The sequence below is a fragment of the Cupriavidus sp. IDO genome (genome assembly GCF_000812465.1).
GTDB lineage: Bacteria > Pseudomonadota > Gammaproteobacteria > Burkholderiales > Burkholderiaceae > Cupriavidus.
Genome location: NZ_JWMA01000007.1, coordinates 1 through 55,333 on the forward strand (window position 1 = coordinate 1; position 55,333 = coordinate 55,333).

Below are 55,333 nucleotides of genomic sequence, written 5' to 3' on the forward strand. Positions count from 1 at the left end.
AAAACGACCCGCACGCACATGCGCACGGGTCGTTAAGTCTCGACCTTCTCGTTACACCGTTCGGTTCCTGAGAAAGGACCTTAACTGAACGGCATTACCCGCTAGTGCGGGCCTTTTCTCAAACCGGATTCGGAATATCGATGAAGGTATGGCGCAGCCCGAAACGCTGCGCCAGATGCTCGCCGAGCGATCGTATGCCATAGCGTTCGGTCGCGTGATGACCTGCGGCAAGATATGCCACACCACTCTCGCGCGCGAGGTGGGTGGTCTGCTCCGAGACCTCCCCGCTCAGGTAGGCATCGACGCCTGCGGCGATGGCGGCATCAAAGTATCCCTGCGCGCCGCCTGTGCACCAGCCTACGGTGCGAATCATCTGACCGGGCTCGCCGATCGCGAGGGGCTCACGTCCCAGCACGCCGCCGACATGCGCGGCGAAGGCCTGCAGCGGCATCGGAGTCGGCAGCGTGCCGGTCCAGCCGAGCTGATCGTCGCTGAAGCGGCCCGTGGGCGTCAGGCCGAGTTGCAGACCGAGTTGTGCGTTATTGCCGAACTCAGGGTGGTTGTCGAGCGGCAGGTGGTAGGCCAGCAGATTGACATCGGCGCCGAGCAGGCGCTTAAGCCGCGCATGCTTCTGGCCGACCACGCGGGCGTCTTCGTTCTTCCAGAAGTAGCCGTGGTGGACCAGGATGGCATCGGCGCCGGCCTCGATGGCAGCATCGACCAGCGCCAGGCTGGCGGTCACACCGGTTACGATGTGTGTGACTTCAACGCTGCCTTGCACTTGCAGACCATTGGGACAATAGTCCTTGTAGCGGGGAACTTCCAGCAGGTCGTTCAAGTACAATTCCAGCTCTTTGGTTTTCATTTTCTACTCAAAATCCAATATGTTGCGGCGCTTTTGGCTGTTCTTTGCCCAGGCTGTCACCGTCGTGCTGGCCGTCTGGTTCGTCGTAGCCACGCTCAAACCCGAATGGCTGCAGAGGGGCCGCGTCGCGGTGCAGTCCGGCTCGCCCATCGTGGCGCTGAAGGAAGTCGTGCCAAATGTGGCCGGTCCGTCCGCCGAAGGCTCCTATAGCGAAGCCGCGAAGCAGGCGATGCCGGCCGTGGTGAATATCTTTACCAGCAAGAACGGTAACAAGCGTACGCCCAACCCGCAGGCCGAAGACCCCTGGTTCCGGTTCTTCTTTGGCGACCGGCTGCCGGAGCGCCAGGAGCCGGTATCCAGCCTGGGCTCGGGCGTGATCGTCAGTGCCGAGGGTTACATTCTAACCAACCACCACGTGGTGGACGGCGCCGACGAGATCGAGGTTGCGCTGACCGACGGCCGCAAGGCCAACGCCAAGGTGGTCGGCTCCGATCCCGAAACCGATCTTGCAGTGCTGAAGGTCACGCTGAAGGATCTTCCTGCCATCACCCTTGGCCGTATCGAGAATGTGCAGGTCGGCGACGTGGTGCTGGCGATCGGCAACCCGTTCGGCGTCGGCCAGACGGTGACCATGGGAATCGTCTCGGCACTTGGCCGCAGCCACCTCGGCATCAATACCTTCGAGAACTTCATCCAGACCGATGCGGCCATCAACCCGGGCAACTCCGGCGGTGCGCTGGTCGACGCCCGTGGCAACCTGCTTGGCATCAACACGGCGATCTATTCACGCTCTGGTGGCTCGCTGGGCATTGGCTTCGCCATTCCCGTGTCGACCGCCAAGCAGGTGATGGAATCGATCATTTCCACCGGCAGTGTGACGCGGGGCTGGATCGGCGTCGAGCCGCAGGACATGACGCCGGAGATTGCCGAATCCTTCGGCCTTGACGCCAAGGAAGGCGCGCTGATTGCCGCCGTGGTTCAGGGCGGCCCGGCAGACAAGGCCGGGGTCAAGCCTGGCGATGTGCTGACAGCAGTGGATGGACTGTCGATCAGCGACACCACCGCGCTGCTCAATGCCATCGCCCAGCTGAAGCCCGGGGTCGACGTCAAGATGAAGGTGATCCGGCGTGGCAAGCCTGTGGAGTTGTCGGTGACCATCGGCAAGCGCCCCCCGCCACCGCGGCGTGCGCTGCCGTTTGATGACGAAGAGTAAGACGTCGTCGGTGGGAAACTGGAAAGCCCCGTCATTACTGGCGGGGCTTTTCTTTTTTTGACAGACCTTTCCGGTATGCCTGTGGGAGTGGCAAGGCCCACCGCTTTTGGACAACTGTTTGGGTGCCCCCTCTCCTGCGCGCGGGAGAGGGTTGGGGAGAAGGCGGGGATGTCCACGAAGCAAACGTCCGTGGTTTGCCGGCGCCTGCCCTCCCCCCCGGCGCCTCTCCCGCTTGCGGGAGAGGGGAGCAAACCGGCAGCCGGCAATGCAAGCCAGCAATAATGGCCCGCCGCTACCGGGGGGGCCTTTACTGCCGCGCCATGACTTCCCATGCATAGCCCCGCTCCGACACCCACAACGCAAAACGCCGGCATCCTTGCGGATGCCGGCGTTTTGCTTTCAAGCCAACCCTAAGCGAGCTTACGCTCGCGTCAGATTAGAACTTGTGGCGGATACCAACCACAGCGCCGAACTGGCTGTCAGCGTTGCCGTTAGCGTCAACGTTGGTCTTGCCAAAACCGTCCACGCCCAGGTTCGACGTGTTCTTGTTCTTGGCGTAGGCCATGCTCAGGTAAGCGTCGGTGCGCTTCGACAGAGCGTAGTCAGCCGTTGCCACGAACAGCCACGGATCCGACTTGTTGCCACGGAAGTCCTGGTAGTAAGCAGCGCCGGTCAGCGAGAACGCCGGGGTGATCTGGTAACCCAGGCCCAGCCAGTACAGGTTCGACGAAGCCTTGGCACCGGTCAGAGCTTGAACGCTTGCGCCCAGGAACGGGATCGTGCCCAGGTCAACACCCTTCGCCCAGCGGTAGCCGGCGAATGCCTTGGCCGGACCGAAAGCGTACGAGCCAGCGGCCGAAGCGCGGCGAACCACGGCGTCCGGGTTGCCCACGAAGCCCAGGTTGGTTTCGTCATAGACGGCACCAACTGCGAACGGGCCACCAGCGTAGGTCAGGCTCAGGCTGTATTCACGGCCGATCTTTGCCGAACCCGGAACTTCACCCGCGTTGCCTTGGAAGACGCCAGCTGTGCCACCGGTGTTCGAACCGGCGCTGTACAGGGCGTTGGCGGTCAGGCCACCGAAGGTACCGATGTACTTGATCGAGTTGTCAGCACGGCCGGCAAAGGCGCCGTCTTGCGAGGTGATCGAGTACTTGGTCGAGATGGCCATCGGGTCGAACTGCAGACCGAAGTCATACATCGGGGTCTGATGACGACCCAGGGTCAGCTGACCCCACTGGCTCGACAGACCGACGTAGGCTTGACGACCGAACAGACGGTTGTCTTGGCCCGACTTGCCGTCGTCAACGTTGAAACCGCTTTCCAGCACGAAGACGCCCTTCAGGCCACCGCCCAGGTCTTCGACGCCACGCAGGCCCCAGCGGCTGCCCGACTGGTTACCCGAGGTCAGGCGGACCACGTCGTGACCGCCGCTCAGGCCGGTTGCTGCGTTACCGGGCTGCTTGTTCTGATATTCGATACCAGCGTCAACAACACCGTACAGGGTCACGCTCGACTGGGCATAGGCGCCACCAGCGGCCAGGGCGGCGACGGCAGCAGCAAACAGTTTCATCTTCATATCGACACTTTCCTTGTCAACTGATTGGGAAATCTTGGTTGCCCAAGTGCTTGGGCGACGCATTTACATTCACGTCTGTTGCGTATTATGTGCCAGCCCCCCCGGCCGTCAGAAGGCTTTTTCGGCGTAAACCGTGGTTGCGGACGGTTTTTGTTGTGATCGAGCAACAAGAAGGACTCAGAAATTCACCAAAATGGTGCAAATCCAGCATTCCCAACCGGAAAGCCACCTACCTCAAAGAGATTAGTCGGGCTGGGTTTCGCCAGTAGCGGAGGTGTCAGGAGCCGGGCGGCTCACAAAACGCGCCATCTGCAGCCCAAGTTCGTAAAGTGCCACCAGCGGCACGGCGAGCAGCAGTTGCGAAAGTACATCAGGTGGTGTGACGACCGCAGCAATGATGAAGGCGCCGACGATCACATACGGGCGGATCTGCTTGAGCTTGTCGAGCTCCACCACGCCAAACCGCACCAGCACAATCACCACCACAGGCACTTCGAACGTGATACCGAAGGCCAGGAACATCGTCATTGCGAAGCTGAGGTACTTGTCGATGTCGGTCGACATGTCCGCCCCAAGTGGCGCGTTGTAGTGCGCCATGAAGTGGAACACCGTGGGGAAGACCAGGAAATACGCGAACGCCACGCCGCACAGGAACAGGACGTAGCTGCTGCTGACCAGCGGGAGGATCAGTCGCTTCTCATGCTGATAGAGACCCGGCGCGACGAATTGCCAGATCTGGTACAACACCCACGGCAGCGCGATCAGGAAGGCAACCAGCAGCGTGACCTTCATCGGCACGAAGAACGAACCGGTGACATCAGTCACGATCATCCTGCCACCCTTGGGCAGGGCTTCCATCAGCGGCCGCGCGAACAGGTTGAAGATCAGCGGGGCCCAGTAGATCAGGCCCAGGAAAACAAGAATGACTCCTGCCACCGCCTTGACGAGGCGCTCGCGCAACTCGATCAGGTGGGAAATGAAAGTTTCCTGTTGGGATTCGTCTTGGGGATCTTGGGACCTGGAGTCGCTCATGGCGTGGACCGCTCAGCTGCGCTGGCTGGCAACGTGGAATCGATGGCACCGCCCGGAGCGGTGAAGTCTGATATGGCATTGGCAGGGGCAGCCCGCCGGCTGGCCGGCAAAACGGCGCCGCGCGCCATGCTCACTCGAAGAAGGAACGGGCGCGGCCGCTGGCCGGCCGGTGACGCTTGACGCGCGCGGCACCGGACTGCGCCCAGACCCGCACGTTGTTCTGCCGCTTGAACCACAGCGGACGCGCGCCCTGCTTGACGCGCCAGCTCTTGCGGCCGTTATGCGACTTGTGCGCGGCGTCCCAGCTCGGCACGAAGCCGCCGCTACCGCCGCCGGCACTGCCGCCCGCAGCGGACTCAACCCCGCCGAGCGCTTCATTGAGTGCCTGCGTCTGCTCGTTCACTTCCTTGTGGATGGTCCGCTCGACGTCACGGGCGGCGTCTTCGAATTCCGTGCGCATCTTGCGCAGTTCTTCGAGCTCCACCTCGCGGCTGACTTCCGCCTTGACGTCGTTGATGTAGCGCTGGGCGCGCCCAACCAGCGCGCCAACCGTGCGCGCAACCTTCGGCAGCCGCTCGGGACCGATCACGATCAGCGCCACGGCGCCGATCAGCGCCAGTTTGGAAATGCCGAGATCGATCATGCGGACGTCGGACCGGTAGCAGCGGAAGCAACGCGCATCGTGCGGGCAGCCACTATATAAATGAGGGAGGCGAGCACGCGGCTGTTACTGCTGGCGGGTCTTTTCCTTGGCGTCCACGTCGATGGTGGTGGAATCGCGCAGTTCCTTGGCCTCGGCCGGCTTGTCGTCACCGCCCTCCTTCATGCCGTCCTTGAAGCCCTTCACCGCGCCGCCAAGATCCTGGCCGATATTGCGCAGCTTCTTGGTGCCGAATACGAGCATGACGATCACCAACACGATCAGCCAGTGCCAAATGCTAAACGAACCCATTTCTTGCTCCTGATGAAGCCTCGGCCAGCGTCTCTTGCTGTCCGGACCCGTTGTTCCGTCCCGTTATGGCCGCGCCGGGCGACGGTTGCCGGTGCGACATCCGGCCCGGGCATGTCACCCGGGCGCTCCCATGCCAAGGCTACCCGTTCAGGGCAGCGGTACCTTCCACTGATTGCGCGGCCCGCCGAGCACATGGAGGTGCAGGTGGTAGACCTCCTGACCGCCATCCGGGCCGGTATTGATGACCGTCCGGAAGCCGTTGCCGCAGCCTGCCACGCGTGCCAGTTCAGGCACCTTCAGCATCATTTTAGCAAGCACAGCCTGTTCGCCGGGTCCACAGTCAGCCAGCGAGTCGACGTGCGACTTGGGAATGAGCAGGAAGTGCACCGGGGCCTTGGGATGGATATCGTGGAATGCCATCATTTCGTCGTCTTCGTAGACTTTGCGCGACGGAATCTGCCCGGCCACGATCTTGCAGAAGATGCAATTATCCTGAGAATTCATGAAGTTTTCGTTGCGAAGACCGAACCGGCCACCTGCTCGCCGGCACTACCAGACTGGCATCAGAAACGCTGATCCGGGTACATGGGCTTGCTGTCGTTCAGGTACAGCCAACCCTTGACGATACGATACAGCATCCAGAGGGACAGGACCGCCCACACGCCGAACGCCAGCGGAATCAGAAAGACCGTGGCAAACAGCAGTCCGCCCAAGGCAGCCCATACCACCGACCACCAGAATGAGCGGATCTGCCACGCGAAATGCGACGCATACAGGGTGCCGCGCGCGTCGTCGCGCTTGACGTAATCGACCACGATCGCAATCAGCGCGGTCACGCCGCCAGTCAGCCAGAAGATGGCGTACAGCGCATACAGGATGTGCATCAGCTTGCGCAGGCTGCTGAGCTGATCGCTGTCGGGGTTACTGACCTGCCCGGTATAGTCGTTCGCCATCGTCGCGCTCCAGTAATGCTGGCCTGCCGGATGGCAAGCGGGAAACCGTCAGCCTTGATCCGGGCGCCGGGCTTTTTCTTCCAGGCCTGACAGGCCTTCGCGCCGCGCCAGTTCGTTGACGACGTCGGCCGGCGTCAGTCCGAAGTTGGCCAGCAGCACCATGGTGTGGAACCACAAGTCCGCCACTTCGTAGACGACCTTGTCCGCGCCGGCACCGGTTTTCCCGGCTGCGCGAGCGTCCTTGGCGGCCATCACAGTTTCCGTCGCCTCTTCGCCGATCTTCTTGAGGATGGCGTCGTCGCCCTTCCTGAACAGCCGCGCCACGTAGGATTTTTCGGGATCGCCGCCGTTTTCCGGCTTGCGCGATTCGAGCACGGCGGCCAGGCGCGCCAGCATGTCGGCGCTGCTGGGTTGTGTGTCGGTCATGGTTTGGCCGCGTAGATGTGGGAAGGATCCTTGAGCACGGGCTCGACGGTCTGCCAGTCCCCGTTCTCGACATCGCCCTCGAACTTCTGGAAGAAGCACGAATGCCGGCCGGTGTGGCAGGCAATGCTGTCGACCTGCGTCACCTTGAGCAGCACCACGTCTTCGTCGCAGTCCAGGCGCATTTCGTGCACCTTCTGCACATGGCCGGATTCCTCGCCCTTGTGCCACAGGCGCTTGCGCGAGCGCGACCAGAACACGGCTTCGCCCAGCTCCACGGTGCGCTGCAGCGCCTCGCGGTTCATGAACGCAAACATCAGGACGTCGTTCGAGCCGACTTCCTGCACGATCACCGGCACCAGCCCGTTATCGTCCCACTTGACCTTGTTGAGCCACTTCTTTGCCATGATCAGATCCGCACAGGGATGCCCTCGCGGGCCATGAATGCCTTTGCCTCGCCAACGGTGTGCTGGCCATAGTGGAAGATGCTGGCGGCCAGCACGGCATCCGCGCGGCCCAGCTTGATGCCATCCGCCAGATCCTGCAGGCCGCCGACGCCGCCCGAGGCGATCACCGGAATCGAGACCGCGTCGCTGACCGCACGTGTCAACTCCAGGTCGAAGCCGCTCTTGGTGCCGTCGCGATCCATGCTGGTCAGCAACAGCTCGCCCGCGCCGCGCGCGGCCATTTCGCGTGCCCACTCGACCGCGTCGAGGCCAGTGGCCTTGCGCCCGCCGTGGGTGAAGACTTCCCACCGCGGCGGCTCGCCCGGCGCGGAACTGCGCTTGGCGTCGATCGCCACGACGATGCACTGCGAGCCGTACTTAGCGGTGGCATCGGAGACAAGCTGCGGGTTGGCAATGGCCGACGAATTGACGCTGATCTTGTCCGCGCCGGCATTCAGCAGGCGCCGCACGTCCTCGACGGCGCGCACGCCGCCGCCTACGGTCAGCGGGATGAACACCTGCGAGGCCACCGCTTCGATGATGTGCAGGATCAGGTCACGGCCGTCGCTGGTCGCGGTGATGTCAAGGAAAGTGATCTCATCGGCGCCCTGATCGTCGTAGCGGCGCGCGATTTCGACCGGGTCGCCCGCATCGCGCAGTTCGACGAAGTTGACGCCCTTGACCACCCGCCCGTTCGTCACATCGAGGCAGGGGATGATACGTTTGGCTAGCATGTGATTCCTTGTCCGCCGCCAGGTTGGGCCGGGCGGCGGCTGCGCCAGGGGCGCGTTGGCTGGTTACTCCGCGCCCAGTTTATCCGCGCGCGCCTGCGCGTCGGCGAAATTGAGGTCGCCCGAGTAGATGGCGCGTCCGCAGATGACGCCTTCCACGCCCTCGCCCTCGACCGCGCACAGGTTGTCGATGTCGGCCAGGTTCGACAGGCCGCCGCTGGCGATCACCGGGATCGACATCGACTGCGCCAGCTTGACCGTGGCATCGATATTGATCCCCTGCAGCATGCCGTCGCGGCCGATATCGGTGTAGATGATGGCTTCCACGCCGTAGTCTTCGTACTTGCGGGCGAGGTCGGCGACTTCGTGGCCGGTCAGCTTGCTCCAGCCGTCGGTGGCAACCTTGCCGTCCCTGGCGTCGAGGCCGACGATGATGTGGCCGCCGAAGGCCGAGCAGGCATCCTTCAGGAAGCCGGGGTTCTTGACCGCCGCCGTGCCGATGATCACGTACGACAGGCCGTCGTCCAGCCAGCGCTCGATGGTGTTCAGGTCACGGATGCCGCCGCCCAGCTGCACCGGGATCTCATCGCCGACTTCGGCGATGATGGACTTGATGGCGGCTTCATTGCGGGGCTTGCCGACAAAGGCACCATTGAGGTCGACCAGGTGCAGGCGACGCGCACCCTGGTTCACCCAGTGACGTGCCATGGCGGCGGGATCTTCGGAAAAGACGGTGGCCTGGTCCATGTCGCCTTGTTTGAGGCGTACACACTGACCGTCCTTCAGGTCGATGGCCGGAATGAGCAACATAAGCGTGACGAGCGTGGTTGAGTAAAGAAAGGTTGAGCGAGACCGGCGCAGCCGGTCAGGTCAGGTCAGTAAGCAATCTGGCTTGTATAGCGTTGAATGGCTCGGATGCTCTTCAAGGATTCCAGTGCACGAAGTTCCGGTACAGCTGCAGGCCCATGGCCGCGCTCTTCTCGGGGTGGAACTGCGTGGCGAAAATATTATCGCGCGCCACCGCGCTGGTAAATACGACCCCATAGTCCGTTTCGCCGGCGATATGGGCCGGATCCTGCGCCCGCACAAAATAGCTGTGGACGAAGTAGAACCAGCTTTCGTCCGGAATCCCATTCCACAAAGGATGGGCTGCCGCCTGCCGCACACGGTTCCAGCCCATTTGCGGCACTTTGAAACGCGACCCGTCCGGCTGGGTCTTGCCTTCCAGCTCGAACCGGACCACCTCGCCCGGCATCAGGCCCAGGCAAGGCGTCTTGTCCATGCCGGCGCGGCTTTCGGTGCTGAAGCCGAACAGCATCTGCTCACCCACGCACACCCCGAACATCGGCTTGCTGCCGGCGGCCTCGATCACCGCCTCCTGCAGGCCGGAAGCGCCCAGCGCCGCCATGCAGTCCGGCATGGCGCCCTGGCCCGGCAGGACCACGCGGTCCGCGGAGCGGATGCCTTCGGGGGCATCCACCACCCTTACATCGGCTTCCGGCGCCGCGGCACGCAGCGCCTGCGCCACCGAGCGCAGGTTGCCCATGCCGTAATCCACAATTGCTATGGTAGTCATGATTTCAAAACAGGCAACAATGTCTTCAGCCCGTCCACAATGAATTCAACGGCCAGCGCGGACAGGATCAACCCCATCAGACGCGTGCCGATATTGATGCCGGTGCGGCCAATCACCCGTGCAATCGGGTCCGCCGCGCGGAATACCAGGTACACCACCGTGCCCAGCAGCAGGCCGATTCCCACCAAGATCAGCAGCTGGTACCAGTGCTGCGTCTTGCCCGCATAGACGATCACCGTGCTGATCGAACCCGGCCCGGTCAGCAGCGGCAGCGCCAGCGGCACCACGGCGATGCTCGACTTGGCCTCGGCCTCGTCTTCCTCTTCCGGCGTGGCCTTGGTGCGGCTGGTCTGGGCGTTCAGCATGTTCATGGCCATCATGATCATGATGAGACCGCCACCGACCTGCAGCGATGCCACCGAGATATTGAAGAACTCGATGATCTGCTGCCCCAGCAACGCCGACACGGCCACCACGATTGCCACCGAGATCGACGCAATCTTGATAGTACGCAGTTTTTCCGCTTCGGTCTGTTGGCTGGTCAGGCTGATAAAGAACGGAATCGCCCCGATCGGATTGATCAGCGCCAGCAGCGAGATAAACGACTTGAGCGTATCCATCGGTTGCGGGTGGCCAGTATGCTGGCCAGGTTCAGCCTTGAAGAGTCAGCGGGCGCCGCAACCAGCCGGCACGCCTACGGGTTCCAGACGGATCAGAGCGTACCCTTGGTCGAGGGAATGGTGTTGGCCGCGCGCGGGTCCAGCTCCACCGCCATGCGCAGTGCCCGGCCAAAGGCCTTGAACACGGTTTCGCACTGATGGTGGGCATTGATGCCGCGCAGGTTGTCGATATGCAGGGTCACGCCCGCATGATTGACGAAGCCGCGGAAGAACTCGATGGTAAGGTCCACGTCGAAGCTGCCCACGCGCGCACGCGTGAACGGCACGTGGAACTCCAGGCCGGGACGGCCCGAGAAATCGATGACCACGCGCGACAGGCATTCGTCCAGCGGCACATAGCTGTGGCCGTAGCGGGTAATGCCCTTCTTGTCGCCAATGGCCTTGGCCACGGCCTGGCCGAGCGTGATGCCGACGTCTTCCACCGTGTGGTGGTCGTCGATATGGATATCGCCCTTGGCCTCGACCTCGAGGTCGATCATGCCGTGCCGGGCGATCTGGTCCAGCATGTGGTCGAGGAACGGCACGCCGGACGCCAGTTTCTGGCGGCCGGTGCCGTCTAGATTCAGGGAAACGCGAATCTGCGTTTCCGAAGTATTGCGGGTGACCTCTGCAACACGCATGGTGTTAATCCTGCAGCGAAGCTGCGAATGCCTCAAGGAACTGCGCGTTTTCTTCGGGAGTGCTGACCGTCACGCGCAGACAGTTGGCCAGCAATGCGTGCATTTTACTCACGTTCTTGATCAATACCTTGCGCGCGAGGAGGCGGTCGAACGTCTGTGCGGCATCCGGCACGCGCACCAGCAGGAAGTTGGCGGCGCTCGGGAACACGGTCACGCCCGGATGGGCGGCCATGCCTTCGGCCACTCGGGAGCGCTCCGCGCGCAGTTGCGCGGCCTGCTCGTCCAGCACCGAGACATGCTCCAGCGCGAACAGCGCGGCCGCTTCGGTCAGCACGTTGACGTTGTACGGCGGGCGGACCTTGTCGAGCTGCGACAGCCAGGCCGGCGCGCCGGCGATGTAGCCCAGGCGGATACCCGCCAGCCCCAGCTTGGACACCGTGCGCATCACCAGCAGGTTGCCGAATTCCGTCAGGCGCGGCATCCAGCTTTCCTGCGCGAACGGCTGGTAGGCCTCGTCGACCACCACCAGGCTGTGGCAGACCTCGCCCTGGGCCGCGCGGACGATGGCCTCCATGTCGGCGGCATCGAACAGGTTGCCGGTCGGGTTGTTCGGGTACGCCAGGTAGATGATGGCCGGCTTGTGCTCGGCCATGGCCGCCAGCATGGCGGCGCGGTCGAGCGTGAAGTCGGCGCGCAGCGGCACGCCCACGAACTGCAGGCCGGCGAACTGTGCCGACATCGCGTACATGACGAAGCCCGGCACCGGTGCCATGACCTTGGCGCCCGGCTTGGCCGCCGCCAGCGCCAGCATGCTGATGATCTCGTCCGAACCGTTGCCCAGCAGCACCTCCATGCCGGCAGGCACCTGCATCACGTCTTTCAGCTTCGCGCGCAAGGCTTCGCTGCTGGGAACGGGATAGCGGTTCAGCGCCACCTCGCCCAGCCGCGCGGCCAGCTGCAGGCGCAGTTCGGGCGGCAGCAGGTAGGGATTCTCCATGGCGTCGAGCTTCACCAGACCGTGCGAATCCGGGACATGGTAGGCGCCCATGGCGCGTACGTCGTCACGGATGATGCGTTCGATCAGGGTGGGCTCTGCTGCTGACATGGAAACTCCAGGTGGTTGCCGGCGGACCGGCATGGGTCAGGGATTCAACTGCGTTTGAAACGATATTCCGCGCTGCGCGCGTGGGCCTGCAAGCCTTCGCCGTACGCCAGTTCGGCGGCGATCTGGCCAAGCATCTGCGCCCCGCCCTCGCTGACTTCGATCAGGCTGGAGCGCTTCTGGAAGTCGTACACGCCCAGCGGCGACGAGAAGCGCGCCGTGCGCGAGGTCGGCAGGACGTGGTTCGGGCCCGCACAATAGTCGCCCAGCGATTCGCTGGTATAGCGCCCGAGGAAAATGGCGCCGGCATGGCGGATCTTCTCGCTCCACTGATGCGGGTTCTCCGCCGAGATCTCGAGGTGCTCGGGCGCGATGGCGTTGGCGATCTCGCAGGCCTCGTCCATGTCGCGCACCTTGATCAGCGCGCCGCGTCCGGAGAGCGATGCCGCGATCACGTCGCGACGCGGCATACTGTCGAGCTGGCGCTGGATGCTGGCGGCCACCTGCGCGATATAGCCGGCGTCCGGGCACAGCAGGATCGACTGCGCGAGCTCGTCGTGCTCGGCCTGCGAGAACAGGTCCATCGCCACCCAGTCGGGATCGGTGGTGCCATCGCAGATCACCAGGATCTCGGACGGGCCCGCGATCATGTCGATGCCGACGGTGCCGAACACGCGGCGCTTGGCGGCGGCCACGTAGGCATTGCCCGGGCCGACGATCTTGTCGACCTGCGGCAGCGTGGCGGTGCCGTAGGCCAGCGCGCCCACGGCCTGCGCGCCGCCGATGGTGAAGATGCGGTCCACGCCGGCGATCTGCGCCGCAGCCAGGACCAGTTCATTGCGCACGCCGCCCGGCGTGGGCACCACCATGATGATCTCCTTGACGCCCGCCACGCGGGCCGGAATCGCGTTCATCAGCACGGAGGACGGATACGCGGCCTTGCCACCCGGCACGTAGATGCCGACGCGGTCCAGCGGCGTCACCTTCTGGCCCAGCATGGTGCCGTCGGCCTCGGTGTATTCCCAGCTGTGGCTGCCGCACTCGATCTTCTGCTTCTCGTGGTAGGCCCGCACACGCGCGGCGGCCGCTTCCAGGGCGGCGCGGCGCTTGGGTTCCAGGTCTTCCAGCGCAGCCTCGAGTTCGGCCTGCGACACTTCGAGCGCCGCCATCGACGAGGCGTCGACGCGATCGAAACGCTCGGTGTATTCGAGCACGGCGGCATCGCCGCGATCTTTCACGTCGGCCAGGATCTGCGCGACCGCGCGCTCGATGGCCTCATCCTCGCCGGCCTCGAAGGCCAGCACCTGGCGTAGCGACTCGGCAAAGCCCGGCTTGCTGGAGTCGAGCCGGCGGATCGACAGCTTTTCCATATCGATTGAGTTCATGACTCCATTCCTTACAGGTGGCGCCGGCTTCAGGCCAGCGCCGCCGAAGCCCGTTCGAATGCGTCGAGAATCGGCGCCAGCCGCTCGCGCTTGAGTTTGAGCGCGGCCTGGTTCACCACCAGCCGCGACGAAATCTGCACGATCTCTTCCACTTCGACCAGGTTGTTGGCACGCAGCGTGCTGCCGGTGCTGACCAGGTCGACAATGGCGTCTGACAGGCCCACCAGCGGGCCCAGCTCCATCGAGCCGTACAGCTTGATGAGATCGACGTGCACGCCCTTCTTGGCAAAGTGCTCGCGCGCAGTCTGCACATACTTGGTTGCCACCGCCAGGCGCGCGCCCTGGCGCACCGCGTTGACGTAGTCAAACCCGGCCGGCACCGCTACCGACATGCGGCAACGGGCGATGTTCAGGTCGATCGGCGCATACAGGCCGGCCATGCCGTGCTCCATCAGCACGTCCTTGCCGGCCACGCCGAAGTCGGCGGCGCCGTACTGCACGTAGGTCGGCACATCGGAAGCGCGCACGATCACCACGCGCACGGCCGGATCCGAGGTGGGCAGGATCAGCTTGCGCGAGGTTTCGGGGTCTTCCGTCACGCGGATGCCGGCCGCTTCGAGCAGCGGCAGGGTCTCGGTAAAGATGCGGCCCTTGGAAAGCGCCAGGGTGAGCTGGTTGGGCGATGCGTTGAAGGTGGGGCTCATCGGGCGTCCTCAGGCGATGCGGCGAATCTTGGCGCCGACCGCCGACAGCTTGTCTTCCATGCGGTCGTAGCCGCGATCCAGGTGGTAAATGCGGTCGATCACCGTCTCGCCATCTGCCACCAGGCCGGCGATCACCAGGCTTGCCGAGGCGCGCAGGTCGGTCGCCATCACGTTCGCGCCCGACAGGCGCGGCACGCCGTTGACCACGGCGGTGTTGCCCTCGACCACGATATTGGCGCCCAGGCGGTTCAGTTCCTGCACGTGCATAAAGCGGTTTTCGAAGATGGTCTCGGTGACGTGCGACGCGCCCTCGGCCACCGCGTTCAGCGCCATGAACTGGGCCTGCATGTCCGTGGGGAACGCCGGGTACTCCGAGGTGCGGAAGCTGACGGCCTTCGCGCGTTGAGGCATGGCCAGGCGGATCCAGTCGGCACCGCTTTCGATCGTCGCGCCCGCTTCGCGCAGCTTGTCGAGCACCGAATCCAGGATGTCGGGCGACACCCCGCGCAGCACCAGGTCGCCAAGCGTGGCGGCGGCCGCGCACAGGAAGGTGCCGGCCTCGATGCGGTCGGCAATCACGCTGTGGCTGGCACCGTGCAGGCGCTCGACGCCTTGCACCACCAGACGGTCGGTGCCGATGCCTTCGATCTTCGCACCCATCTTCACCAGCATGTTGGCCAGGTCGGTCACCTCAGGCTCGCGCGCGGCGTTTTCCAGGACGGTTTCGCCCTCGGCCAGGGTGGCGGCCATCAGCAGGTTCTCGGTGCCGGTCACGGTAATCATGTCGGTCACCACGCGCGCGCCCTTCAGGCGCTTTGCACGTGCATGAATGAAGCCGTGCTCGATGCTGATCTCGGCGCCCATTGCCTGCAGGCCCTTGATGTGCTGGTCGACCGGGCGTGCACCGATGCCGCATCCGCCGGGCAGCGAGACACGGGCTTCGCCGAAGCGTGCCACCAGCGGACCCAGCACGAGGATCGAGGCGCGCATTGTCTTGACCAGCTCGTAAGGCGCTTCGAGCGAACTCACGTCGGCGCCATTGAGGGTCACCTTCGCGCCATCGTGCCCGGTTTTCATGCCCATCTGGCGCAGCAGCTTCAGCGTGGTGCGCACGTCCTGCAGGTTCGGCACGTTGTCCAGCGAGACGGTGTCGGCCGAAAGCAGGCCCGCGCAGAGAATCGGCAAGGCGGCGTTCTTGGCGCCCGAGACACGGATCTCGCCCTTCAGCGGGCCATTGCCCTGGATCTCGAATTTGTCCATGTTCTTTCGGTTGGAGCCGGGCACACGCCCGGCATCAGTATTGCGGGGCCGCGCAACGGGCGCGGCCGGCTGTATTGTCGGCCCGGCCTACTTGCTGCCGCCGGCCTGCCATTCGGCAGGCGTCAGCGTCTTCATCGACAGCGCGTGGATCTCCGCGCGCATGCGGTCGCCAAGCGCGGCGTAGACCCGCTGGTGGCGCTGGATCAACCGCTTGCCGTCGAATTCGGCGCTGACGATGGTGGCAAAGAAGTGCTGGCCGTCGCCCTCGACTTCCAGATGTTCGCAGGGCAACCCTTGGGCAATGTATTCCCTGACTTGTTCCGGGGTAGGCAGCATGTCTTTCTCTTCAGCTTTCACTTCAAAATTTGGGGGCCGCGGCCAGTGTCCTGTTCAGGGCTAGTGGCGCAGCTTGAATCCGGACTTCAGCAGTCGCAACGCCAGCGCGGCGAGCACTACGAACGCCGAGCCGACCACGGCCAGGCTGAACATCGGCGACACGTCCGAGACGCCGAAGAAGCCATAGCGGAAGCCGTCGATCATGTAGAAGAACGGATTGGCATGGGACACCGCCTGCCAGAAGGCGGGCAGCGAGTGGATCGAGTAGAACACGCCGGATAGGAAGGTCGCCGGCATGATCAGGAAGTTCTGGAACGCGGCCAGCTGGTCGAACTTCTCGGCCCAGATGCCGGCGATCAGCCCCAGCGTGCCGAGGATGCCCGCGCCCAGCAGGGCAAAGACGAGAATCCAGCCAACGCTGGCGAAATGCAGGTGGGCAAACCACGCGGTCACCAGCAGCACGCCCAGCCCGACCACGAGGCCGCGGATCACCGAAGCCACCACGTAGGCGCCAAACATCTCCCAGTGCGACAGCGGCGGCAGCAGCACGAACACCAGGTTGCCGGTGATCTTGGACTGGATCAGCGACGACGAACTGTTGGCAAAGGCGTTCTGCAGCACGCTCATCATCACCAGGCCCGGCACCAGGAAGGCGGTGTAGCTGATCTGGTCGTAGACCTTGACGCGATCTTCCAGCACGTGGCCGAAGATCAGCAGGTACAGCACGGCGGTCAGCACGGGCGCGGCCACGGTCTGGAAGCTGACCTTCCAGAAGCGCAGCACTTCCTTGTATAGCAGGGTGCGGAAGCCGACCAGGCTGCCGACGGCCATCGGCGCCAGCCGCGTGTCGTCGGCGATTTCGAATTCGGTGGGCTTCATGCGACGGCCTCCATGGCCTGGTCAGGCAATGCATCCGGCATGTGGCCCTCGCGACGCATGATCTGGACGAATACATCCTCCAGGTCAGCTTTGTTGATTTCCATGTCTTCGATCTCGCAGCCCGCTTCACGGCAGGCGGCCAGGATCGGCTCGACCGCCTGGTAGCCCGACAGCCGCAGCCGCACCGCGCGCTCGCCCGGATTGGCCGGCATGCGCAGCGGCTCCAGCGCCGCCGGCAGCGTGCCGCGGGCGAATGTCAGCACCAACTGCAGGCCGGCAAACTGCGTCAGCAGGCTGCTGGTGCGGTCCAGCGCCACCACCTCCCCAAACTTCAGCATGGCGATGCGGTCACACAGGGCCTCGGCCTCTTCCAGGTAGTGGGTGGTCAGAATGATGGTGTGGCCTTCGCGGTTGAGGCGGGAAATGAACTTCCACAGGGTCTGGCGCAGTTCCACGTCCACCCCGGCGGTCGGCTCGTCCAGCACGATCACAGGCGGGCGATGCACCAGCGCCTGTGCCACCAGCACGCGACGCTTCATGCCGCCCGAGAGCTGTCGCATGTTGGCATCGGCCTTGTTGGTGAGGTCCAGGTTGGCCATGATCTCGTCGATCCAGTCGTCGTTGCGCGTGAGGCCAAAGTAGCCGGACTGCAGTCGCAGCGTCTCGCGCACCGTGAAGAAGGGATCGAACACAAGTTCCTGCGGCACCACACCCAGCATACGCCTGGCCATGCGGTAGTCGGACACCACATCGTGGCCGAGCACACTGACGCTGCCCGAATCCGCCCGGTTCAGGCCGGCGAGGATGGAGATCAGCGTGGTCTTGCCGGCACCGTTGGGTCCGAGCAGGCCGAAGAATTCGCCTCGCTCGACGGTAAAGCTGACGCCCTTGAGCGCCTGCAGATTGCGGTAGCGCTTGCGAACGTCGGTGAGTTCGATGGCTTTCATGGCCGAATGTCTGTGGCTGGCCCGTCTGGGGCCGGCCTCCTGGAAGTGGGGGACAACTGGGCGCCCGGGGAACCCCAGTGCAGCGCCTGGCGCGGAATGGGGAAATTGGGCGAACAACCCGGAATTATAGGGGATGCGGGGAAACTCCCGCTCGGGGCGCGGCGACCGCTTCAGGCAGTCGTCGGGGCATCGCAAGGACCGCTGTTGCAGCGTGCGGCCGACGATGCCGGATCAATGTCGATGCAGCTCGGCCACGGTGGCCGCAGCGCTCGCTGCCGGCGCCAGTCCGAGCAGGCTGTCCACGCCGTACAGGCTGGCCAGTTCGGCAAGCTGCGCCGGCACGCCATTGAGCGCCAGCGACTGGCTGCGCGCCGAGGCGGCCCGCTGCCAGGCCAGCAGCACGGCTACGGCGGAGGAATCGACCTGCGTCAGCGCACCGCAATCGACCTGCGTCTCGCCCTGGGCGACGCGTGCCAGCCCGTCACGCAGCACGGCGGCGGCGTTGCGGTTGGTCAGCGAAGGTCCGAGCGAAAGCATGGGTATTGATACGAGCGGTTGGATGCCGGCAGATTGCGCAACGAAAAACTCCCGCCGGAGGCGGGAGCCTTGTCGCGAAAGCGTATTGTAGAGCAGTTCAGCGCGGCGTGCTGCATTGCAACGCCATCCGCGCCACTCCGCGTCAGCCTCAGCTCTTGGCGTTGGCCAGCTGGCGGTTGCGGTCCTGCAGCGTCTTGATCACGCCGTCGACGCCCTGCTGGCCGACGATGGTGTTGAAGCTACCCTTGTAGGCTTCGGTCAGCCACGCGCCCAGCACGTTGATGTCATAGACCTTCCAGCCTTGCGCGGTCTTTTCCAGGCGATAGTCCAGCTGGATCGGTTCGCCCTTGTTGATCACCTGCGTGCGGATGGTGGCGTCGGTGTCTTCCGGCGAGCCGCGATACGGCTTGTACTGGACGGTCTGGTCGCGAATCTGCGCGATGGCGCCGGCGTAGGTACGGATCAGCAGCGTCTTGAACTCTTCAGTGATCTGCTTTTGCTGCTCGGGCGTGGCCTTCGACCAGTTGCGGCCCATGGCGATCTGGGTGGTCTTCTGGAAATTGGCGTTGGGGAGGATCTTCTGCTCGACCAGCGCGCTGATCTTGGCAATATTGCCCGCCTGCATGTCCTTGTCCGCCTTGACGCTTGCCATGACATCGTTGACCACGGCCTTGACCAGGGTCTCCGGGCTGGATGCGTCCTGCGCAGGGACCTGCGCCTGCGCAGCACCTGCGAAGGCAACTACCGTGAGGAAGGGGAGCAACAGTCGCTTAATCATGAATTTTCCTTGTCAATCAAAGACTTTGTCCGCCCCGACGCGGACTGGCCGGGCCGTCTGGCGAATCGTCCTGCCCTTGCGCTGATTGGAACACAGGCTCGGGCCCGGGGTTGCTGGCGCCAGGGCACCCGGCGCCACATTCACACAATTTGTTTCAGGGGTCACAGCGCATTCACAGCCGTTCCGCCACCTGCGTCGCGCGCCTGCATCACCTCGGACGCCCGCGTCAGCGGCCAAACCGGATGCCCGGGGGCACAATATTGGTCGGCAAGGGCAGGCTGGGACTCTCCTGCTCGGCGTCGGCAGGCTTGCCTTCGGTTGGCTTTTCCTCCGCAGGCTTGCCATCGGCCGGCTTTTCCTCCGCAGGCTTTTCCTCCGCAGGTTTGCTATCGGCAGGCTTGCCTTCGGTAGGCTTGCCTTCGGCCGGCGGGGCGGCTTCGGATTCCTCTTCGTCTTTCTTGCGTGGTGGGTTGCCGTCGTAGATCTGGTATTCGCGCCGCTGCAGGTAGGCATCGCGCAAGAAGGTGTACTTGTCCAGCGCGGCCTGTTCGATCAGGCTGGTCGCGCCGAGCAGCTGGGCGCGGCCGGCAACGATGCGAACGCCCACCAGCGAATTGCGCAGCCAGACCGGATCGATATAGGCCGACGGGTCGAACTGGCGATCGACCAGCATGCCGCCGGTATCGCGCACGGTGCTCGGTCCGAACAACGGCAGCACCAGGTACGGGCCCGCAGGCACGCCCCACACGCCCAGGGTCTGGCCGAAGTCTTCCTTGTACTTGGGCAGGCCGGCAGGCGTGGCGATGTCGATCAGGCCGCCGATGCCGAGCACGCTGTTGATGGCCACCCGCATGGTGTCTTCGGCGGCGCGGCTGGGCTTGCCCTGCAGCAGGTTGTTCACCGCGGAATAGACATCGCTGACATTGGAGAAGAAGTTCTCCACCGCGCGCTGCGCCGGCGTCGGGATGTAGTCGGCGTAGAGCTGCGCAACGGGGCGCAGCACGCCCTTGTCGAAGTCATCGTTGATGCGCGAGACCTCGCGGTTGAACGGCTCGAGCGGATCCTTCGGATTGGCCGTGGGGCCGGTGGCGCAGCCGCCGAGCGCGCCGAGCATGGCCGCGGCGGCCACTAGCTTGCTGACGGAAAACCTCCGTTTGGGAACGGGCGAGGCAGCGGTCATTTGTGCTCCCCGCCCAGTGCCGGCGCGCTCGCTGCAGCGCCGCCGGTACCACCGCCCGCACCCGCGTCGGCCGCCTTGTTGTACAGGAACTGCCCGATCAGGTTTTCCAGCACCACCGCAGATTGCGTCATGGTGATGCGCGAACCCTGCGCCAGCATCGCGCTATCGCCACCAGCTTCGAGCCCGATGTATTGCTCGCCCAGCAGTCCGGAGGTCAGGATCTTGGCCGAGGTGTCCTTCGGGAACTGGTAGCGCTTTTCCAGGTTGAGCTCCACCGTGGCCTGGTAGGTCTTGTCATCGAAGCGGATATCCGCCACACGGCCAACCACCACCCCGGCGCTCTTGACCGGCGCGCGCGGCTTGAGGCCGCCGATATTGTCAAAGTGGGCCTGCACGGTATAGGTGTCCTGGAAGCTGAATGCGCTCATGTTCCCCGCCTTGAGCGCAAGGAACAGCAAGGCGACGAATCCCGCCACCACGAACAGCCCCACCCAGAAATCGAGTGTGTTTTTTCTCATTGGAATCTCTTCTTCAACCCCGTTGTCCTGTCAAAGCCTTCGGCGCGGCCATCTCTTGTCAGCTGAACATCAGCGCGGTCAGCAGGAAATCCAGCCCCAGCACGGCCAGCGACGCAATCACCACGGTCCGGGTGGTGGCGCGCGAGACGCCTTCCGGCGTGGGCTTGGCTTCAAAGCCCTGGTACAGGGCAATAAACGTCACGGCAATGCCAAAGATGAAGCTCTTGATGACGCCATTCATCACATCGGCCCGCACATCCACCCCGCCCTGCATCTGCGACCAGAAAGCGCCGGCGTCCACGCCGATCAGCTGAACGCCAACCAGGTAGCCGCCCAGAATACCGACCGCGCTGAAGATCGCCGCCAGCACCGGCATGGCCACCACGCCGGCCCAGAAACGCGGCGCGATCACACGCTGCAGTGGATTGACGGCCATCATCTCCATGGCAGTGAGCTGTTCGCCCGCCTTCATCAGGCCAATCTCGGCCGTCAGCGACGTCCCGGCGCGCCCGGCAAACAGCAGTGCCGTCACGACGGGGCCCAGCTCACGCACCAGCGAAAGCGCCACCAGCAGCCCCAGCGCTTGCTCGGAGCCGTAGCGGTTCAGCGTGTAGTAGCCCTGCAGGCCCAGCACGAACCCGACGAACAGGCCGGAGACCGCAATGATCACCAGCGAAAGGTTGCCGACAAAGAAGATCTGGTCGCTCACCAGGCGGAAGCGGCGCAGCAGCGCGGGCGACAGCGCCAGCAGCGCGAAGAACATGCGCGTCGCATGCCCCAGGCCGGAAACGCCCTGCCGGACCGCCGAACCGATGGCAGTAAAGAAACCAGTCACTGCACACCTCCGCCGGCAAAGTCTTCGGCCAGCGACGGGCCCGGGTAGTGGAACGGCACGGGGCCATCGGGCTCGGCGTGAACGAACTGGTGCACGAACGGATCCGTGGAAGCTTTCAGGGCCTCGGGTTCGCCTTGCGCCACGATATGGCCGTTGGCAATGAAGTAGACGTAGTCCGCGATCAGGAAGGTCTCATGCACGTCATGCGAGACGATGATCGTAGTGGCGCCGAGGGCGTCATTGAGGCTGCGGATCAGGCGCGCGGTCAGGCCCAGCGAGATCGGGTCGAGGCCCGCAAAGGGCTCGTCGTACATCAGCAGGGCCGGATCGAGCGCAATCGCCCGCGCCAATGCCACGCGCCGCGCCATGCCGCCGGAGATCTGCGACGGCATCAGCTCGCGCGCGGCGCGCAGGCCGACCGCATTGAGCTTCATCAGCACCAGGTCGCGGATCATCGATTCCGGCAGGTCGGTGTGTTCGCGTAGCGGAAAGGCCACATTCTCGAACACCGAGAGGTCGGTAAACAGCGCGCCGAACTGGAACAGCATGCCCATCTGGCGGCGCACGGCGTACAGGCCGGGCTCGTCCAGCTTGTCGATATCGGTGCCCTGGAAGCTGATCACACCCGACTGCGGGCGCACCTGGCCGCCGATCAGCCGCAGCACCGTCGTCTTGCCGCAGCCCGACCCGCCCATCACGGCAATCACCTTGCCACGCGGGAAATGCATGGTCAGTCCGGACAGGATCGGCTTGGCGTCCGCCGAGTAGGCAAAATCTACGGCGTTCAGCTCGACGAGGTTTTGGGAAGAAGCGGTCACGTTGGCACCGGTCAGGACAGTCGGCCATTATAAGGGCTACTACCTAGACATGCTGGTGCCCCGTATGCCTCGCGCCACATTGGCGCGGCGTGTAAGGGTTTCCGGCGCGCAGATATTACAAATCAGGCTGGCTCGGCCACCCTATGGCTCGCTCTGGGCGGCATCGCGCAGGATGACCTGCCACTGGATCGACTCGGACCGGATCGCCGTGGCAAACGCCTCCGGCGAGTCGCGCAAGGGCGTCAGGCCGGCGGCCAGCAAGCGCGCCCGCACCTCGCGCTCGGCCATCACGGCGTCGAGTTCAGTGGCCAGACGGGCCACGATCGCGCGCGGTGTCTTGGCCGGCGCCATCACGCCAAACCAGGCGGCGGCGCCATAACCCTCAAGCCCGGATTCCTGCAGCGTGGGCACCAACGGTGCCAGCGGGGACCGCGCCACACCGGTCACGCCGATCATCCGCAGCGTGCCGCTCCGGACGTGCGCCTGCACCGCGGCAAACGAGCAGAAGCACGCGCTGATGCGTCCGGCCAGCATTTCCTGCACCACGGCGCTCTCGCCTTTTGCGGTGACCAGCGGCACGCCATTGCGGATGCCACGCACGGCGTACTCGGCGTAGAGGTGCGAGGGGCTGCCCGGCTGGCCGTAACCATAGCTGTACGAACCCGGACTGGATTTCACCGCGGTGGCCCACTGCTCAGGCGTGCGCATCGGCAGGCGGGCATCGATGACCAGGAACAGCGGCATGGTCGCCACGCGCGCCACCGGCGTGAAGTCGCGCACCACGTCATAGGGCACGGGCTCGAGGCCTGGCTGGATAAGCATGTTGGCCTGGTGGAACAGCAGCGTATGGCCGTCGGAACTGGCCTTGGCGACGACGTCGCCGGCCGTGGTGCCCGCTGCGCCGGGACGGTTGTCGACATCGACCGGCACCCCAAGCCGCTCGGAAAGGCGCTCGGCCAGCATGCGCGCAATGGCGTCGGCAACGCCTCCCGCCGGGAACGGCACGATTAGCCGCATGGGCCGGACGGGGAAGGAGATAGTGCGGACTACAGCCGGCGTGGCGACCGGCGCGGGCGGCAGGGCAAATGCCATCGCCGCCGTGGCTGAATAGCCGGCGACGAACACGCAGAGGACGATTCGCAGCCAGCGCTCCAAGGCGTCCCGGATGGCAGCAGGAAGCGTCAACTTCGCTTTACCTCGCCAAAGCCGCGAAAAAGTGCGCACTTCGGACATCAATTTTCTCCGGCCCACCCCGGTCGGGAGGCGGCAACAGGTTCGGCTGAAAAAGGATTCGAGGCGGTTTCCGTTATTGTTTTTGGCGATTGTACGAACATTGCTTTTTAGGGCACAGGCACGTAAACCATAGCCGGGAGAACCCTGTACATCGGCCGGACGCAGGGAACCGATGCCCAACTGCCGGCAATTTCAATCAACGTCACTTGCTCATTTACAATCGGCCGATGCCAATTTTTACCGTGCGCCCGATGACCGCCGCCGACCTGCCCGCCGTACTGGCGGTCCAGGCGCAGTGCTACGGCGAGACCCTGCTCGAATCCGAAGCAGCACTGGCCAGCCGTTTGGCGTTGTCTCCCGACACCTGCTGGGTGGCGCCCGACCCGGGCCAGGCATCGGCACTCGCCGCTTACCTGTTCACCCACGCTTGGCCGGAAAGCAGCCTCCCCCCGCTGGATGGCGTGCTGTCGCGCCAGCACGGCAACGCCGACCATGACACCGGCCACCTCACCTGGTTCGTGCACGACATGGCCGTGGCGCCTGCCGGCCGCGGCACCGGCCTTGCCGGACTGCTGTATCGGGCAGCGTCTGTCGCGGCAGTCGAAGCGGGCCTGCGGCGATCGCGGCTGATTGCCGTGCAGTCGGCTGCGGCGTGGTGGCGCAGGCTCGGGTACGCGCCGCTCGACGCCGGGACGGCAGCGCCGCATGCCGCCAAGCTGGCCAGCTATGGCGCCGGCGCGGTCATCATGGAGCGTAGGCTGGCGGCCTGACGGAAGACTGACAGCAGGACAACAGGAAACAAAAAGCCCGCCCGGCTTGCGCCGGACGGGCTTTTTGCTGTGACCGACTACAGCGCGTTTGCGATCAGCGCGGCAGTTCGGTATGGCCCATCAGGAAGGCATCGACCGAACGCGCGGCCTGGCGGCCTTCGCGGATGGCCCACACGACCAGCGACTGGCCGCGGCGCACGTCGCCGGCGGCGAACACCTTGGGCACGTTGGTCTGGTAGGCGCGCTCGCCTTCGGTGGCAGCCTTGGCGTTCTTGCGTGCGTCGGTATCGACGCCGAACGCGTCCAGCACCGAACCCACCGGGTTGGTGAAGCCCATCGCCAGCAGGACCAGGTCGGCCGGCAGGATGAACTCGCTGCCTTCCACTTCTTGCATCCTGCCGTCCTTCCATTCGACGCGGCAGGCCTTCAGCGCGGTGACCTTGCCGTTCTCGCCGATGAATTCCTTGGTGGCGACCGACCAGTCGCGCTCGCAGCCTTCGTCGTGCGACGACGAGGTGCGCAGCTTGATCGGCCAGTACGGCCACACCAGCGGCTTGTTCTCTTCTTCCGGTGGCTGCGGCAGCAGTTCGAACTGGGTCACCGAGGTAGCACCGTGGCGATTGGAGGTGCCAACGCAGTCGGAACCCGTATCGCCACCGCCGATCACGATCACGCTCTTGCCTTCGGCGCGAATCTCGTTGACGCCGTCGCCGGCGACTTCCTTGTTCTGCGGGATCAGGAATTCGAGCGCGTAGTGGATGCCGGCCAGGTCACGGCCCGGCACCGGTAGGTCGCGCGGCACTTCGGAGCCGCCCGCCAGCACCACGGCGTCGAACTGGTCCATCAGGGCCTGCGCCGAGATGGTTTCGCGAGCGTAGTTCTTGATGCCGGCCGGCAGTGCACCGTCGGTCACCATCACGCCGGCGCGGAAAGTCACGCCTTCAGCCTGCATCTGCTCCATGCGGCGGTCGATCAGCGTCTTCTCCATCTTGAAGTCGGGGATGCCGTAGCGCAGCAGGCCGCCGATGCGGTCGTTCTTCTCGAACACGGTCACGTCGTGGCCGGCGCGCGCCAGCTGCTGCGCGGCAGCCATGCCAGCGGGGCCAGAGCCGACCACGGCCACGGTCTTGCCGGTCTTGTGCCGGGGCGCCTGCGGGGCAACCCAGCCCTCTTCCCAGGCCTTGTCGATGATGGCGTGCTCGATCGACTTGATGCCGACCGGCAGCTCATTGATGCCTAGCGTGCACGCCGCTTCGCACGGTGCCGGGCAGATGCGGCCGGTGAACTCGGGGAAGTTGTTGGTCTGGTGCAGCACCTCGATCGCCGACTTCCAGTCCTGGCGGTACACCAGGTCATTGAAGTCGGGAATGATGTTGTTGACCGGGCAGCCGTTGTTGCAGAACGGAATGCCGCAGTCCATGCAGCGCGCACCCTGGATCTTCGCTTCGCTGTCGGACAGCGCGAACACGAATTCCTTGTAGTGCTTCACGCGCTTGACTACCGGTTCGTAGCCTTCGTTCTGGCGCGGAAATTCGAGAAAGCCAGTCGCCTTACCCATGTTGCGTCCTTGGTCTTGCTGCGCGGGACCGGCGACTGCGCCGGCCCCGCTGTGGGGTCAGTATCTTGTGAGGGCCGCGGCGGCTGCCGCGGCCCCTGCTCCGTTGGTGCCGCTGTTACGTCCGGCTCAGGCCGCGATGGCTTCGCGGTCGCTGTCGCGCGCGGCCTGTTCCTTGGCGTACATCTCGCCCAGCGCGCGCTTGTACTCGGTCGGGAAGACCTTGACGAACTTGCGGCGTGCCGTGGTCCAGTCTGCCAGCAGCGCCTTGGCGCGCTCGGAACCGGTGTAGCGGAAGTGCTGCTCGATCAGGTCGCGCAGGATGACTTCATCCAGCACGCGCTTGCCGTCGACCTTGTGCCACGAAGCCTGGGGCTGGCCCTTCTCCTGGTCGGCCGAGGCCAGCACCGCTTCCAGCGCTACCATCGAGGTGTTGCAGCGCTTGTCGAACAGGCCGTCCTCATCATAGACGTAGGCCACGCCGCCCGACATGCCAGCCGCGAAGTTGCGGCCAGTGGCGCCCAGCACCACCACGGTGCCGCCGGTCATGTACTCGCAACCATGGTCGCCGGTGCCTTCCACCACAGCCACGGCACCCGAGTTGCGCACGGCGAATCGCTCTCCGGCCACGCCGTTGAAGAACGCTTCACCGGCGATGGCACCGTACAGCACGGTGTTGCCGACGATGATGTTGCGGGTCGGATCGCCGCGGAACTCGTGCGGAGCACGGACGATCACGCGGCCGCCCGACAGGCCCTTGCCGACGTAGTCGTTGCCGTCGCCCACCAGGTCCAGCGTGATGCCGTGCGCCAGGAACGCGCCGAACGACTGGCCGGCGGTGCCTTGCAGCTGGATGTGGATGGTGTCGTCGGGCAGGCCTTCGTGGCCATGCTGCTTGGCGACCACGCCGGACAGCATCGCGCCCACCGTACGGTTGACGTTCTTCACCGGCTGGATGAACGAGACGCGCTCGCCCTTCTCGATCGCCGGACGGGCCTTGGCGATCAGCACGTGATCCAGCGCCTTGCCGGCCTCGACCGACAGGCCGTGGTCCTGCACGTCGGTGTGGTAGCGCGGCAGCTCGGCAGCCAGCGGCACTTCGTAGAAGATGCGCGAGAAGTCCAGGCCGCGTGCCTTCCAGTGCTCGATGCCGGGGCGGGTGTCGAGCAGGTCGGCGCGGCCGATCAGCTCGTCGAAGGTGCGGATACCCAGCTGGGCCATGATCTCGCGGGCTTCCTCGGCAACGAAGAAGAAGAAGTTCACCACGTGCTCGGGCTTGCCCTGGAATTTCTTGCGCAGCTGCGGGTCTTGCGTGGCTACACCCACCGGGCAGGTGTTCAGGTGGCACTTGCGCATCATGATGCAGCCCTCGGCGACCAGCGGCGCGGTGGCGAAGCCGAATTCGTCGGCGCCCAGCAGCGCGCCGATGACGACGTCGCGCCCGGTCTTCATCTGGCCGTCGGCCTGGACGCGGATGCGGTTGCGCAGGCCATTGAGCAGCAGGGTCTGCTGCGTTTCGGCCAGGCCCAGCTCCCACGGCGTGCCGGCGTGCTTGATCGACGACCACGGCGAAGCGCCGGTGCCGCCGTCATGGCCGGCGATCACCACGTGGTCGGCCTTGGCCTTGGCCACGCCTGCCGCCACGGTACCGACGCCCACTTCGGACACCAGCTTGACCGAGATATCCGACACCGGGTTGACGTTCTTCAGGTCGTGGATCAGCTGCGCCAGATCCTCGATCGAATAGATGTCGTGGTGCGGGGGCGGCGAGATCAGGCCAACGCCGGGCACCGAGTAACGCAGCTTGCCGATGTAGTCCGACACCTTGTGGCCAGGCAGCTGGCCGCCTTCGCCGGGCTTGGCGCCCTGCGCCATCTTGATCTGGATCTGGTCGGCCGATGCCAGGTACTCGGCAGTCACGCCGAAACGGCCCGACGCCACCTGCTTGATCTTCGAGCGCAGCGAATCGCCTGCCTGCAGTTCCAGGTCGCGTTCGATCACGTTGTCGCCGAGCAGGCCCTTGAGGGTATCGCCCTGCTTGATGGGGATGCCGCGCAGCTCGTTGCGGTAGCGCTTCTCGTCTTCGCCGCCTTCACCGGTGTTCGACTTGCCGCCGATGCGGTTCATCGCCACGGCCAGAGTGGTATGCGCCTCGGTCGAGATCGAGCCGAGCGACATGGCGCCGGTGGCGAAGCGCCGCACGATTTCCTTGGCGGGCTCGACTTCTTCCAGCGGAATCGCCCTGGCCGGGTCGACCTTGAACTCGAACAGACCGCGCAGCGTCATGTGGCGCTTGCTCTGGTCGTTGATGATGTTGGCGTATTCCTTGTACGTCTGGTAGGCGCCCTTGCCGTCGTCCGCGCGCACCGAGTGTTGCAGCTTGGCGATCGAATCTGGGGTCCACATGTGCTCTTCGCCGCGGATGCGGAAGGCGTATTCGCCGCCGGCGTCCAGCATGCTTTCCAGCACCGGGTTGTCGCCGAAGGCGTCGCGGTGCAGGCGCAGGGCTTCCTCGGCCACTTCGAAGATGCCGATGCCTTCGACATTCGACGGGGTGCCGTGGAAGTACTTCTGCACCAGTTCGCGCGACAGGCCGATGGCTTCGAAGATCTGGGCGCCGGTGTACGACATGTACGTGGAGATGCCCATCTTGGACATCACCTTGAACAGGCCCTTGCCGATTGCCTTGACGAAGTTCTTGACCGCCTTCTCGGGCGACAGGTCGCCGGACAGGCCCTGGGCCATTTCGGCCAGGGTTTCCATCGCCAGGTAGGGGTGCACGGCTTCCGCGCCGTAGCCGGCCAGCAGCGCGAAGTGGTGCACTTCACGGGCGGTGCCGGTTTCGACCACCAGGCCGGTCGACGTGCGCAGGCCCTTCTCCACCAGGTGGTGGTGGACGGCGGACGTGGCCAGCAGCGCGGGAATCGCGACATGCTCGGCATCCACGCGGCGGTCGGACACGATCAGGATGTTGTAGCCCGAACGCACCGCATCCACGGCTTCGGCGCACAGCGAGGCCAGGCGGGCTTCAATGCCTTCCTTGCCCCAGGCCTTCGGGTAGCAGATGTTCAGCTCGTACGAACGGAACTTGCCGCCGGTGTAGTGCTCGATGTTGCGGATCTTGGCGATGTCTTCGAAGTCCAGCACGGGCTGGGACACTTCGAGGCGCATCGGCGGGTTGATGTTATTCAGTTCCAGCAGGTTCGGCTTCGGACCGATGAACGACACCAGCGACATCACCATGTTCTCGCGGATCGGGTCGATCGGCGGGTTGGTCACCTGGGCGAACAGCTGCTTGAAGTAGTGGTACAGCGTCTTGTTCTTGGACGACAGGATCGCCAGCGGCGAGTCGTTGCCCATCGAGCCGGTGGCTTCTTCGCCGGCCAGCGCCATCGGGGCCATCAGGAACTTGACGTCTTCCTGGGTGTAGCCGAAGGCCTGCTGGCGGTCCAGCAGCTTGGCCACTGGCTTCTTCTCGGCGGCGATGTCTTCCGGCTTGGCGTCGATCTCGTCGAGCTTGATGCGCACGGCGTCGATCCAGCTCTTGTACGGCTTGGCGTTGGCCAGGTTGTCCTTGAGCTCCTTGTCGTCGATGATGCGGCCCTGCTCCATGTCGATCAGGAACATCTTGCCCGGTTGCAGGCGCCACTTTTCAACGATGCGCGACTCGGGGAACGGCAGCACGCCGGCTTCCGACGCCAGCACCACGATGTCGTCCTCGGTCACGTAGAAGCGTGCCGGGCGCAGGCCATTGCGGTCGAGCGTGGCGCCGATCTGGCGGCCATCGGTGAAGCAGATCGCGGCCGGGCCGTCCCACGGCTCCATCATGGCGGCGTGGTATTCGTAGAAGGCGCGGCGGTTGTCGTCCATCAGCGCGTGCTGTTCCCAGGCTTCCGGGATCATCATCATCATCGCGTGGACGAGCGGGTAGCCGGCCATCGTCAGCAGTTCGAGGCAGTTGTCGAACGACGCGGTGTCGGACTGGCCCGGGTAGATCAGCGGCCACAGCTTGGGCAGGTCCGCGCCCAGCACCGGCGAAGAGATGGCGCCGGTACGCGCGTTGATCCAGTTGACGTTGCCCTTGACCGTGTTGATTTCGCCGTTGTGGGCGACCATGCGGTACGGGTGGGCCAGTTCCCAGGCCGGGAAGGTGTTGGTCGAGAAGCGCTGGTGCACCAGGGCCAGGGCCGACACGGCACGCGGGTCCAGCAGGTCGAGGTAGTACTCGCCGACCTGGTTGGCCAGCAGCAGGCCCTTGTACACCACCGTGCGCGCCGACATCGACGGCACGAAGTATTCCTTGCCGTGCTTGAGCTTGAGCGCCTGGATGGCGTGGCTGGCGGTCTTGCGGATGACGTAGAGCTTACGTTCCAGCGCATCCGTGGTCATGATGTCGCGGCCGCGACCGATGAAGATCTGGCGGATCACCGGCTCGGTCTTGCGCACCGTCGGCGACATCGGCATGTTGGCGTCGACCGGCACGTCGCGCCAGCCCAGCACGACCTGGCCTTCCAGGCGGACCGTGCGTTCGAGCTCCTGCTCGCAGGCCAGGCGCGAAGCATGTTCCTTCGGCAGGAAGATCATGCCCACGCCGTACTCGCCGGCAGGCGGCAGCTTCACGCCCTGCGCGGCCATTTCCTCGCGGTAGAACTGGTCCGGGATCTGGATCAGGATACCGGCACCGTCGCCCATCAGCGCATCGGCGCCGACCGCGCCGCGGTGGTCCAGGTTCTCCAGGATCTTCAGGCCCTGGCTGATGATCTCGTGGGTTTTCTTGCCCTTGATATGCGCGACCATGCCGACGCCGCAGGCGTCATGCTCGTTGGTCGGGTCATAGAGGCCTTGCGCCTGCGGGCGCGTGGCGATGACAGAAGAAGACTCGCTGGTCTGCGCTTGTGCCTGAGCTTGGGCCGAAAGATTTTTCGTTTGGTCCACGGGCTGATATCCGGTGAAGGCTGCGCGAACTGGCAAGGCGTACCGGAACGGAAACCGCGCGCTTTCTGTATATCCACCCGGACCGGAGAAGGCGGGAAGGGAATTGGGAACGAAGCTGTCTGCGGGCCGCAGCGGCGTACACGAGCGTGACGCGCCGCACAATGACTGTGGGTGGAGCAACTATATGAGAATCCCGTTTCCACCGCAAAATTTTTAAATGGGGTCAGAACACATTAAATTTCGCACCAGATCAGTGACGGGGTTAAATGGGGACACATTAACTTTGTGCGTCGGCCGGTTCCTGCTCTTCCGGCATTGCTGCGCGCTTCGGCCGCCCCTTGGGCAATGGCTGTACCCGGCGCGTCGCATGGCGTTCCAGCTGGGCCAGGAAGGTGGCATCGCCGAGCGGCCAGCCGCTGTGCGCGTGGCTGCGCAGTGTCGTCAGGGTCTTGCCGGACAGGCCTTCCGCGGTCAGCAGGCGGTAGTTGGACTGACGCTCGAACGGTGTGTTGCCAAGGTCCCAGTAGGCGGAGTGATCGCTCACAAAGGCGCTGGCCTCAATCCCTGCGTGGTGGCGATAGCTGCTCCAGCGATCGGCATCCGGCGACATCACGTCGCCCGCCCGGACCGCATTACCCTCCACGTACAGCATGGCCGGCAGCATCCATTGCACCGGGTCGAACACGGCCGAGCGGAAGCGTCCCTCCCACAGCGTACCGGTCCGGTTCGCGACGCGATTGAAGTAGCGCGCATAGCGGCGCCCCACCGCCTGCATGGTCAGGCTCAGTGAATCCGCACCTTTTGGGGTCGCGACCAGATGGATGTGGTTCGGGCGCAGCGCGTAGGCGTGCACGGCCAGGTCGTACTCGCGCGCGGCCATGCGCAGGCTGTCGAGGTAGTGCAGATAGTCGTCCGGCCCCCGGAAAACGGCCTGGCGGTTGTTGCCGCGCTGCAACACCAGGGCCGGGAGGCCGGAGGGAGAAAAACGGGGAAGGCGTGCCATGGGAAATCATGCAGGTGTCATGCCCGCATGATAGCTGATCCGTCCCCATTTAAAACAGCGCCTTGAAAAGCACCGAGGCGCCCGGGCATCGACCCGCTCAGTTGCTCTCGCTGACTGCGAAGATTCGCCGGTGTTCGCGGATCGCATAGCGGTCCGTCATGCCGGCGATGTAGTGGGAAATCAGCCGCGGCTGGTCGCCGCCATGGCCGGCCTGGTACTGCGGCGGCAACAGGCGCGGATCGGACATGAATGCCTGGAACAGGTCCGCCACGATGCGCTGGGCCTTGGCCGACATCCGCATCACCAGGTAGTGCCGGTACAGGTGCCGGAACAGGAAGCGCTTGAGTTCCGCTGCCTCTTCGTGGATCTGCGCGCTGAAGCCGACCAGCGGCCCGGCGGCGCGAACCGCTTCGATGGAGCGCGGGTTGGCGGCGGCAATATTGCGGTTGGTGGTCCCGATCAGGTCGACAATCAGCGTGTTGATCATGCGGCGGACCGTCTCGTTGATGGCGCGCCGGCCATTGATGCCGGGGAACGCCGCCGACACCTCCGCGCGGTGGCGGCCCCACATTGGCACTTCGTCCAGCTGCTCCAGCGTCAGCAGCCCGGAGCGCAGGCCGTCGTCGATGTCGTGGTTGTTGTAGGCGATCTCGTCGGCCAGGTTGGCCAGTTGCGCCTCCAGCGACGGCTGCGTGCCCTCCAGGAAGCGGCGGCCCAGTTCGCCCAGCGCCGCGGCATTGACGCGCGAGCAATGCTTGAGGATGCCCTCTCGTGTTTCAAACGTCAGATTCAGGCCGTTGAAGCCGCCGTAGCGCTCTTCCAGCTCGTCCACCACCAGTAGGCTCTGCAGGTTGTGCTCGAAGCCGCCGTGGTTCTTCATGCAGGTATTGAGCGCATCCTGCCCGGCGTGGCCGAAGGGAGTATGGCCGAGGTCGTGGGCGAGCGAGATCGCTTCGACCAGGTCTTCGTTCAGCCGCAGGTTGCGCGCGATCGACCGGGCGATCTGCGCCACTTCCAGGCTATGGGTAAGGCGGGTGCGGAACAGGTCGCCTTCATGATTGACGAAGACCTGCGTCTTGTACTCGAGCCGGCGGAACGCTGTGCTGTGGATGACCCGGTCGCGGTCGCGCTGGAACTCGCTGCGCGACGACGACGCGGGTTCGGCGTGCACACGCCCGCGCGTCTGCGCGGAGCGGGCGGCGTATGGGGCGAGATGGCTTTCAAGGTCGGTCATGCGGCAATCCGGTGGCTGGGAGGTTGGGAGGCCTGGGTTGCGAGGCATAACCGATCGATCAGGCGACCGGGGCCTCGGTGGGCGGTTTCAATACGGCGCGCGCAAGGGTCTCGCGCAGGTCTGCGTCGGGTACGGTGGTAATGAACGCCTCGCCGAGCTTTTTCAGCAGGATGAACTTGATGCTGCCGGCCTCGGCCTTCTTGTCCACTTTCATCAGTTCGATGTAGCGGTCAGTGCCGAGTTCCGGCGCGACTACGGGCAGCATCGCCGCCTGCGTCAGTTCGCGGATGCGGGCGCGGGTCTCGGTATCGATGAAGCCAAGGCGATGGGAAAGATCCGCCGCCATCACCATGCCGCAGCCCACGGCCTCGCCGTGCAGCCAGGCGCCGTAGCCCATGCCGGCTTCGATGGCATGGCCGAAGGTGTGGCCGAAGTTGAGAATGGCACGCAGGCCGCCCTCGCGCTCATCCTGCGCCACCACGCCGGCCTTGATCTCGCACGAACGCTGCACCGCCACCGCCATCAGGTCCGGGTCGCAGTCGTTCAGCGCCTTGATATTGCGCTCGATCCAGCTGAAGTACTCCGCATCGGCAATGGCGCCGTGCTTGATGACCTCGGCCATGCCGGCCGCCAGCTCGCGCGGCGGCAGCGTGCGCAGCGTGTCGATATCGGCGATCACCGCGTTGGGCTGATGGAACGCCCCGATCATGTTCTTGCCGAGCGGATGGTTGATGCCGGTCTTGCCACCCACCGACGAATCCACCTGCGACAGCAGCGTGGTCGGCATCTGGATAAAGGGCACGCCGCGCATATAGCAGGCGGCGGCAAACCCGGTCATGTCGCCCACCACGCCGCCGCCCAGCGCGACCAGCGTGGTCTTGCGGTCGGCACCGGCGCGCAGCAGCGCGTCGAAGATCAGGTTCAGCGTTTCCCACTGCTTGAAGGCCTCGCCGTCCGGCAGGGTGACGACACGCACGGTCTTGCCCAGCGCCTTCAGGCTGGACTCCACCCGGGCCGCGTAAAGCGGGCCAACCGTCTCGTTGGTGACGATGACGGCGTGCTGGCCGCGCACATGCGGGCGCAGCAGGTCGGCGTTGTCCAGCAGGCCGGTTCCGATATGGATGGGGTAGCTGCGCTCCCCCAGGTCGACTTCAAGCGTGATCATGAATTTGTGTCCTGCGCCGGCTGCCCGGCCGGCGCCTGGGCGGGCTCCGCGGGATGAACCGTAAAGCCGGCCATTTCGAGTTGCATCAACACCATATTAGCAAGCTGCGCCACCGAGGGCTTGCCGGTTTCGATAATGAAATCAGCCACTTCGCGGTACAGCGGATCGCGCGCGGCGTACAGGGCTTCGAGCTTGCCCTTGGGATCCTCGGTCTGCAGCAGCGGGCGGTTGCGGTCGTGGCGGGTGCGCAGCCACAGGTCGTGCGGGCTCGCCCGCAGGTAGACCACGGTGCCGCGCGCCTTCAGCAATTCGCGGTTCTCCGCCCGCAGCACGGCACCGCCGCCGGTGGCCAGCACGATGCCGCTGCGCCCGGTCAGCTCGCGGATCATCGCCGCCTCGCGGTCACGGAAGCCCTCCTCACCCTCGTGTTCGAAGATGACGGGGATGCGTACGCCGCAATGCGCCTCGAGCTCGTGGTCGGAATCGAAGAACGGATAGCCCAGGCGGCGCGCCACGGTGCGGCCGACAGTCGTCTTGCCAGCGCCCATCAGGCCGACGAAAAAGAGGTTCGGGCGCGTGGCCGTCGTCAGGGACGGCGCGGGGTCTGTCACGGGGCTTTCGCTCGGGAGCGCGGTACCTGGCCCACCCTCCCCGGTTGGGAACTGCATCATCTTCTTATGTTGGGCCGCAACCGGCAAGTGGCGGATGCGGCATTGACCCGCCCGATCCGCCCATAAAAGGAAAAGGCCGCATCGAAGTGATGCGGCCTGCCAGTCTACTGCATCCGGCGTCTCTGGCGCTATGCGGCGGGCCGCTGGGCCTTACTTGAGTGAGACGCTTTCGTTCAGGATACGCGGCGTCAGGAACACCAGCAGCTCGGTCCGGTTCTTGACCTTGGCGTTGCTCTTGAACAGGTAGCCCAGGACCGGAATGTCGCCCAGGAACGGCACCTTGTCGACGTCATTGGACTCGGTTTGCGTGTAGATACCGCCGATCACGACCGTGCCGCCGTTCTCCACCAGCACCTGGGTCTGCACGTGCTTGGTGTCGATGGCAAAGCCGGACGTGGTCTGGATACCGACGCTGTCCTTGTTCACGTCCACATCCAGCAGCACATTGCCTTCGGGCGTGATCTGCGGCGTCACTTCGAGCTTGAGGTTGGCCTTGCGGAACTGGACCGAGGTCGCACCGCTGGAGGTCGCGGCCTGGTACGGCAGCTCGGTGCCCTGCTCGATCAGCGCCTTGATGTTGTTGGCGGTCACCACGCGCGGGCTGGAGATGATCTTGCCCTTGCCGTCCGCCTCGAGTGCCGAGAGCTCCAGCGACAGGAACTTGGTGGCGGCACTATTGAACAGGCTTACCGCCACGTTGGCCGGGTTCGCACCATTGATTGCTGCGGCGGGCAGGCTCAGGAACGTACCGTTGTCCGGAGCAAAGCCCGGCTGCGTTGGCGGATTGCCCGGGGTCGTGACCGGCACAGGTGACACGCTGCCATAGGTGTTGCCCAGCCGTGCGTTGTTGTACTGCCCGGCAAAGCCCAGCTTGACACCCAGGTTGCGGCTGAACGTGTCGGTGGCCTCCACGATGCGCGCCTCGATGATCACCTGGCGGACCGGGATGTCGATCTTCATCAGGAAGCTCTGCACTTCTTCGAGCTTGGTGGAGATATCGGACACGAACAGCTGGTTGGTACGGGCATCGGCAGTCAGCGAGCCGCGCTTGGACAGCATGCGGCTGGCCATGGCACCACCCGCTCCGCCGACCGCGCCCAGGCCGCCGACAGCGGCACCCGGGCCGCCTGTGGAAATGCCCAGCAGCATCTTGCGCACGTCCTCGGCGCGCTGGTAGTTCAGCTGGAACACCTGGCTGCGGATCGGCTCCAGGTCATTGATCTGCTGCTGCGATTCCAGCTCGAGCTTTTCCTTGGTCGCCAGTTCGGCCTTGGGCGCCACCCACAGCACGTTGCCGTTGCGGCGCGAGGCGAGCCCCTTGGCATCCATCACGATCTGCAGCGCCTGGTCCCAGGGCACATCCTTCAGGCGCAGCGTCAGGTTGCCCTGCACCGTGTCGCTGGTGATGATGTTGAGATTGGTGAAATCGGCAAACACCTGCAGCAGCGAGCGGATATCGATGTTCTGGAAGTTGAGCGACAGGCGCTCGCCGCGGTAGCCCGGCCCGCTGATCAGCTTGGACGGGTCTTCCTTGATCGGGCGCACTTCCACCACGAACTGGGTATCGGTCTGGTACGAGCTGTATTCCCAGTTGCCGCGCGGCTCGATGGTCAGGCGGGCGTTGCCGTTGGTATCGGAAGCGCGCATGCCCTGCACCGGCGTGCCGAAGTCGCTAACGTCAAAGCGGCGGCGCAGATTGTCGGGCAGCGTGGTGGCGAGGAAATCCACCACCACATTCTGGCCCTGCTGCGCGATGTTGATGCCTGATTCGCGCGAGGACAGGTCCACCACCACGCGCCCGGCGCCGTCCGCACCGCGGCGGAAGTCGACGGTGCGGATGGCGGGACGCCCGCCGATCGTCGCGGGCGCTGGTGCCGATGTGGCCGCGAAGGTCGGCGCCGCGGTCTTGGACGCGGTTGGCACGTTGTCGAGCAGGACCACGAACTGCTTCCCGCGCGTCTCGGTGCGGTAGCTCGCCGTGCGCGTCAGGTCGAGCACGACGCGGGTGCGATCGCCGATCTGCATGACGTTCGCGGCCTTGACCAGCTTGCCGGCGTAGTCATACTGCGCGCGGCCGGCGGCAAAGCCGGTATCGAAGAAATCGATGGCGATCTTGGCCGGATTCTGGGTGGTGAAGTCCGCCGGCTTCTGCGTGAGCGGCGCGTCGAGATCGACCGTGAACACGGTCTGCTCGCCCACCACGCTGGCGTCCACCGACTTCACCTTGTTGCCCTGTGCCAGCGCGGCCGGAGCGGCCAGCACCAGCGCCATCGTTGCGGCGCCCGCAAGCGCACGGTACCAGCGACCCAGAGTCCTCATGCCGACACCTCCAGCTTCAGGCTGGTCATTTTCTCTTTCCACTCGGTTACCCCTTCCCGGACCAATTCGCGCAGCACGATCTCCTGATCGGTGATGCGGACCACCCGGCCGTAACTCTGGCCGAGATACTGACCCACCTTGACGTGGTGGATCTTGTTATCAACACGCACAATGCCGTAGGTCTCGCCGTTCTTCTTCATCATGCCGAGCATCTTGAAGTTTTCCAGCGGATAGTCCTCCAGCGGCTCGCGGCGCCGCCCGGCTTCGGGCGATTCCGTGAGCGTCTTGTTGAGTTCGCCGATCTTGGTCTGCGCGAACGGCTCCGGCGCACTGCGGCCAGCGTAGTCGCGCGGCACGTAGGGCTTGGGTTCGGGCAGCGGCGCTGGCGGCTGCGCCTTGGCAGCGCGCGTGGCGTTCATCCACTGGCGCAGGGATTCTTCGTCGCTCGCGCCGCATGCCGCCAGCAGCATGATGGCCAGCGCCGAAACGGTCAGCGCGCGGACGCGGCCCGGCAGGATCACGGGGTTCCCGAGGCGGCTCATTTGGCACCTCCGGCCGGCTTGGCGGCATTGGCGCTGGCCTTGCGTTGCGCGGCCTGCTCATCCGGGTCGAGCGCGCGGTAGGCCATGGCAACGGCCTCCATCGACAGCCCGCCCTCCTTGGTGTTGGAAAGCTGCAGGTTCTGCATCGAGACGATCCGCGACAGGGCCGCGACATCCGCGTTGAACTGGGCGACGTCGTGGTAGCGGCCGGTCACGCGCAGGTTCACCGGGATCTCGGCAAAGTACGGCTTGACCACCGCCGCCTGGGGCTTGAACAGCTCGAACTGCAGCCCGCGCGCGACGCCGGCATGGTTGACGTCGGCCAGCAGGGCGTCCATTTCGGTCTTGTTGGGCAGTTGCCGCTCGAGCTGGGCCACGCGCAACTCCACCTGCTTCTTCTGCTCGCGCAGCGCATCGAGGTTGGCCACTTGCGCCACCTTGCTCTGGTAGGCCTGTTTCAGGCTTTCCTGTTCGGCGCGCTGGCGGTCGAGCTCGTCGAACTTGCCGCTCCAGTAGAACTGCCAGCCCAGCAGCAGCACCAGCACCGCCGCCATGATGGCGAACAGCACCCGCGGCGCAGTCGGCCAGGTCTCCGGTTCGTTGAGGTTCAGCCCGCGGAACTGGCTGGTCAGATCGGCCAGCGAAATTTCAGAATTGAGCGCCATGGGATCAGGCCTTTCCGTTTGCGGCCTGGTTCGCGCCTGCCGGGGCCGCCTTCTTGTCGGCGGGCGGCTCGGGCGGCCTGAAAGCAAAGCGCATGGAGAAATCGAAGAGCCGGCGCTGCTCGCGCAGGTTGTTGCTCATCGTCACGGCCTTGGACTCGACCAGCTCGGCCTTGTCCAGCCACGGCACCGCGCCGATATTGCGCAGCAGCTCGGAAATGCGCTCGTTCGACTGCGCGACGCCGGAAATGGTGAAGGCTTCGCCGCTCTGCTTCAGGCTGGTCAGGTAGACGCCTTCCGGCACCTGCCGCACCAGCTCCTCCAGCAGCTGGACCGGGCGGTTGCGCTCGGTCTGCAGGCTTTCCACCGCCCTCTGGCGCTGCAGCAAGGCCTCGATATCCTTCTTCAGCGTGTTGACCTCGCGGATCTGGACGTCCAGCCTGGCGTTCTCGGCAGTCAGCACGTGGTTCAGCGCGACGACGGATTCGATCCGGCCATCGATATAGAACCCGCCAAGCAGCACCACCAGGGCGCCGGCACCGGCCGCGCCACCCAGGATCGAATACACCTTCCTGCGCCGGGCGGCCTTGCGCGCTTCGTGATAGGGCAGCAGGTTGACCGACGGGAGCGTGTTCGTTGACATTCGGATTCCCCCCGGTGGGTTATTGCAGCCCGCGCAACGCCAGACCCGCGCTAACGATGTAGGCCGGCAGGTCGCGCTGCAGGTAGCGCTCGTTGACCTTGCCGGTCGTCATCATGTTGGCGAAAGGATTGGCCAGCGTGGTAGTGATCTGCGTCTGCTGCTGGATCGCAGCCTGCACACCAAGCAGCGAGGCATGCCCGCCCGACAGCAGGATCTCGTCGACCCGGCCCAGGCTGGAGCTGGCGATAAAGTTGCCGATCGCGCCCTGCACTTCCATGGCCAGCGCTTCCAGCGACGGCTTGAGCAGTTGCGTGCGCCAGGCTTCGGGCAGCGTGTTCTTGCGCTTCTTGATCTCGGCCTTCAGCGCATCCAGCGTGAACATGCGTGCGGCGCTCTGGGTGAGTTGGTCGCCGTAGCTGTTGAGCGGCTGCTCGTACAGTTCCTTCCAGCCCTGGTAGAAGATGGCCTTGGAGCGGCTGCCGCCGAGGTGGATCACCGCCACCACCGGCAGCGCCCGCGCGTCGGCCTCGGACATCTCCTTCGGCACGCCAAGCATCTGCACGATCGAACGCTGCACGGCGTATTCCTCGACGTCCATCACCTGCGGCTTGAGCCCAGCCATCTCGGCCGCCGTGACGCGCTCCTGCACACGATCACTGTTGGCCGCCGTGACCCGCACGCCGATACCGCCCTCGGTTTCGCTCGGACCGATCACGGCAAAGTCGAAGTTCACCGCCTGCGATGGCGGATAGAGGCGATGCGCCTCGGACTCGACCTGGGAATAGAGTTCGTCTTCGGACAGGTTGTCCGGCAGGCTGACCGTCTGGGATTCGGTCAGCATGGATGGCACGCCCAGCACCACGTCCTTCGAGCGGATGCCGGCCTTGCCGAGCGCGCGCTTGAGCGCGATCCCGACAGCCTCGATATTGATGACGTTGCCATCGGCAACGGCGTTGCGGTCCAGCAGTTCGCTGGCACATTTCTCCAGCCGGTAGTCTCCCTTGCTGCCCCCAACGGACAGTTCGACTACCTTGATACTGGACGACCCGATATCCACGCCGACCGTAGTCCGGCGCAGAAGCCCCGACAAAATGCCCCGTCGCAAGGTGACCCCCTGACATTTGAACTCGCCCCTGGCTTGACTGCTCTAATCGGGCGAGCCTTGTTTCTTGAATGAAACCTTTGCTCTTTTATGTTGGTGGATTCTCACAAAATCCGACACCGCTGGCAATGTGCCGGTCTGGCCATGGTTTCTTTTTCTGATGGCCCGCCCCAAAGCGTTGCCAAAACCCCACGGTCGTCGGGTTCCATTCTTTCTCGGCTTGCTGCAGGCAGGTTCGCGCTACATGTAGACATCCCGGGCATTACATCTTGTAACAGCGCGATTGCGACGCCCGGGCCACCGTGCGCCCGGTTGCCGCATTCCCGGCAGATATAATCGCGGGCACTCCTGACTAGGTATTTCCCTATGGCCACAGCACAACAGAAGCCGTCCCACCCTGCACGCCGCCCGCTCTGGGCGCGACTCACGTTCTGGGCGGTGGGGCTGATCGCGGCCGGCGTCGTCGCGATGGGACTGCTGCTGGGCTACGCCTTGCTGGTGGCCGCACCGAACCTGCCCTCGCTGGATACCATCACCGACTACCGGCCGAAGATCCCCTTGCGCATCTACACCGCCGACAACGTGCTGATCGGCGAGTTTGGCGAAGAGCGCCGCAACTTCGTGCCGATCGCCGAGATTCCGGATGTGATGAAGAAGGCCGTGCTGGCCATCGAGGACGACCGCTTCTACGAACACGGCGGCGTCGACTTCGTCGGCGTGATGCGCGCGGGCCTGGCCAACCTGCGCGGCGGCCTGTCGCAAGGCGCATCGACCATCACGATGCAGGTGGCGCGCAACTTCTTCCTGTCGAGCGAGAAGACCTACACGCGCAAGATCTACGAAATGCTGCTGGCGTACAAGATCGAGGCCAACCTGAACAAGGACCAGATCCTCGAGCTGTACATGAACCAGATCTACCTGGGGCAGCGCGCCTACGGCTTCGACAGCGCCGCGCGCGTGTACTTCGGCAAGTCCGTGCGCGACGTGACGCCGGCCGAGGCCGCCATGCTGGCCGGCCTGCCCAAGGCGCCGTCGGCATACAACCCGGTGGTTAACCCGCGCCGGGCGAAGGTGCGCCAGGAATACATCCTGCAGCGCATGCGCGACTTGCGCTACATCACACCCGAGCAGTACGAGCAGGCGCTGCACCAGGAGCTGAAGGTGCGCGGCGAAGGCAATGAGTTCTCCACGCACGCCGAGTACGTGGCCGAGATCGTGCGCCAGCTGATGTACGCGCAGTACCGCGAGGAGACCTACACCCGCGGCCTGACGGTCTACACCACGCTGACCAAGCCCGACCAGGATGCCGCGTACGAGTCCGTGCGCAGCGGCATCATGAACTACGAGCGCAAGCACGGCTATCGCGGCCCCGAGGCGTTCATCGACCTGCCCTCCGACGCCGCCGAGCGCGAACAGGCCATCGACGATGCGCTGCTGGAGCATCCGGGCAGCGACGACCTGCGTTCCGCCGTGGTGACCAGTGTGTCGCCGCGCCAGGTGAAGGCCACGCTCCTGTCCGGCGAAGTGGCGACGATCGAAGGCCAGGCGCTGCGCTTCATTGCACCGTCGCTGTCGGGCAATGCCCAGCCCAAGACGAAGATCCGCCCGGGCGCGATCATCCGCGTGACGCAGGATGACAAGGGCGCCTGGACGGTCACCCAGCTGCCCGAGGTCTCGGCGGCGTTCGTGTCGATCAATCCGCAGGACGGCGAGATCCGCTCGATGGTCGGCGGCTTCGACTTCAACCGCAACAAGTTCAACCACGTGACGCAGGCGTGGCGCCAGCCGGGTTCCAGCTTCAAGCCATTCATCTATTCGGCGGCGCTGGAGAAAGGCTTCTCGCCGGCCACCGTGATCAACGACGCGCCGCTGACGATCGGCCCGGACACCGGCGGCCAGGTCTGGGAGCCGAAGAACTATGACGGCAAGTTCGAAGGCCCGATGACCATGCGCCGCGCGCTGGCCAAGTCCAAGAACCTGGTCTCGGTGCGCATCCTGCGAGCGATCGGCACCCAGTACGCACAGGACTACATCACCCGCTTCGGCTTCGAGGCCGACAAGCACCCCGCCTACCTGCCAATGGCGCTCGGTTCGGGCAGCGTTACGCCGCTGCAGATGGCCGGCGCCTACTCGGTGTTCGCCAACGGCGGCTACCGCGTCAATCCGTACCTGATCCAGAAGGTAGTGGATGCGCGCGGCAAGGTGATCTCGGAAACGCAGCCGCAACGCGCCGGCACCGATGCCGTGCGGGTCCTCGATGCCCGCACCGCCTTTATCGCCGACAGCATGCTGCGCGAAGTGGTGCGCTCCGGCACGGCCAACCCCGCCAAACAGCGCCTGGGCCGCAACGACCTGGCTGGCAAGACCGGCACGACCAACGATGCGGTCGATGCCTGGTTTGCCGGCTACACGCCCAACCTGGTCGCCATCGCATGGATGGGCTACGACCAGCCCAAGAGCCTTGGCGTGCGCGAAACCGGTGGCGGTCTGGCCCTGCCGATCTGGGTCGGCTACATGGGCAAGATGCTCAAGGGCGTGCCGGAAATCCCCGAGCGTCCGGCGCCCGAAGGCGTGCTGATGGTGGGCGGCGACTGGACCTTCGAAGAGAACGCCAGCGGCGCCGGCGTGGCTTCGGTCGGCCTGGGCGATCCGTGGCCGGGCAAGCCGGAGGAAAGCTCGCGGCCGCCGGCCGATGTCGAAGCGGAGAAGAAGAAGATCCTGGAAATGTTTGGCGGCGCGTGAGGTTTGGCGGCGCGTGAGCGCTTCCAACGCTGACAAAAAAGCCGGCCGCCATGGCCGGCTTTTTGTTGCCCTGGCGGTTGCCCGCCCCGGCGTTCAGCCCAGCTTGAGCGTTACGCCCGCCTGCTGGCTCACGTAGCCGGAGAGTGCCGCATACAGCTCGTAGCCACTGCGGGTATCCAGCCAGCGCTCGCCGTCGCGGCGGAAATGGAAGCCGCCCGAGCGGGCCGCCACCCACAGTTCCTGCATCGGCGCCTGGCTGTTGATGATGATCTTGGAGCCGTCCTCGAACTCCAGTTCCATCACATTGCCGGTGCGGCTGATTTCGATGTCGGCGTCGGCCGCGTCGGCAGCGGCTTCCACGGCGCCTTCAATGCGGTCCAGCTCCTGGCCGGCCAGGGCCAGGAACTCGCTTTCACTCAAGGGGGGCATGCTAAACTCCAAGACCGCCGGCGCCGTAGCCGTCCCGGACTGGGCAGCCATGGCGCGGCCGGCGTTTTGTTAAGAATTTCCGGATCCTCTGTCGCTGTGCCCCAAAGCCCGCACGGGTGGCGGCAAGCGACGTTCCAACTGCCTTTCCAACAGCTTTAAGGACAACCCGATGCTACGTCGTGTTGCGATTGTATCGGCGTTTGCCGCCAGCCTTGCGATGCCCCTGCTGGGCGGATGCGGCATTCGCGGGCCGCTGACCATGCCCAAGCGCCCGCCCGAGCCGACCGCTCCCGCGGTGCCCGATCCCGGCCTCGGCCGGCCCGATGCCGCCCCGGCACCGGCTGCGCCGCCCGCATCGGACACGGCGCCAGCCCCGTCCGCCGCCCCCACCACCAAGTAACCATGACCGCTTTTTTCCATCGCCAGGACGGCGCGCTTGCCGTCGAGCAGGTGCCGCTCGCGCGCATCGCCGCCGAATTTGGTACGCCTGCCTACGTGTACTCCCGCGCTGCACTGACCGCCGCCTACCAGGCGTACGCCGCTGCCTGCAAGGGCCGCAATGCGAAGGTCCAGTACGCCATGAAGGCAAATTCCAACCTGGCCGTGCTGCAGGTATTCGCCAGACTGGGCGCCGGCTTCGACATCGTTTCGGGCGGCGAACTGAAGCGCGTGCTGGCCGCGGGCGGGGATCCGCGCAAGGTCGTGTTCTCGGGCGTGGGCAAGAGCGCGGCCGAAATGGAACTGGCGCTGGCGCATGACGTGCGCTGCTTCAACGTCGAATCGATTCCCGAGCTGGATCGCCTCAATGAGGTTGCCGGCCGCGTGGGCAAGCGTGCGCGCGTATCGCTGCGCATCAACCCCGACGTGGACGCCAGGACCCATCCGTATATTTCCACCGGGCTGAAGGGCAATAAGTTCGGCATCGCCTTCGAGGACGTGCTGCCGACCTATCGCGCCGCCGCGGCGCTGCCGCACCTGGAAGTCACCGGGATCGACTGCCATATCGGCTCGCAGATTACGGAAGTGGAGCCGTACCTGGAGGCGCTGGACAAGGTGCTCGACGTGGTCGAGGCACTCGAGCGCGAAGGTATCAAGCTCGAGCATATCGACGTCGGTGGCGGCCTGGGCATCACCTATACCGACGAAACGCCGCCGGACATCACCGGCTTTGCCACCACGCTGCTGGACCGCGTGGCCGCGCGTGGCCACGGGCATCGCGAAGTGCTGTTCGAGCCGGGCCGCTCGCTGGTGGGCAATGCCGGCGTGCTGCTGACGCAGGTCGAGTTCCTCAAGCCGGGCGCCGCCAAGAATTTCTGCATCGTCGATGCCGCGATGAACGACCTGGCGCGCCCTGCAATGTACGAGGCCTATCACCGCATCGAAGCGGTCGAGCCGCGCAGTGCGCAGGCCGTGACCTACGACATTGTGGGACCGGTGTGCGAATCCGGCGACTGGCTGGGCCGCGACCGCGCGCTGGCGGTGCAGCCGGGCGACCTGCTGGCGGTGATGTCGGCTGGCGCCTACGGCTTCACCATGAGCTCCAACTACAACACTCGTCCGCGTGCCGCCGAAGTGATGGTCGATGGCGACGCCGTCCACCTGGTGCGCGAACGCGAACTGGTCGAAGACCTGTTCCGCGACGAGCGGCTGCTGCAGGACTGACGCATCAGCAGCCTGGCCGGCCGATGCGCACTCAGCGTGCTGCCGGCCGGCGCCACCACCACCATAGCCGCATCGCCAGCAAGGTGAACACCACCGCGGCGTAGACCGACACCTCCGCGAAGTCGTGCTTGCCCGCCTTGTGCCACCAGTAGTGGAGGATGGCCAGCACCGCGATCGCGTACACCGACTTGTGCAGCGCCTGCCAGCGCTTGCCGCCGAGGCGCTTGACCATGCCGTTGGTCGATGTCAGGGCCAGCGGGATCATCAGCACGAAGGCCGTGAACCCCACCGTGATGAACGGGCGCTTGGCCACGTCCTTGAGCATGTAGGCCAGGTCGAAGCCGCGATCCACGCCGATCCACAGCAGGAAATGCTGCAAACCGTAGAAGAACGCGAACAGCCCCAGCATGCGTCGCAGACGGATCACCCAGTTCCAGCCGGTGAGCCGGCGCAGCGGCGTGACGGTGAGCGTCGCGCACAGCATGACCAGCGTCCAGGTGCCGGTGGAGCGCGTGACGAATTCGAGTGGATTGGCACCGAACTGGCCGATGGCGCCGAGATACATCAAGCGCGCGAACGGCAGCATTGCCAGCACCCAGACCAGCACCTTGACCGTGCGCACGCGTTCGGGCGTCAGGATGGCAAGTCCCTCCGGCGCCCTCGCTGCCAAGGCAGGGCGCACCGGCGCCGAAGTGGTTTGGGAAGCAGTCATGTCGGGCCTGCGCATCAGAAGAATTTTTTCAGGTCCATGCCCTGATACAGGGACGCCACCTGCTGTCCGTAGCCGTTGAACGGCAACGTCTTGCGCTTGGGCGCGAACAGCGCCCCGAAGCCGCCGCCACGGTCTTCACCGATGCGCCGCTCGGTGGCCTGGCTCCAGCGCGGGTGGTCCACGTCCGGATTCACGTTCGAATAGAAGCCGTACTCCTGCGGCGCCGCGAGGTTCCAGCTGGTCGGCGGCTGCTTGTCGACAAAGCGGATCTTCACGATCGACTTCGCGCTCTTGAATCCGTACTTCCAGGGCACCACCATGCGCACCGGTGCGCCGTTCTGGTTGGGCAGCACCTCGCCATACAGGCCGAAAGTCAGCAGCGCCAGCGGATGCATGGCTTCGTCCATGCGCAGGCCTTCGCTGTACGGCCAGTCCAGCACGCCGCTGCTGACGCCCGGCATTTGCTTCTTGTCGGCCAGCGTGATGAACTGCACGTACCTGGCACCGGGCTGCGGTTCGACGTGGCGGATCAGCTCGGCCAGCGGAAAGCCGGTCCACGGGATCACCATCGACCAACCCTCGACGCAGCGCAGGCGATAGACACGCTCCTCCAGCGCAGCGATCTTCATCAGCTCGTCGAGGTCATAAACCTTCGGCTTCTTCACCAGCCCTTCCACTGAAACCTGCCACGGGCGCGGGCGCAGCGTGCCGGCGTTGCGGGCCGGGTCGGACTTGTCAGTACCGAATTCGTAGAAGTTGTTGTAGGTCGTCACGTCGTCATAAGGCGTGCGCTTCTCGGTAACGACATAGGCATTGTTGGGCGTGGCTGCCAGCTTCTGGCCATGCTTGGCCTGCGCGAAGGCTTCGCGCGCAAACCAGGGCGCCAGAGTGCCGCCTGCCACGCCTGCGGCGGCCAGCGCCAGCACACGGCGGCGGGATTCGAAGACGTGGCGGGGCGTGATCTCGCCTGCGGCGATGTCGTCGCCGCGCAGCCACCTGGGGGAGGGAATCAGCATGGTTTTCCTCGTTGCCTGCACGTGCTGGCGCACGCATGCAGGATTGGACTATCAGCTTGGTCGGATAGTGCGGGCGATTCCTGACAAGCTTCTTGCTGCGTCGTTACGACGCAGCCCTCGCAACGCACGCACGGCGTGCCCTATCCGCCCTGATATTGCTGGTAGACCACCTGCGCCAGCGCCAGCAGCCGAGTGCGCTCGAGCGGGCCGGCCAGCGCGAAGCCCAGGTTGCGGTCGATCCAGTAGAACGCCATGGCGGGGCCGGCCGGCGCCGGGCGCCCTGCCGGGCCCTGGCGCATCCGTTCCAGGCGGAAGCCGGTATCAGGCGTGCCCTGTGCCATACGGCGCAGTTGCAGCGACAGGCGAGTGCCGTCGTCGGCCTCGTACATCAGGATCGCCGAGGGCCCGCCCTCGGCCACGCCAAGGCGCCCGCCGATCAGGTGGAAGCCCTGCGCGCGCAGGTCTGGCACCTGCAGCGGCGCGCCCAGCCGCTTGGACAGCCAGGCGATGAGGTGGGCCTCGTCGCTGGCCGGCACTTCGACCGGATGGCGGATTTCCGGCGCATAGATCACATGCGTGGCCAGCGCTTCGCGCGCAAAGCGCTCGCCTGGGGCCATCGCCGCCAGCGTGCCGGCATCGAGCCGGTCGCGCGCCATCCAGCCCAGCGCCCCGCCCACGACCAGCGAAGCAAGCGAGGCAAATCCGGCCACCAGCGCGATCCGCCAGCGGCTGCCGGTCTGCACCGCGCGGTGGGCGTCGCCGCGCAGGTTCGATGGCAGCGCGGCCAGCGGCACCGCTTCGTTCAGGACCGGATCGAGCGCGCCGTGCAGTTCATCCGATTGCCTGCGCCAGCCGGCGATCTTCGCGGCGACATCCGGCCTTGCCGCGAGATAGGCCTCCACGGCGGCACGGCGCGGCCCCGACAGCTGGCCATCGGCGTAGGCATGCAGATCGGCTTCGTTGATCGAGGACATCACTTCACCCGATGCAGCGAGTTGCCGGGGTCGCCGGATCCGGACCGGCCCCGGGCGGGCTCGCCGTCAAGAAGGCTGCGCATATGCTCGCGGGCGCGTGCCAGGCGCGACATCACGGTGCCAATGGGGATATCGAGCACTTTCGCCGCCTCGGCATAGGTGAGCTGTTCCAGGCTGACCAGCAGCAGTACCGCGCGCTGCGCTTCCGGCAATTGGCCGAGCGCTTGCAGCAGGTCGCGCCGCAGCCCCGGGTCAGAGACCGGGGCGCTCACGTCGGGCAAGGTGTCGGTGGCAATCACAAGGTCCTTCCTGCGAACGGCATTCAGGCGCAGCCGGTGCATCAGCGTCAGCAGCCACGGCAGCAACCCGTCGGTGCCGTCGCCCCACCATGCGCCGGGACGCAGGCGGAAGCGCCAGCGGTAGCGCAGGGCACGCTCGAGCGTGTCCTGCACCAGGTCATCGGCCAGTGCGGCATCGCCGGTCAGGCCACGCGCATGGCGCCGCAGGCGCGGCGCCAGCGCTACCAGCTGGCCTTCAAACCCGTCCATTTGCTACGGACTGCCCAGGCCGGATCAGGGCTTCGCCACGTGCCAGACGTTGTTGAAGTTGTCGCCGCCACGGTCACCCGGCTTGGCATCCTTGGCAAAGCGGTACAGCGGCATGCCGCGATAGGCCCACTGCTTGCCGCCATCTTCGCGCGTGATGATGGTGTAGCTGCCCGAGGCGTTGGTGCCAGGCGCGGCCATCAGCGGCGGCCAGTTGGTCGCGCAGGCGCCGTTGCAAGCACTCTTGCCACCGTTGTCTCGGTCGAAGGTGTAGAGGGTCAGGCCTTGTGGATCCGTCAGCACGCCGTCAGTCACTTTCACGGTAGGCGGCATATTGCCGGCGCCGCCACCCATGCCCATGCCTGAACAGGCAGCCAGCAGCAGGACGGAAGCGCAGCCGAGCGTGAGCGCGGCGGGACGAAGCAGGGATGCAGCGGTGGTAAGACGCAGACGTGCCATGATTTTCTTCTCCATGCAAACCGGTGCCGCCAACCGGCACCGTTTCTCCAGTAAACACCGAATGTGACGTCTTTATTCCCTTTGTGCGAAAAAAGGCGAAAAAAAACCTGCCCGGAAAGGCAGGTTTTTGCATTGCAGCATCGTTACGCGGCGAATCAGAGCTCGCCATAGCTGTGCAGGCCGGACAGGAACATGTTGACGCCCAGGAACGCGAAGGTCGTCACCAGCAGACCGACCAGGGCCCACCAGGCCGCTACTGTGCCGCGCAGCCCCTTCATCAGACGCATATGCAGCCAGGCGGCATAGTTCAGCCAGACGATCAGCGCCCAGGTCTCCTTCGGATCCCAGCTCCAGTAGCCGCCCCAGGCTTCGGCCGCCCACAGCGCGCCGAGGATGGTGGCGATGGTGAAAAATGCGAAGCCGACGGCGATGGCCTTGTACATCACATCATCAAGGAGTTCCAGCGAAGGCAGGCGCTCGGCCAGGATGCCATTCTGCTTTAGCAGATAGGCCACCGACACCATCGCCGCCAGCGAAAACGTACCGTAGCCGATGAAGTTCGCCGGCACATGGATCTTCATCCACCAGCTTTGCAGCGCGGGCACCAGCGGCTGGATTTCCTGCGCATTGCGGCTGACCGTGTACCAGAGCAGGAAGCCCACCGCTGCCGAGACCACCAGCATCACGAACGGCCCCAGGGTGCGCGTGGCGTAGCGGCCTTCGTAGTAGAGATAGAACAGCGAAGTGATCAGCGTGAACAGCACGAACACTTCATAGAGATTCGAGATGGGGATATGGCCGATGTCCGCGCCGATCAGGTAGGACTCGTACCAGCGCACCAGCAGGCCGGTGAAGCCGAGCACGACCGCGGCCCAGCAAAGCTTGCTGCCGATGCTGTAGCCGGTGTTCGAGCGCGAAGCCAGGCCCACCCAGTAGAACAGCGTGGACAGGTATACCAGCGCGCTCATCCAGAGGATGGCCGACTGGCTGGAGAGGAAGTACTTGAGGAAGAATGCCTGATCGGCGCGTGCAAGCTGTCCCTGGTACAACTGCACGGCGAACAGCGACAGCACCGCCAGCCCCACCATCAGCGGACGCACTGGCTTCCAGTGCCAGCCCAGCAGGGCAAAGGTCGGCACCGCTGCAATCAGCACGGCCTTGTCATAGCCATTCATCCACTGGCCATAGCGGGCCAGTGCAACCCCTGCGCCAACGGCCAGCAGCAGGGCGAACACCCAGTCCAGCCAGCTCAGCCGACGCAGGAACGACGGTTCGAGATAGGGTTCGTCTGCCGCAAGCGCAGCGGTGGCGGCATCGGCGCGCGTCGTCGCCGGGCGCATGGCCGGACTAGCCTGGTTCACATTTGAAGACATAACGATACCTGCTTGGGTTCTGCGCGTTCGTGCAACGCTGCCCTGTTCAATGCGGCGCCTGTGCCGCGGCTTCACCGTCTGCGCCCGCGGCGCGGCCGATGTCGTCTCGCAGCGCAACAAACTCCTTCTCGAAGTCCATGGTGCGCCGCTGGGTCGACATCGCCATCAGGAGATGGCTGGCCTGCGTGCCCGGAGCGTCCGGACCGCCGGCATCCTTCTGCCGGTCCCTGACCCAGATCCAGACCCGGCGCTCGCGGATGTAGAACATCGCAAACACCCCCAGGACCAGCAGCAAACAACCAAGATACACGATGTTCTTGCCCGGCGCACGGGTCATCTGGAACACACTGGCTTTGACTTCCTTGAAGTCATCGAGCTGCAGGAAGACCGGCGCGCCATAGAAGAAACTGTCCGACAGTGCATTGATGGCCTGCTGCAGGAAGGCACTGCTCTGCGCACTGCTGGCCACGACCGGCTGCTTGTCTTCAGCGCGAGCGAGCTGCCAGAGCTCCCACATGGAGCCGTTCAGGATCTTGAGCAACACATCCGCGGCCTTCTGCTGTTCGGCGGGCGGCACCGACTTTTCCAGGAAAGCAGCGATGGCGGTAAAGCCACCTGGTGGCGAGTCCGGGTTGGCTCGCGTGGCGCCGGCGAACAGATCGAGCGCGCGCAATGCGCTCTCGGCCAGCTGGCCGCGCAGTTCAGCCTTGTCCGCGCCCGGCATCGACGCCAGCGCGAAGCGGCGTGCGGCTTCGCCGCGCATGGCGCGGTCCTGCAGCGCCGCGCGCAGGCGCATCCAGTCGGCCACGCTGCCGCGATCATCGGCCGGGATGCGCAGATAGCGGAACGGCTCGCTGGGCGACTCGCGCATGCCGGCGAGGAAGACCGACTGGCCTTCCAGTTGCACCGGCACCATGTAGTTGTTGAACTCACGCGCCTGGCCGTTGCGGTCGCGCAGCTTGTACTGCACCGACGGGCCGACATTACGCAACTCCTTCGCGCGGTCGGTGCTGGCGGCGGCGCCCAGATGCGACTCGATGGTCTCGTTCAGCGATTTGCGCGCCACGCCCCTGGCGTCGGGCTTGCCAGAGGCGTCGGTGACGTTCTCGATGTTCATCAGTCGGAAATCGCTGAACTCGACGGTCAGGCCGTCCTTGTCCGCGGCGGTCCCGGTGCCGGCCAGCGGCGCATTTCCGCCCACGGTGCCGTCAAAGGCGAAGGTGCCGTTGCCGCTGCCCTGCATCGGGTAACCGACGAATTTCAGGCGCGAGCCGCCGTCTTCGAAGCTCGACTGATAGATGGCGATGCCGTCCACGATCAGCGGCTCATTGACCTTCACCGTGGCCGTGGTCTGCTTGCCGGTGGCGCGGTCTGTCACCACTACATCCGAGGCAAACAGCTTCGGCATGCCGGTCGCGTAGAAATCGATGTGGAATTTCTTGAGCGTGATGGTGAACGGCAGGTCCTGCACCAGCGCGCCATCGGCAACGTTCAGGATCGCCGTGGAAACCGTCGAGCCTTCCGGTACGAAGGCATTGCCGCGAAAGCCCGGGTTGCTGGCCGACAGCCGGTTCTGCGGCGGGATCTCGCTGATCACGGCATTGCCGCTGATCGGGGACTTGCCGCCGAACCACATCTGCGCGCGGATGAGCATGTCGCCATCCAGCAAGCCGCCGATGCAGATCACCACGATGGCCGTGTGCGCTAGGATGTAGCCGAGCTTGTTGGCCGCGCCGGCCTTTGCCGCCAGCAGCGTGGCGCCGTCATGCTCGACCTGCTTGATGCGGTAGCCGCGGTTGCGCAGCAGCGCACCCAGGCGCGTGACCGCCTCGGCGCGCGGGCGGCTGGCCTCGAATTCACCGCGATGATGGAAGGCACGCAGGCTGCGTTCGCGCACGTGGTCTTTCCACGATCGCATGTCCGCAACCATCCTCGGAGCGTTGCGTACCAGGCACAACGTGGTGGAAGTGACCAGGAACGCGAGGATCAGCAGGAACCACCACGAGCCATACACCTTCTGCAGCGACAGCGCATGGAACAGGTCGGCCCAGAACGGCCCGAACTGGTTCACGTAGTTGGGATACGGCTCGTTCTGCTTGAGTACGGTGCCAATCACGCTGGCGATGGCGATCACCGTCAGCAGCGTGATGGCGAAGCGCATCGAGGATAACAACTCGACCGTGTCGCGCAGCACGCGGTGGGAGGTCTTCAGGTGCAGCCCCGAAGTGGAAGCGGTCGACATGTGCAGTGCGGCGGAAAGCTTTGGAAAAAAAAAGGGTGGACATGCTTTGCGAGCAGGCCACCCTCTTCGATTGTTGCCGGCGCGTCCGGTTGCATCCTGATCGACACCCCGCTTGTGCGAGGCGGCAGGTCAACCGGCCGGCCGGTGCGGAACGACTTAGCGAACGCCGGCGACGTAATCGGCCACGGCCTTGATCTCGGCGTCCGACATCTTGGCAGCGATCGTCGTCATCACCGGATTGTTCTTGCGGGTGCCCTGACGGAAAGCCACGAGCTGGGCCTCGGTGTACTCCGACCATTGTCCGCCAATGCGCGGATACTGTGCGGGAATACCGGCGCCGGTCGGGCCGTGGCAGGCGGCGCAGGCGGGCACGCCCTTGGCGGAGATGCCGGCACGGTAGATCTTCTGGCCGGCCTCGATGGTGTCCTTGTTCTTGGCGGTTGCCGGCTTGAGCGCCTGCTTGGCCAGGTAGGCGCCAACGTCCTTCATCTCCTGATCGGACAGGGCCGCCGCGTACGGCGACATGATGGCGTTGCTGCGGGACTTCTCCTTGAAGTTCACCAGCTGCTTGTGGACGTACTCAGGGTGCTGGGCGGCCAGCTTCGGGTTGGCGGCGCCGCCGCTGTTGCCTGCGGCACCGTGGCAGCTCAGGCAGGCGGGGACATTGCGATCAGGCGCGCCTTGCGTGTAAAGCGTTTCGCCCTTTGCCGGATCAGCCTTTACGGCGGCCTGCTCTGTGGCAGATGCCAGACCGGTCATGGCGGTTGCAGGCAGAGCCAGCGCCAGGACAGCCAGATGTTTCGCAATGCGGTTCATTCGCACACCTTCTCTCTGAATTTGTTTTGAATACCGTAATGCATGCCGGCCGGCACTCTGCTGGCGGTGAGGACGCGCCCGTGCAAAGGCCTGACATTCGTGGACTCGCGCCGGCGACCTGCCCCGATCGGCCTGGCGATCCCGGCAGCAGACCCTGACTGCCCGGCGTCGCGCGATGCCCCAACCGGCAATGGCGAGATGACTGCCTTGCACGCGCACCCGGCGCGACAAGCACAACCACGATGGAACGACACACAAGGCTTCCCGGCGGATAACGGGCATCCAGGCAAGCGGCCAAGGATGCCACGAGTCACCCAATCAGGAGACCGTAAACCGGCGTATTGTACAATAAATCGTGTGCCGGATTGATGCCATGCGCCTCTGATGCTGCGCCAGATCAACACCGGCCGGACGGTCTGTCCACTGGATCCGTGATTCAATGGACTAAGCACCGCCAGCCACCCCACCTCGGCGTGACAATGTTCTCGGGCCGCGCAACAGGCGCCCCGCCGCAACACTCCGCCCCACTGCCCATTGCGCATGTCCCTCTTACACCAGGCCCGCTTCTTTATCACCGTCAATCACCTGCGCGACCTGCCTGCCACGGCCGTGCCGGAAGTGGCATTCGCCGGGCGCTCCAACGCTGGCAAGTCGACGGCCATCAACATTCTGTGCAATCAGAAACGGCTGGCGTTTTCCTCACGCACGCCGGGCCGCACCCAGCACATCAACTATTTCTCTGTGGCCCCGGTCAAGGCCCCGGACCCGCTCGCCTTCCTGGTCGACCTGCCGGGTTATGGCTACGCAGAAGTCTCGGGCTCGGCCAAATTCCACTGGCAGGGCCTGCTGAGCGACTACGTGCAGACCCGTCCGCAACTGGCCGGCCTGATCCTGATGATGGACGCGCGCCGCCCGTTCACGGATCTGGATTGCCAGATGGTGGAGTGGTTCCTGCCCACCGGCCGGCCGATCCACGTCCTGCTGACCAAGGCCGACAAGCTGACCAACAGCGAGAATGCCAAGGCCCTGCGCGAAACCCGCCAGATCCTGGCCGGATACGCCGAGCAGCTCAAGACACCGGTGCCGCTGACCGCGCAGCTCTTCTCCAGCCTCAAGCGGCGCGGCATCGAGGAGGCACAGCGTGTAGTCGCCGGCTGGCTGTCCTTGCCGGAGGCACTCGCGGCCCAGGAAGCCGCCCAGTCCGCGAAGTCGGAAAAGGCAGAACCGCCGGCGGCAGAGCCACAAGCCTGAGCCCCGCGGCGCCCATTGCCAGCGCGCAAAAAAAACCCCGTTGCAAGCAACGGGGATGAACTTTCCCGCCGTTGAAGGCGGGTACCCGCTCAGGGAGGAGTAGCGGGGGACACCGCGCCACGCAAGGCGCAACGCAAAGTGTCCGCGAGTATGATAGCGGGCACACTTAAAAGTTTAGTTTTTCTTCGGGAGCCGCCAGCCCGCCCCTTCAGCGGTGACGTCTTCCTTGCATTCCTTCCTGCTCTCCAACAGTAGCCAGCCATGTCCACTTTCCCCGAGTACCGTCCCCGCCGCATGCGCCGCGATGATTTTTCGCGCCGGATGATGCGTGAGCATCGCCTGTCCCCGGATAACCTGATTTATCCCGTGTTCGTCGTGGATGGGCAGAACCAGCGCCAGGCCGTGCCTTCGATGCCGGGCGTGGAGCGCGTCTCCATCGACCTGCTGCTGCCCGTTGCCGAAGACTGCGTGAAGCTCGGCATCCCGGTGATTGCGTTGTTCCCGGTGATCGACCCCGCGCTGAAGACGCCGGACGGCATCGAGGCCATCAACGCCGAAGGCCTGATTCCGCGTGCCGTGCGCGCGCTCAAGGACCGTTTCCCGGAACTGGGCGTGCTGACCGACGTGGCACTCGACCCGTACACCAGCCACGGGCAGGACGGCGTGCTGGATGAGAACGGCTACGTCATCAACGATGTGACCGTCGAGATCCTGGTCAGGCAGGCGCTGACGCAGGCCGAGGCCGGCGTCGACATCGTGGCGCCGTCGGACATGATGGACGGCCGCATCGGCGCGGTGCGCATGGCCCTGGAAGACAACAGCCACATCCACACGCGCATCATGGCCTACTCGGCCAAGTACGCGTCGGCCTTCTACGGCCCCTTCCGCGATGCAGTCGGCTCCGCGGCCAACCTGGGCAAGGGCAACAA

General features: G+C 65.0%; 56 protein-coding genes (1 of these 56 cut by a window edge). 8 read left to right on the plus strand and 48 right to left on the minus strand.

Annotation, left to right across the window (positions count from 1 at the left end; all coding sequences use genetic code 11):
* Positions 1–118: 118 nt before the first annotated feature.
* A complete protein-coding gene (locus tag RM96_RS02780; RefSeq protein ID WP_039007443.1) occupies positions 119–865 on the minus strand; it encodes a Nif3-like dinuclear metal center hexameric protein in 747 nt (248 codons plus the stop codon).
* 19 nt (positions 866–884) lie between these two features.
* Here RM96_RS02780 and RM96_RS02785 point away from each other — a divergent pair, with 19 nt between their 5' ends.
* Positions 885–2,078 (plus strand): Do family serine endopeptidase, encoded by a 1,194-nt coding sequence (locus RM96_RS02785; RefSeq protein ID WP_039007445.1) that lies wholly within the window; start codon positions 885–887, stop codon positions 2,076–2,078.
* Between the two features lie 436 nt (positions 2,079–2,514).
* Here RM96_RS02785 and RM96_RS02790 read toward each other — a convergent pair whose 3' ends face one another.
* From RM96_RS02790 to RM96_RS02920, 27 genes are all read right to left on the minus strand, one after another.
* Positions 2,515–3,657 carry a porin gene (locus RM96_RS02790; RefSeq protein WP_039007447.1) on the minus strand — a complete coding sequence of 381 codons (1,143 nt, stop codon included), beginning with the start codon at positions 3,655–3,657 and terminating at the stop codon, positions 2,515–2,517.
* 243 nt (positions 3,658–3,900) lie between these two features.
* The gene (tatC, locus tag RM96_RS02795) at positions 3,901–4,689 is read right to left on the minus strand and encodes a twin-arginine translocase subunit TatC (RefSeq protein WP_039007449.1); all 789 of its coding nucleotides are present in this window, start codon (positions 4,687–4,689) and stop codon (positions 3,901–3,903) included.
* Positions 4,690–4,819: 130 nt separating this feature from the next.
* On the minus strand, positions 4,820–5,332 hold the full coding sequence (tatB, locus tag RM96_RS02800; RefSeq protein ID WP_039007451.1) for a Sec-independent protein translocase protein TatB: 513 nt from the start codon (positions 5,330–5,332) through the stop codon (positions 4,820–4,822).
* A gap of 84 nt (positions 5,333–5,416) precedes the next feature.
* Complete coding sequence (tatA, locus tag RM96_RS02805; protein WP_039007454.1) at positions 5,417–5,641, minus strand: Sec-independent protein translocase subunit TatA; 225 nt, start codon at positions 5,639–5,641, stop codon at positions 5,417–5,419.
* A gap of 147 nt (positions 5,642–5,788) precedes the next feature.
* Positions 5,789–6,145: a histidine triad nucleotide-binding protein gene (locus RM96_RS02810; RefSeq protein WP_039007455.1), complete on the minus strand. Its 357-nt coding sequence runs from the start codon at positions 6,143–6,145 to the stop codon at positions 5,789–5,791.
* 59 nt (positions 6,146–6,204) lie between these two features.
* A complete protein-coding gene (locus tag RM96_RS02815; RefSeq protein WP_039007457.1) occupies positions 6,205–6,594 on the minus strand; it encodes a DUF4870 family protein in 390 nt (129 codons plus the stop codon).
* A 48-nt stretch (positions 6,595–6,642) separates the two neighbouring features.
* Complete coding sequence (locus tag RM96_RS02820; protein ID WP_039007460.1) at positions 6,643–7,020, minus strand: phosphoribosyl-ATP diphosphatase; 378 nt, start codon at positions 7,018–7,020, stop codon at positions 6,643–6,645.
* Complete coding sequence (gene hisI, locus RM96_RS02825; RefSeq protein WP_039007462.1) at positions 7,017–7,424, minus strand: phosphoribosyl-AMP cyclohydrolase; 408 nt, start codon at positions 7,422–7,424, stop codon at positions 7,017–7,019. Before hisI ends, RM96_RS02820 begins: the two co-directional genes overlap by 4 nt.
* 2 nt (positions 7,425–7,426) lie before the next feature.
* On the minus strand, positions 7,427–8,197 hold the full coding sequence (hisF, locus tag RM96_RS02830) for an imidazole glycerol phosphate synthase subunit HisF (RefSeq protein WP_039007464.1): 771 nt from the start codon (positions 8,195–8,197) through the stop codon (positions 7,427–7,429).
* Positions 8,198–8,260: 63 nt separating this feature from the next.
* Positions 8,261–9,004, minus strand: coding sequence for a 1-(5-phosphoribosyl)-5-[(5-phosphoribosylamino)methylideneamino]imidazole-4-carboxamide isomerase (gene hisA, locus RM96_RS02835; RefSeq protein ID WP_039007466.1), 744 nt, complete (start codon positions 9,002–9,004; stop codon positions 8,261–8,263).
* Between the two features lie 112 nt (positions 9,005–9,116).
* Entirely contained in the window at positions 9,117–9,770 is a 654-nt protein-coding gene (gene hisH / locus RM96_RS02840; RefSeq protein ID WP_039007468.1) for an imidazole glycerol phosphate synthase subunit HisH, read from the minus strand.
* Complete coding sequence (locus RM96_RS02845; RefSeq protein WP_039007469.1) at positions 9,767–10,390, minus strand: YchE family NAAT transporter; 624 nt, start codon at positions 10,388–10,390, stop codon at positions 9,767–9,769. Before RM96_RS02845 ends, hisH begins: the two co-directional genes overlap by 4 nt.
* A gap of 92 nt (positions 10,391–10,482) precedes the next feature.
* Complete coding sequence (gene hisB / locus RM96_RS02850) at positions 10,483–11,070, minus strand: imidazoleglycerol-phosphate dehydratase HisB (protein WP_039007471.1); 588 nt, start codon at positions 11,068–11,070, stop codon at positions 10,483–10,485.
* Positions 11,071–11,074: 4 nt separating this feature from the next.
* A complete protein-coding gene (gene hisC, locus RM96_RS02855; protein WP_039007473.1) occupies positions 11,075–12,175 on the minus strand; it encodes a histidinol-phosphate transaminase in 1,101 nt (366 codons plus the stop codon).
* Between the two features lie 44 nt (positions 12,176–12,219).
* A complete protein-coding gene (gene hisD, locus RM96_RS02860; RefSeq protein WP_039007474.1) occupies positions 12,220–13,557 on the minus strand; it encodes a histidinol dehydrogenase in 1,338 nt (445 codons plus the stop codon).
* Between the two features lie 29 nt (positions 13,558–13,586).
* Positions 13,587–14,261, minus strand: a complete 675-nt coding sequence (gene hisG, locus RM96_RS02865; RefSeq protein ID WP_039007477.1) for an ATP phosphoribosyltransferase — start codon at positions 14,259–14,261, stop codon at positions 13,587–13,589.
* Between the two features lie 9 nt (positions 14,262–14,270).
* Positions 14,271–15,521 (minus strand): UDP-N-acetylglucosamine 1-carboxyvinyltransferase, encoded by a 1,251-nt coding sequence (gene murA / locus RM96_RS02870; RefSeq protein ID WP_039007479.1) that lies wholly within the window; start codon positions 15,519–15,521, stop codon positions 14,271–14,273.
* Between the two features lie 87 nt (positions 15,522–15,608).
* Complete coding sequence (locus RM96_RS02875) at positions 15,609–15,857, minus strand: BolA family protein (RefSeq protein ID WP_039007481.1); 249 nt, start codon at positions 15,855–15,857, stop codon at positions 15,609–15,611.
* A gap of 60 nt (positions 15,858–15,917) precedes the next feature.
* Positions 15,918–16,736: an ABC transporter permease gene (locus tag RM96_RS02880; protein WP_039007482.1), complete on the minus strand. Its 819-nt coding sequence runs from the start codon at positions 16,734–16,736 to the stop codon at positions 15,918–15,920.
* Positions 16,733–17,683 (minus strand): ABC transporter ATP-binding protein, encoded by a 951-nt coding sequence (locus tag RM96_RS02885; protein ID WP_039007484.1) that lies wholly within the window; start codon positions 17,681–17,683, stop codon positions 16,733–16,735. Before RM96_RS02885 ends, RM96_RS02880 begins: the two co-directional genes overlap by 4 nt.
* A 231-nt stretch (positions 17,684–17,914) precedes the next feature.
* Positions 17,915–18,220, minus strand: a complete 306-nt coding sequence (locus tag RM96_RS02890; RefSeq protein ID WP_039007486.1) for an STAS domain-containing protein — start codon at positions 18,218–18,220, stop codon at positions 17,915–17,917.
* A gap of 148 nt (positions 18,221–18,368) precedes the next feature.
* The gene (locus RM96_RS02895) at positions 18,369–18,998 is read right to left on the minus strand and encodes an MlaC/ttg2D family ABC transporter substrate-binding protein (protein WP_039007487.1); all 630 of its coding nucleotides are present in this window, start codon (positions 18,996–18,998) and stop codon (positions 18,369–18,371) included.
* Between the two features lie 226 nt (positions 18,999–19,224).
* Positions 19,225–20,178 carry an MlaA family lipoprotein gene (locus tag RM96_RS02900; protein WP_039007489.1) on the minus strand — a complete coding sequence of 318 codons (954 nt, stop codon included), beginning with the start codon at positions 20,176–20,178 and terminating at the stop codon, positions 19,225–19,227.
* The gene (mlaD, locus tag RM96_RS02905; protein WP_039007491.1) at positions 20,175–20,696 is read right to left on the minus strand and encodes an outer membrane lipid asymmetry maintenance protein MlaD; all 522 of its coding nucleotides are present in this window, start codon (positions 20,694–20,696) and stop codon (positions 20,175–20,177) included. Before mlaD ends, RM96_RS02900 begins: the two co-directional genes overlap by 4 nt.
* Before the next feature lie 58 nt (positions 20,697–20,754).
* Positions 20,755–21,531 carry a lipid asymmetry maintenance ABC transporter permease subunit MlaE gene (gene mlaE, locus RM96_RS02910; RefSeq protein WP_039007493.1) on the minus strand — a complete coding sequence of 259 codons (777 nt, stop codon included), beginning with the start codon at positions 21,529–21,531 and terminating at the stop codon, positions 20,755–20,757.
* The gene (locus RM96_RS02915) at positions 21,528–22,349 is read right to left on the minus strand and encodes an ABC transporter ATP-binding protein (RefSeq protein WP_039007495.1); all 822 of its coding nucleotides are present in this window, start codon (positions 22,347–22,349) and stop codon (positions 21,528–21,530) included. Before RM96_RS02915 ends, mlaE begins: the two co-directional genes overlap by 4 nt.
* 141 nt (positions 22,350–22,490) lie before the next feature.
* Complete coding sequence (locus RM96_RS02920; RefSeq protein WP_039007501.1) at positions 22,491–23,582, minus strand: Bug family tripartite tricarboxylate transporter substrate binding protein; 1,092 nt, start codon at positions 23,580–23,582, stop codon at positions 22,491–22,493.
* A gap of 227 nt (positions 23,583–23,809) precedes the next feature.
* Between RM96_RS02920 and RM96_RS02925 the strand changes: the two genes are divergently transcribed.
* Positions 23,810–24,352, plus strand: a complete 543-nt coding sequence (locus RM96_RS02925; protein WP_039007599.1) for a GNAT family N-acetyltransferase — start codon at positions 23,810–23,812, stop codon at positions 24,350–24,352.
* Between the two features lie 94 nt (positions 24,353–24,446).
* Here the strand turns inward: RM96_RS02925 and RM96_RS02930 are convergent, their stop codons facing one another.
* From RM96_RS02930 to pilM, 11 genes are all read right to left on the minus strand, one after another.
* A complete protein-coding gene (locus RM96_RS02930) occupies positions 24,447–25,910 on the minus strand; it encodes a glutamate synthase subunit beta (protein WP_039007502.1) in 1,464 nt (487 codons plus the stop codon).
* 126 nt (positions 25,911–26,036) lie between these two features.
* Entirely contained in the window at positions 26,037–30,842 is a 4,806-nt protein-coding gene (locus RM96_RS02935; RefSeq protein ID WP_039007504.1) for a glutamate synthase-related protein, read from the minus strand.
* Positions 30,843–31,119: 277 nt separating this feature from the next.
* Positions 31,120–31,845, minus strand: coding sequence for a transposase (locus RM96_RS02940; RefSeq protein ID WP_039007506.1), 726 nt, complete (start codon positions 31,843–31,845; stop codon positions 31,120–31,122).
* Positions 31,846–31,942: 97 nt separating this feature from the next.
* Positions 31,943–33,079, minus strand: a complete 1,137-nt coding sequence (locus tag RM96_RS02945; RefSeq protein WP_039007507.1) for a deoxyguanosinetriphosphate triphosphohydrolase — start codon at positions 33,077–33,079, stop codon at positions 31,943–31,945.
* A gap of 58 nt (positions 33,080–33,137) precedes the next feature.
* The gene (gene aroB, locus RM96_RS02950; protein WP_039007509.1) at positions 33,138–34,244 is read right to left on the minus strand and encodes a 3-dehydroquinate synthase; all 1,107 of its coding nucleotides are present in this window, start codon (positions 34,242–34,244) and stop codon (positions 33,138–33,140) included.
* Positions 34,241–34,792, minus strand: coding sequence for a shikimate kinase (locus tag RM96_RS02955; RefSeq protein WP_039007600.1), 552 nt, complete (start codon positions 34,790–34,792; stop codon positions 34,241–34,243). The genes aroB and RM96_RS02955 overlap by 4 nt, the downstream gene beginning before the upstream one ends.
* Positions 34,793–35,065: 273 nt before the next feature.
* Complete coding sequence (pilQ, locus tag RM96_RS02960; RefSeq protein WP_039007510.1) at positions 35,066–37,234, minus strand: type IV pilus secretin PilQ; 2,169 nt, start codon at positions 37,232–37,234, stop codon at positions 35,066–35,068.
* Entirely contained in the window at positions 37,231–37,776 is a 546-nt protein-coding gene (locus RM96_RS02965; protein ID WP_052279285.1) for a pilus assembly protein PilP, read from the minus strand. Before RM96_RS02965 ends, pilQ begins: the two co-directional genes overlap by 4 nt.
* Positions 37,773–38,441, minus strand: coding sequence for a type 4a pilus biogenesis protein PilO (locus RM96_RS02970; RefSeq protein ID WP_039007511.1), 669 nt, complete (start codon positions 38,439–38,441; stop codon positions 37,773–37,775). The genes RM96_RS02965 and RM96_RS02970 overlap by 4 nt, the downstream gene beginning before the upstream one ends.
* A gap of 4 nt (positions 38,442–38,445) precedes the next feature.
* On the minus strand, positions 38,446–39,081 hold the full coding sequence (locus RM96_RS02975; protein WP_039007514.1) for a PilN domain-containing protein: 636 nt from the start codon (positions 39,079–39,081) through the stop codon (positions 38,446–38,448).
* Between the two features lie 19 nt (positions 39,082–39,100).
* Positions 39,101–40,171 (minus strand): type IV pilus assembly protein PilM, encoded by a 1,071-nt coding sequence (pilM, locus tag RM96_RS02980; protein WP_039007515.1) that lies wholly within the window; start codon positions 40,169–40,171, stop codon positions 39,101–39,103.
* A 79-nt stretch (positions 40,172–40,250) separates the two neighbouring features.
* Between pilM and RM96_RS38395 the strand changes: the two genes are divergently transcribed.
* Positions 40,251–40,433 carry a hypothetical protein gene (locus tag RM96_RS38395; protein ID WP_152624027.1) on the plus strand — a complete coding sequence of 61 codons (183 nt, stop codon included), beginning with the start codon at positions 40,251–40,253 and terminating at the stop codon, positions 40,431–40,433.
* Positions 40,434–40,549: 116 nt separating this feature from the next.
* Positions 40,550–42,925 (plus strand): penicillin-binding protein 1A, encoded by a 2,376-nt coding sequence (locus RM96_RS02985; RefSeq protein ID WP_039007516.1) that lies wholly within the window; start codon positions 40,550–40,552, stop codon positions 42,923–42,925.
* A 93-nt stretch (positions 42,926–43,018) separates the two neighbouring features.
* Here RM96_RS02985 and cyaY read toward each other — a convergent pair whose 3' ends face one another.
* Positions 43,019–43,354: an iron donor protein CyaY gene (cyaY, locus tag RM96_RS02990; protein ID WP_039007517.1), complete on the minus strand. Its 336-nt coding sequence runs from the start codon at positions 43,352–43,354 to the stop codon at positions 43,019–43,021.
* A gap of 169 nt (positions 43,355–43,523) precedes the next feature.
* Here cyaY and RM96_RS02995 point away from each other — a divergent pair, with 169 nt between their 5' ends.
* Positions 43,524–43,754, plus strand: coding sequence for a hypothetical protein (locus RM96_RS02995; RefSeq protein ID WP_039007519.1), 231 nt, complete (start codon positions 43,524–43,526; stop codon positions 43,752–43,754).
* A gap of 2 nt (positions 43,755–43,756) precedes the next feature.
* A complete protein-coding gene (lysA, locus tag RM96_RS03000) occupies positions 43,757–45,016 on the plus strand; it encodes a diaminopimelate decarboxylase (protein WP_039007521.1) in 1,260 nt (419 codons plus the stop codon).
* Positions 45,017–45,047: 31 nt separating this feature from the next.
* On the opposite strand, the gene msrQ is transcribed toward lysA, so the two are convergent.
* The 8 genes from msrQ to RM96_RS03040 form a co-directional block, all read right to left on the minus strand.
* A complete protein-coding gene (gene msrQ / locus RM96_RS03005; protein WP_082016400.1) occupies positions 45,048–45,728 on the minus strand; it encodes a protein-methionine-sulfoxide reductase heme-binding subunit MsrQ in 681 nt (226 codons plus the stop codon).
* A 14-nt stretch (positions 45,729–45,742) separates the two neighbouring features.
* Positions 45,743–46,744, minus strand: a complete 1,002-nt coding sequence (msrP, locus tag RM96_RS03010) for a protein-methionine-sulfoxide reductase catalytic subunit MsrP (RefSeq protein ID WP_039007523.1) — start codon at positions 46,742–46,744, stop codon at positions 45,743–45,745.
* Between the two features lie 140 nt (positions 46,745–46,884).
* Positions 46,885–47,718, minus strand: coding sequence for an anti-sigma factor family protein (locus RM96_RS03015; protein WP_039007526.1), 834 nt, complete (start codon positions 47,716–47,718; stop codon positions 46,885–46,887).
* Entirely contained in the window at positions 47,718–48,266 is a 549-nt protein-coding gene (locus RM96_RS03020; protein WP_039007528.1) for an RNA polymerase sigma factor, read from the minus strand. Before RM96_RS03020 ends, RM96_RS03015 begins: the two co-directional genes overlap by 1 nt.
* A 24-nt stretch (positions 48,267–48,290) precedes the next feature.
* Complete coding sequence (locus RM96_RS03025; RefSeq protein WP_039007606.1) at positions 48,291–48,722, minus strand: COG4315 family predicted lipoprotein; 432 nt, start codon at positions 48,720–48,722, stop codon at positions 48,291–48,293.
* 155 nt (positions 48,723–48,877) lie between these two features.
* Entirely contained in the window at positions 48,878–50,095 is a 1,218-nt protein-coding gene (gene ccsB, locus RM96_RS03030) for a c-type cytochrome biogenesis protein CcsB (protein WP_039007529.1), read from the minus strand.
* A gap of 46 nt (positions 50,096–50,141) precedes the next feature.
* On the minus strand, positions 50,142–52,337 hold the full coding sequence (locus RM96_RS03035; protein WP_039007531.1) for a cytochrome c biogenesis protein ResB: 2,196 nt from the start codon (positions 52,335–52,337) through the stop codon (positions 50,142–50,144).
* 156 nt (positions 52,338–52,493) lie between these two features.
* Positions 52,494–53,153 (minus strand): c-type cytochrome, encoded by a 660-nt coding sequence (locus RM96_RS03040; protein ID WP_039007533.1) that lies wholly within the window; start codon positions 53,151–53,153, stop codon positions 52,494–52,496.
* 540 nt (positions 53,154–53,693) lie between these two features.
* On the opposite strand from RM96_RS03040, the gene yihA reads away from it, so the two are divergent.
* A complete protein-coding gene (gene yihA / locus RM96_RS03045; RefSeq protein WP_039007535.1) occupies positions 53,694–54,404 on the plus strand; it encodes a ribosome biogenesis GTP-binding protein YihA/YsxC in 711 nt (236 codons plus the stop codon).
* 261 nt (positions 54,405–54,665) lie between these two features.
* A protein-coding gene (gene hemB / locus RM96_RS03050) for a porphobilinogen synthase (protein WP_039007537.1) crosses the window boundary here: on the plus strand, positions 54,666–55,333 show its 5' portion. 325 nt of this gene lie beyond the right edge of the window; only the first 668 of its 993 coding nucleotides appear in the window; its start codon is at positions 54,666–54,668; its stop codon lies off the right edge, out of view.

What these genes read in the sequence shown, in the direction of transcription:
- RM96_RS02955 (WP_039007600.1), bottom strand. Translation starts at nt 34,792, where the DNA reads ATGGGCGCTGGCAAGACGACTGTCGGCCGCACCGTGGCGCGCCGCCTG.
- cyaY (WP_039007517.1), bottom strand. Translation starts at nt 43,354, where the DNA reads ATGCCCCCCTTGAGTGAAAGCGAGTTCCTGGCCCTGGCCGGCCAGGAG.
- hisI (WP_039007462.1), bottom strand. Translation starts at nt 7,424, where the DNA reads ATGGCAAAGAAGTGGCTCAACAAGGTCAAGTGGGACGATAACGGGCTG.
- RM96_RS03040 (WP_039007533.1), bottom strand. Translation starts at nt 53,153, where the DNA reads ATGAACCGCATTGCGAAACATCTGGCTGTCCTGGCGCTGGCTCTGCCT.
- RM96_RS02970 (WP_039007511.1), bottom strand. Translation starts at nt 38,441, where the DNA reads ATGGCGCTCAATTCTGAAATTTCGCTGGCCGATCTGACCAGCCAGTTC.
- RM96_RS02810 (WP_039007455.1), bottom strand. Translation starts at nt 6,145, where the DNA reads ATGAATTCTCAGGATAATTGCATCTTCTGCAAGATCGTGGCCGGGCAG.
- RM96_RS02785 (WP_039007445.1), top strand. Translation starts at nt 885, where the DNA reads ATGTTGCGGCGCTTTTGGCTGTTCTTTGCCCAGGCTGTCACCGTCGTG.
- tatC (WP_039007449.1), bottom strand. Translation starts at nt 4,689, where the DNA reads ATGAGCGACTCCAGGTCCCAAGATCCCCAAGACGAATCCCAACAGGAA.
- ccsB (WP_039007529.1), bottom strand. Translation starts at nt 50,095, where the DNA reads ATGTCTTCAAATGTGAACCAGGCTAGTCCGGCCATGCGCCCGGCGACG.
- RM96_RS02890 (WP_039007486.1), bottom strand. Translation starts at nt 18,220, where the DNA reads ATGCTTTCGCTCGGACCTTCGCTGACCAACCGCAACGCCGCCGCCGTG.
- RM96_RS02815 (WP_039007457.1), bottom strand. Translation starts at nt 6,594, where the DNA reads ATGGCGAACGACTATACCGGGCAGGTCAGTAACCCCGACAGCGATCAG.
- RM96_RS02925 (WP_039007599.1), top strand. Translation starts at nt 23,810, where the DNA reads ATGCCAATTTTTACCGTGCGCCCGATGACCGCCGCCGACCTGCCCGCC.
- hisF (WP_039007464.1), bottom strand. Translation starts at nt 8,197, where the DNA reads ATGCTAGCCAAACGTATCATCCCCTGCCTCGATGTGACGAACGGGCGG.
- RM96_RS02985 (WP_039007516.1), top strand. Translation starts at nt 40,550, where the DNA reads ATGGCCACAGCACAACAGAAGCCGTCCCACCCTGCACGCCGCCCGCTC.
- RM96_RS02820 (WP_039007460.1), bottom strand. Translation starts at nt 7,020, where the DNA reads ATGACCGACACACAACCCAGCAGCGCCGACATGCTGGCGCGCCTGGCC.
- murA (WP_039007479.1), bottom strand. Translation starts at nt 15,521, where the DNA reads ATGGACAAATTCGAGATCCAGGGCAATGGCCCGCTGAAGGGCGAGATC.
- RM96_RS02790 (WP_039007447.1), bottom strand. Translation starts at nt 3,657, where the DNA reads ATGAAGATGAAACTGTTTGCTGCTGCCGTCGCCGCCCTGGCCGCTGGT.
- RM96_RS02940 (WP_039007506.1), bottom strand. Translation starts at nt 31,845, where the DNA reads ATGGCACGCCTTCCCCGTTTTTCTCCCTCCGGCCTCCCGGCCCTGGTG.
- hisD (WP_039007474.1), bottom strand. Translation starts at nt 13,557, where the DNA reads ATGAACTCAATCGATATGGAAAAGCTGTCGATCCGCCGGCTCGACTCC.
- msrQ (WP_082016400.1), bottom strand. Translation starts at nt 45,728, where the DNA reads ATGACTGCTTCCCAAACCACTTCGGCGCCGGTGCGCCCTGCCTTGGCA.
- RM96_RS02945 (WP_039007507.1), bottom strand. Translation starts at nt 33,079, where the DNA reads ATGACCGACCTTGAAAGCCATCTCGCCCCATACGCCGCCCGCTCCGCG.
- hisG (WP_039007477.1), bottom strand. Translation starts at nt 14,261, where the DNA reads ATGAGCCCCACCTTCAACGCATCGCCCAACCAGCTCACCCTGGCGCTT.
- RM96_RS02920 (WP_039007501.1), bottom strand. Translation starts at nt 23,582, where the DNA reads ATGTCCGAAGTGCGCACTTTTTCGCGGCTTTGGCGAGGTAAAGCGAAG.
- RM96_RS02965 (WP_052279285.1), bottom strand. Translation starts at nt 37,776, where the DNA reads ATGAGCCGCCTCGGGAACCCCGTGATCCTGCCGGGCCGCGTCCGCGCG.
- RM96_RS02780 (WP_039007443.1), bottom strand. Translation starts at nt 865, where the DNA reads ATGAAAACCAAAGAGCTGGAATTGTACTTGAACGACCTGCTGGAAGTT.
- RM96_RS03035 (WP_039007531.1), bottom strand. Translation starts at nt 52,337, where the DNA reads ATGTCGACCGCTTCCACTTCGGGGCTGCACCTGAAGACCTCCCACCGC.
- hisC (WP_039007473.1), bottom strand. Translation starts at nt 12,175, where the DNA reads ATGTCAGCAGCAGAGCCCACCCTGATCGAACGCATCATCCGTGACGAC.
- pilQ (WP_039007510.1), bottom strand. Translation starts at nt 37,234, where the DNA reads ATGAGGACTCTGGGTCGCTGGTACCGTGCGCTTGCGGGCGCCGCAACG.
- RM96_RS02930 (WP_039007502.1), bottom strand. Translation starts at nt 25,910, where the DNA reads ATGGGTAAGGCGACTGGCTTTCTCGAATTTCCGCGCCAGAACGAAGGC.
- tatB (WP_039007451.1), bottom strand. Translation starts at nt 5,332, where the DNA reads ATGATCGATCTCGGCATTTCCAAACTGGCGCTGATCGGCGCCGTGGCG.
- yihA (WP_039007535.1), top strand. Translation starts at nt 53,694, where the DNA reads ATGTCCCTCTTACACCAGGCCCGCTTCTTTATCACCGTCAATCACCTG.
- hisB (WP_039007471.1), bottom strand. Translation starts at nt 11,070, where the DNA reads ATGCGTGTTGCAGAGGTCACCCGCAATACTTCGGAAACGCAGATTCGC.
- msrP (WP_039007523.1), bottom strand. Translation starts at nt 46,744, where the DNA reads ATGCTGATTCCCTCCCCCAGGTGGCTGCGCGGCGACGACATCGCCGCA.
- RM96_RS02900 (WP_039007489.1), bottom strand. Translation starts at nt 20,178, where the DNA reads ATGACCGCTGCCTCGCCCGTTCCCAAACGGAGGTTTTCCGTCAGCAAG.
- RM96_RS02895 (WP_039007487.1), bottom strand. Translation starts at nt 18,998, where the DNA reads ATGATTAAGCGACTGTTGCTCCCCTTCCTCACGGTAGTTGCCTTCGCA.
- mlaD (WP_039007491.1), bottom strand. Translation starts at nt 20,696, where the DNA reads ATGAGAAAAAACACACTCGATTTCTGGGTGGGGCTGTTCGTGGTGGCG.
- RM96_RS02995 (WP_039007519.1), top strand. Translation starts at nt 43,524, where the DNA reads ATGCTACGTCGTGTTGCGATTGTATCGGCGTTTGCCGCCAGCCTTGCG.
- hisA (WP_039007466.1), bottom strand. Translation starts at nt 9,004, where the DNA reads ATGTTGCTCATTCCGGCCATCGACCTGAAGGACGGTCAGTGTGTACGC.
- RM96_RS02975 (WP_039007514.1), bottom strand. Translation starts at nt 39,081, where the DNA reads ATGTCAACGAACACGCTCCCGTCGGTCAACCTGCTGCCCTATCACGAA.
- RM96_RS03020 (WP_039007528.1), bottom strand. Translation starts at nt 48,266, where the DNA reads ATGGACGGGTTTGAAGGCCAGCTGGTAGCGCTGGCGCCGCGCCTGCGG.
- RM96_RS02880 (WP_039007482.1), bottom strand. Translation starts at nt 16,736, where the DNA reads ATGAAGCCCACCGAATTCGAAATCGCCGACGACACGCGGCTGGCGCCG.
- aroB (WP_039007509.1), bottom strand. Translation starts at nt 34,244, where the DNA reads ATGATCACGCTTGAAGTCGACCTGGGGGAGCGCAGCTACCCCATCCAT.
- hisH (WP_039007468.1), bottom strand. Translation starts at nt 9,770, where the DNA reads ATGACTACCATAGCAATTGTGGATTACGGCATGGGCAACCTGCGCTCG.
- RM96_RS02845 (WP_039007469.1), bottom strand. Translation starts at nt 10,390, where the DNA reads ATGGATACGCTCAAGTCGTTTATCTCGCTGCTGGCGCTGATCAATCCG.
- RM96_RS02875 (WP_039007481.1), bottom strand. Translation starts at nt 15,857, where the DNA reads ATGCTGCCTACCCCGGAACAAGTCAGGGAATACATTGCCCAAGGGTTG.
- RM96_RS03015 (WP_039007526.1), bottom strand. Translation starts at nt 47,718, where the DNA reads ATGTCCTCGATCAACGAAGCCGATCTGCATGCCTACGCCGATGGCCAG.
- lysA (WP_039007521.1), top strand. Translation starts at nt 43,757, where the DNA reads ATGACCGCTTTTTTCCATCGCCAGGACGGCGCGCTTGCCGTCGAGCAG.
- RM96_RS03025 (WP_039007606.1), bottom strand. Translation starts at nt 48,722, where the DNA reads ATGGCACGTCTGCGTCTTACCACCGCTGCATCCCTGCTTCGTCCCGCC.
- tatA (WP_039007454.1), bottom strand. Translation starts at nt 5,641, where the DNA reads ATGGGTTCGTTTAGCATTTGGCACTGGCTGATCGTGTTGGTGATCGTC.
- RM96_RS02885 (WP_039007484.1), bottom strand. Translation starts at nt 17,683, where the DNA reads ATGAAAGCCATCGAACTCACCGACGTTCGCAAGCGCTACCGCAATCTG.